Raw genomic sequence first — 56,903 nt, forward strand, 5'->3', positions numbered from 1 at the left:
CTGCGCTGGCGCCACGTTCGGTTTGCCGTGGCGCCGCTGCCCATCCAATGTAGAGACGTGCACTCCATCTGCGAAGCCTATTTGATTGAATATGATCCATCTGCTTTAACGATGGATTGAGGACATCACCATGCTCGATGGCGTCTCACTGGACCACCTGCGCATCTTCGTCGCCGCGGTGGAAACCGGCAGCTTCTCGGCAGCCGGCCGCCGCGTCGGCCGGGCGCAATCAGTCGTCAGCCAAGCCATCGCCGGGCTGGAGGCGCAACTCGGCGTCACGCTGTTCACCAGGGCGGCGCGCCTGCCCGCCCTCACTCCGGAAGGCCAGGCACTGGCCGGCCGCGCCCGCGACATCGTTCGCGCGGCCGACACACTCAAGGCAGAGGCACGCTCGATGGCCGCCGGCCTGGAGCCCGAACTGTCGGTCGTGGTCGATGTCATGTTCCCCATGGCGGCCCTGACCGACGCCATCGGCGCCTTTGCCGTCGCCTTTCCCGGCACCACGCTGCAACTGCAGGTGGAGGCACTCGGCGCCGCGGCCCAATGGGTGCTGGACGGGCGCTGCCGCGTGGGCGTGATGGGTTCGCTGCCCGTCATTCCGCCGGAGTTCGAACAGGTGCCGCTCATGGGCGTGCCCATGGTCACCGTGGCGGCCACGGGATCGCCGCTGGCAAAGCAGCCGGGCCGGCTCACTCGCCAGCAGCTGAAAGGCCATGTCCAGCTCGTCCTCACCGACCGCTCGCCCCTCACCGCCGGCCGCGACTTCGGCGTGCTGGGCGACACCGTGTGGCGCCTGGCGGACATCGGTGCCAAGCACGCCTTCCTGCGCGCCGGTCTCGGCTGGGGGCACATGCCCCGGCCCATGGTGGAAGACGACCTGCGCGACGGGCGGCTGGTGCGCATCCAGGTGGAGACCGGCGTGCAGGGCGATCCCATGCTCGAGATGAAAGCGGTCTATCGGCGCGACGCGCTGCCCGGGCCTGCGGGCCGATGGCTGATCGAGCGGCTGCGGCGATACCCGGATTGCGGCGAGGCGCGCGCGACCCCGGCGGCTTGAGGACGGCGCGGTGCGGTGCGCCCTCTCACCAGCACCGAACGGTCCGCCGCCTAACCGTCGACCGGATCGAGCGGCGTCTCCAGCGTGAGCTGGTAGAACGCCGCATCCAGCCACCGGCCGAACTTGAACCCCACCTGCGGCATCGTGCCCGTATGGACGAACCCCAATTGCCGGTGCAGCCGGATGCTCCCCTCGTTGGCCGCGTCGATGCAGCCCACCATCGCATGCAGGCCCGCGGCCCCGGCCCGCTCCACCAGCGTTCGCATCAGCAGCGCGCCCAACCCGCGCCCACGGCAGTCCTTGTGCACGTAGACGCTGTGCTCCACCGTGTACTTGTAGGCCGGAAACGCCCTGAACGTGCCCCACGAGGCAAAACCCATCAACGCGCCTTGCGCGTCGACCGCTCCCACCACGGGAAAGCCGTTCGCGCGCTTCGTGGCGAACCAGGCAGACATCGCCGATGGCGGGCGTGCCGCATAGTCGTAGAGGGCCGTCGAATGAGCGATGGCCTCGTTCAGAATGTCGAGAATTGCCCCCGCATGGGCGGCCTCGTCGCAGTCGATCAGTCGAACCTCGGGGATGGGGGTGTGATTCATGGGGAACATGCCGAACGGCGGGCGGACTTCAGCGCTTTGGAACAATCCGGCGGCATCGGCAGAGCGCCCTGCGAAAGCGGCCCGCCGGCCCTGTTGCCTTTCATGCCACCATCGCCTCGTCCAGTAAAGTGGAACATTTTTCCATCTTAATGGAATCTGCGCACCATCCTGCACCAGAACCGAAACCGCGGACCCGGCTTCTTCGCCGGTGCAGCCGCCTGAACGAGCCCGCACATGCCCATCGCCCCTGCTTCCGACCCCACTCCCGCACCCGCTTGCGCCGCACCCGGCACATCCGTTTTGTTCTGGCGCGGAACGGCCAATGCCAGCCTGGAGCGGCTGGCGCTGCACGTCGCGCACGACGGCATCACCGCATCGTCCACGGTGATCGGCCTGGAGGGCGGCTGCTTCCAGCTCACCCATCGCTGGCGGATCACACCCGACTGGCACACGCAGTCGGTCGAGGTCGAGCGCTGGAACGCCAACGGCCACCGGCGGTTGGCGCTCGAACGCAACGGCAGCGGCTGGACCGTCGACGGCAAGCCGCGCACCGATCTGGACGGCGCCGAAGAACCCGACCTGTCCGCGACCCCTTTCTGCAACACCTTCCCGATCCTGCGCACGCCGCTGTCCACCGGCAAAAGCCTCCGCCTGGAAACCGCCTTCATCGACGCACTGGAGTGGACCGTCACGCGGTCGCGGCAGCGGTACGACCGGCTCGGACCGAGGCAGCTGCGCTATGTGGACCTGGGCCTTTTCAGGGGATTCGAAGCCCTTCTGACGGTGGATGCCAACGGTTTCGTCGAGCGCTATGAAGGCCTCTTCGAACGCATCCGACCAGCCTCCTGACCCTGGTGCAGCGCGGGCTGCCGCGCCGGGCGGCGGCGCCTTCAGGCGCCCGTGCGTGCCAGGGGGAGCACCACCGTGAACTCGCTGCCCAGGCCCAGTCCCTGGCTCTCGGCCACCACCTCGCCCCCGTGGGCCAGCACGATCTTGCGCACGATCGCCAGTCCCAGGCCCAGCCCGCCTTCCGCATTCGAGGCGGCGCCCGGTGCCTGGACGAACGGCTCGAACAAGTCGGCCACGGAGCCTGGAGGCAGGCCCACGCCGTTGTCCCGGATCGCCACCGCCACCTGGCGCTCGCCGCGCCATCGCACCTGCAGGGCGATCTCGCCACCGGGATCGGTGTACTTGGCGGCGTTGGTCAACAGATTGGCGAACACCTGGACCAGCCGCAGCGCATCGCCAGTGACCACCACGGGCGCATCGCCCAGATCGGCGTCGAGCCGGTGGCCCTTCTTGGCCACCAGCGGCGCGCTCTGCTCGAGCGCCTGTCGCAGCACCTGCTGCAGATCCACCGGCACCTTCGGCGGCGGGCTTGCGCGCATCAGCCCGGACAGATCGAGCAGGTCGTCCGCCATGCGCGTGAGTTGCGCCACCTGGCGGCCAATCATCTCGCTGGCCCGCAGCACCCGTTTTTCATCGCCGGGCGATCGCTGCAGCACCGCCTGCGCGGAATGGATGGCGGACAGCGGGTTGCGGATCTCATGGCCGAGGATGGCCATGGCGTTGTCCTTGGCACGGTTGCTGGCTTTGAGCTGCTGCATCTTTTCGGCCAGCGCCACGCGCGAGCGCCGCAGTTGCCCGCCCATCAGACCGATGCCCAGGCCGATCGCCAGGAAAAGCAGAAGCCGGGCCACGTTCTCTGGCTGCAGCACCTCGCGCAAACCAGCGCCGCGCTCGATGAACAGGTACGTGCCCACCGACGTGCCCAGCACCGTGGCCAGCAGTGCCGGGCCGAACCCTCCATAGATCGCGGCCACCACGATCGGCACCGTCAAAATGAGGTACGGCCCCTGCTGCCCCAGCACCGGATTGAGCAGGTAGCGCAACAGCAGCGCTGCCGCCACGGCGGCGACGGCGGTCAGATAGTGGCGATTCATGCGCGCGATGATGCCAGGGCCTTGGCCCCTCTTTGCCGTGCCGCGGGCGCTCTGCGGGTTCTGCCACAAAATCGGTCTACCAACCCCTGCCCGCACCATGTCCGTCCACGAAACCCTGAAGGCCTGGGCCTGGCGCATCAAGCGAGACGGCGTCACGCTCTGGTTCGCCTGCAAAAGCCCCGCCACACCGTGGTATGCGAAAGCGCTGGGCGTGGTCGTCGTGGCCTATGCGCTCAGCCCCATCGACCTGATCCCGGACTTCATTCCGGTCCTGGGCTACCTGGACGACGTCATCGTGCTGCCGGCGCTGATCTGGCTCACCGTGAAACTGCTGCCCGCGCCCGTGCTGATTTCGTGCCGAAGCCAGGCAGACGAATGGATGCGAACGGAGGGCCGCAAGCCCCGCAGCCGAGCGGGTGTGGTCTTTGTTCTCGTGGTGTGGCTGGGGGCTGGAGCCTTGGGCTACCTGCTGCTTCGGGACAGGTGGTAGCGCCCTGCCTTCTGCCTGCGTGGCGCAGACCCTGCGCGTGGGCCTTCGCATGCAGCGCATTGAAAGAATTTTTCCGCAGAGACCGCACAGGCCGGCACCACAGGCCTCGCGCCATCACTTCACGGGCAACCTTCTGATGTGGGGGAAGCTCAGCCCATAGTTGCCCGCGACGCCCGGCGCAACGCCAGGATTGGTCAGCTTGATGAACGATGCACCGATGATCGGAATGCCATTGCTGTCCGAAGTCGTCAGGCCCGCCCAGCCTTCCCGAAACCCACCGCTCAGCCGCCTGCGGTTGACTTCGGAGGACAGTACGTACGAGTCGCTGAAAGCGAATACGGAAACCGCGCCGCAGCTTTCATACTTCTCGTTGGGGAAGTTTGGGTTGTAGCGGGCAGTGACGGTCGCCTCGCGATCGGCCATCCACAGGTCCCACGTGCCGTGCATGCTGCAGATGCTCTGGCCGACTTCCGTATTGCCCGAATGGAAATACTGCAAAGTCGTGCGCAAGGGAGGCACCACGGAATACACCCGCTGGTCCGCGGGGTCCGGTTGGCTGTAGTCCTTGCCCACGCTGTACCGCTTGGTGGGGGTGGCCACGACCCAGTCCGTGCGGGCCGAAATCGAAGCATCGAGAACCACCTGGTTCCTGAATCCGGCCACTGTCAGCAGCCGGGAAAGGTCGGCCGCCGTCGTGGCCGCGTTGGTCGCCGTGGGCGGCAGGTAGACGGGGGTGGACAGATCAGGAAAGTCGTTGGAACGGGCGGTCAGCACAGGCGCGGTCGTCGGCCGGGACGTGTTGCCGGGCATGTCCTTGTCGCGAAACGCCAGGCCTGCGGAAACCAGCAACGGGTCGGAGGTATAGCGCTCCGGCTGGGCCACCTCCGAATCCGTGGGCGGAAAGAGCATGTAGTTGCCGCGCGCGGAATCACCTGCACCGTCAACGGCCTGGATCGCAGTGGCAGGGCCGGAGAACGTGGTGGAGTTCAGCACATCCATGATGTACCACGTGGCCGCCAGCCGGCCCGTCGGGCCAGCAAGGCCGCGGCCCGCGGCAACGGCTTCGCTGTTGGCCTCCGACATCAGGGCCGCATTGACGGCGGAGTCATCCACGGTGCAAGGCGCAATGCCGTTCACCTGCTTGATGGCTTTGAACAGTGCCGAATTGCTCGCGGTGTCGGCGCCATAGACGCGCAACTGCGGAATGTCGGCCATCACGATGGCTTCGATGGCACCTTCTCGCGTGTGGGCCGCGGTGACGTCGGGGGTCCATCCAGGATCCAGACGGTCCGTGGAAAATCGTTGCGGCACACCGGTGGCCAGCCGTGGCAGCGTGCAGGACCGGTCGCCCGTGGTCAGTTGCGCGGTGCCATCGGCATTGGCCGTCACCGCGGCCGTCCACATGTCGCCGGGCGACATCAACACATGCACGCTCAGCAGGCTGTCGCCGTTGTTGGCCCCTCGAAACCGCACCTTGACCACCTTGCCGTTGTCGATGTCCGTGTTCATCAGGTGCAGCACGGTCATCTGGCCGTTCTGCGCCGTGAAGTAAGGCACCAGCAGTGCATGGCCGGGCTGGCCCTCTTCCTTCTTGAAACCGACCGCGGTGGTCGCGCCCAACTGGGTGCTGGAAGGGCGGGCGCCGGTGCCCACGATCACGGCGGCAGGCGAGGCACCGGCCAGCGCGAATGTGCCGAGCACGGCTGCCAAAGCCTGAGAAAGGGTTTTGATTTTCATGGTTTCTCCGGTAGCGGGTTGAGTGAGGCGGCACGCGTGTGCCTGCCCACGCGACATGCCAAAGGCTGGCGCACGACAGGACGAATGCCGATGCATGCAGACACCCGCAGAACACAGGCTGCAGGCGTGGGGAAGCAAAATTCGATTCAAGGCCAGGAAGTGGAAAACCCGGGAAGACCCGCCAGAACCTGCAGGATCGTGCCCGCTCAGGCGTCGGCGCCTTGCAGCGTGCTTTTTTACATGGGCAGCCGGGTTTCCCTCTCCCCACCAATGCAGGGTTGACGTAACCGATTGTTCACACGGCGTGGAGGTTTTTAACAGAAGAACCGGCAGCGAACATGCGCCCGGAACGGACACCACAGGCCGGCGCTGCGCAGCCAGGAATGGGGTTTGAATGAAATCACCCCCCAGCACAATTAACACTAGGGCATACCGCTACATATTTAATAGCAACAGGATGCGGGGCCCGCGGGCTATCGCGTGGCGGCGCCCACGGCACCCACACCGCTCACGGCGCCGACCAGGCCGACCCGGCCGGATGCCTGCCGCTTGTCCCTCATCGGCGGCCGACCATGCATGCGGGCGTATTCGCGGCTGAACTGCGAGGCACTCTCGTACCCCACTTCGAAAGCCACCTGGCGCATGCTCTTGCCCTGCGACAGGATCAGGCGGCGCGCCTCCATCAACCGCAGCGCTTTCTGGAACTGCAGCGGCGACAGCGAGGTGATGGCCCGAAAGTGCAGATGGAACGCCGAGCGGCCCATGCCGGCCGCCTCTGCCAGTTGCTCGATACGCACCGGCCGCGCGGGCTCGGCCCGCAGGATCGCCACCGCGCGCGCGATGCGGCGCGCGTGGCTGTCGGGCAAACCCAGGTGGCGGATCGCGGCGCCCTGGCAGCCCCTCAGCAACCAATGGTGGATCTCCCGGACCAAGCCCGCTTTGAGCACCGCGAGCGATTCGGGCCGGTCCAGCAGCCGCACCAGCCGGCGCACGGCATCGCGTAGATCCTCATCAACCGCACCGCCCACCTCGAGCGCGGCGGGAGGCGCATCGCACCCCGGCGCGCCCAGGACCAGATCAGTGATCACCGCCGGGTCCAGCTCCAGTGCAACGGCCAGATAGGGCTGGGCAATGCTGGCCTGGCTGATGCGGCTGGCCGTGGGCACGTTGGCCGTGACGATCATCGTGTCGCCCGCCGCATAGGACACCGTGCGGCTGCCCATGGCGACCCGCTTGCGCCCCTGCAGCACCAGGCACACCAGGGGCTGCTCCACCGCATGCTCCAACGCGCTCGGCGCCGTGCGCCGAACCAGGTACAGGCCGTGCACCGGCGTGGCGGTGATGCCGCCCGTCCGCTGGTGCGTGGTGCCTGTGTAGCGCAAAGCCGCTTGCGTCAATTCGTCGTCCGCCATGGCGCATTCTGGCCAGGAAGGCCGGCCGGGCACAACCGGCCTGGACGATCAGGCAAGGAATGCCGATCTTCGGGCACGCAACGGAGTGGGCGCGACCCTACAGTCGTTGCGTAGCACCGAACCCGGAAAGGCACCCATGACTCCGCTATCGCCCCCGCAAGAGAACCCGCCCGCCGCCGAACCTGCCCGCGCACCGCACCGGGGTGTGCAGGTGCTGGGAGAACAAGGCGCCGGGGGCCGCAAGGCCTTCTTCATCGAGATCGAAGCCCGCCCCGGCCAGGAGGAGGCGGTGGTGCAGATGCTGCGGGACATCCGGGCCTGCGTCGAGGCCGAACCTGCCACGGGTCCGTGGTTCGCCGTTCGGTTTTCGGAAAGACGTTTTGCGATCTTCGAAGCGTTTCCGGATCTGGCGGGGCGGCAGGCGCATGTCGATGGCGGAGGGGGCGATATCTTTCGCGACGTTGCGCGGATGAATGCGATCCTTGCCGAGGCGGCCCAGGTGCATCGCGTGGATGTGTTGATGAGCAAGGATTACTTTTCTCATTGCCGGGATGAGTAAAAAGCCGTGAGGCTGACTGTCAAATAAGGCAAAAAGGCTGGTTGGGGTCATCTGTTCAGCAAACGCGGAGGTCTGCCTCCGTACGAACCGATCATTCAACTCAGACCTCAGCTACCACTCGCTGCCGACTTTCCTCCTGGGTGCAAACGTGGACGCATTTCATATCAATCGGCAGTTCCCCGATCTGCTTTGGCGTTGCGCGCACTCAGCAGACAAGCCGCCAATTCACGCACGATGCGTGACTTGGGAAGATCCGGCCGAAAGATCAGCAAGGTTCGAAAGTGCAGCGCTGCCGAGAATGGGCGAAACACCACGCCCCGGGCCGCATAACCGTCTGTGGCGTAGGGGTTGACCAGCCCCACGCCCAGCCCTTCCATCGCCAGCGCACACACGGTGGATGAATTGGGGGTCTCTGCCACCACCTTGGGCCTGACGTCGCTTGCCTCCAGAATTTGCGTCAGTTTTCTGCGCACAGTGTCCTCCGGCGAGAGCGCGATGAAGGCCTCCTCGTGAAGGTCCTCCGGCTTGACCACCTTGCGCGCGCACAGCCTGTGCCCCTCGGGCATGGCGCAGACTGCTTTGGGCGTGGCGAACAACTGGTGCTCCAGTCCCGCAACATCGATTTCGTCAGCAGCCAGACCGACCTCGAAACGGCTGCTCACCACCAGGTCGCGCACGGTGGCTGAGCTGGCCACCTGCAAGGTGACGGCAATCGACGGGTGCTTTTGCCGAAACAAGCGCAGCGCATGAGGCACAAGGGTCGATCCCATCGCCGCCAGGCTGGCAATGCGGATGTCGCCCGTCCCAAAGTCCCGAATACGCGCTGCGCTGATCCGCAGTCTGTCCAGGCCCTGGAACGTGGTCTCCACATCACGAAAGAAGAGATGGCCTTCGGCGGTGGGCACCAGCCGACCACGAACCCGGTCGAACAGCGCGAACCCGGTGGTCTTCTCCAACTCCAGAATGCTGCGGCTGACGGCCGGTTGGCTGATCTGCAGCAGGTCTGCAGCGCGGGACGCAGAGCCCGTCACCATCACCGCGCGAAAGGCTTCGATCTGACGAAAGTTCATTCACCACCTATCAGCTTTTTGCATAGATCCCATCGGTCGCATCATTGATTGTTATCGATCTGGATTCTAAAGTCCTCTCATTCGCCGGCCTACGGAACACGCGCACTGCCCGCTGGTGCTGATGGGTCGGCCCCACCAACATTGAAAGGACCACAGCCATGGATCGCAGATCGTTGTTGCAAAAGGGGGGTACTGCCAGCGCAGTGATGTTGCTGCCCGGTGCTTCGCTGTGGGCGCAGGCGCCCTACCCCGATAGGCCCATCAAACTGATCGTGCCCTGGTCCGCGGGCGGCAGCACCGATGTGCTGGCCCGTGCAGTCGGCCAGAACATGGCCGATGGGCTGGGCAAACCGGTGGTGATCGACAACCGTCCCGGCGCTGCAGGCCGCCTGGGTGTGGACGCGATGGTGAAGTCGGCGGCGGACGGGTACACACTGGCCATCATCGAATTGGCGCACGCGATTGCACCGTCGATTTATCAGAAGATGCCCTACGACATCATGAACGACGCGGCGGCGATCTCCACGCTCGGAGTCTCTCCCCTGGTCCTTTTCGTGGACGCGCAGAAGTACCAGGCTGGGCAGCACCAGAAATTCGTGGCCGATGCGAAAAAGGCGGCGCAGCCTCTGAGCATCGCCACCAGCGGCACGGGCAGCATCAGCCATCTGGCGGCGGGTCTGTACGCCAAAGAGGCCAAGCTGGAATTGCAGATGATTCCGTACAAAGGCTCGGCGCCCGCATTGACCGATGTGGCGGCGGGCGTTTTGAGCGGTCACTTCTGCACCTTGGCAAGCGCGAGCAGCCTGTTCAGTGCCGGAAAAATCGTGCCCCTGATGGTGACGGGCAATCGGCGCGTGCCACAGCTTGCGAATGTGCCCTCCGCCAGCGAGCTGGGGCTGAACACCATGGACTTTGGACAGTGGTGGGCGTTGGTGGCGCCGGCCAAAGTGCCCAAGCCCATCATCACCGCGCTGCACAAGGCGACGGCCACTGCGCTGGCGGACAAGCAGGTGCAATCCCGCATTTCCAGCCTTGCCATCCAGCTGGGCAGTTGCTCTCCCGACGAGGCCCAGGCCTTCATCCGCGCCGAAGCCATCAAATGGGCCAAGGTGGTCAACAGCCTGGGCATCAAGCCCGAATGAGCAGCCAGCCAGCAAGAGCCATCCGCATGACCCCACAAGCCCACGTTTCTCCCGAAGCGCCCAACGACCAGTTTCGCAGCCTGTCACCCGCCGTCTGGCGCGCCTCCACCGTCCTGTTCGACACCGTCGCAGATTTCACTTCCCGCAAAGACCGCCTGTTCGACGGCTACACCTACGGCGTCACCGGTACCCCCACCACGCGCGCGCTGGAAGAAAGGGTGGCGGCGCTGGAAGGAGCCCACCATTGTGTCGCCGTGCCTTCCGGGCAAGCGGCGCTGTGTTTGATCGCCCTTTCCCTGCTCGAGGCGGGAGACCATGTGCTCATCGCAGACTCCGCCTATGGTCCACTGCGCACCTTCGCCCGCGACTACCTGCAGCGCTTCGGCATAGAACACGACACCTTCGATCCCGTGGCCGGTGCGGACCTGGCGAGTTGGCTGCGCCCCCGAACCAAGCTGGTGTTTCTCGAATCCCCAGGCTCCATCACGATGGAGATGCAGGACATTCCGGCCATCGTGGAGGTGGCCCGGACAGCGGGCGTGCGCACGGTGCTCGACAACAGCTGGGCCTCCCCCCTCGGGTTTCGCGGCATTCCAGCGGGCGTGGACATCGTGGTGGAAGCTGCGTCCAAACTTTTGAGCGGCCACTCCGATCTGCTCCTCGGCACCATCGCAACGGACAGCCGATCGCTGTACGAGGCGTTTCGGACCACGCAGAGCGTTCTGGGGCAGGCGGTGAGCGCCGAAGACTGTTTCCTCGCCCTGCGGGGCATGGACACCCTGGAAGTGCGCTATTCCCACCAGTGCGCCAGTGCGCTGGCCGTGGCCTCGGCGCTCGCCGGCCATGAGGCCGTCACAGAAGTCCTTTTTCCACCGCGCCCCGGAGACCGCAGCCACACGCGCTGGGCAGCTTCGTTCACCGGTGGTGGGTGCGTGCTGTCTTTTGTTCCGCACTTCCACGGCGATGCCGCCATTCACCAGTTCTTCTCGGCACTGCGGGTGTTCCAGATCGGGGCCAGTTGGGGCGGGGTTCACAGCCTGGCGGCGTACTACCCCGAAACAGAGCAACGCAAACGCAAGCACTGCGCATTCAGTGCGGGCATCGTCCGACTGTCCATTGGGCTGGAGCCTTCGGGCAGGCTCATCGCAGACCTTGAGCAAGCGCTGCATGCCGCTGGCGCACTGCCGTCCTGACCTCCAAGCCCTAGAGAGAAAAGAGCCATCCATGATTGAACGACGCCACTTTTTCCGCTACGCCACCGCCAGCTCACTGGCGGCGGCCATAGGCACTGCATACGCAACGACGCCTGCCACGACAGGCACTGGCGCCACTTCGATGTCTGCCGCCGCAGGCTCCAGCGCACTGCAAATGGAACTGGCCGGGCTCTACGACGTGGACCGCACGGTGATCAACCTGGACGCGGCGTACTACGGGGCCATGACCCGCGAGGTTCAAGCCCATTACTTCGAGCGTTCGATGTGGGTGAACCGGTACAACTCCACGTTCCTGCGCAGCGCGGTACAAGGCATTCCGCGCGATCCCGAACTCAACAAGTCGCGCGCAGCCGTGGCCCACCTCATCGGCGCCACACAGGACGAGGTCACGCTGTGCGGCGGGGGGACGGAGGCCCTGTATTCACTCATCGTCAACTACCGGCCACTCAGCGCGGGCGACGCGGTGATCTATGCCGACACCGACTATGACGAAATGCAGTACGCCATGGACTATCTGGAGCAAAGCCGGGGCGCCAAGGTCGTGCGCTTCAACCTGCCTGAGCCCCACACCCGCGCCAATGTGCTGCAAGCCTATGACAGCATCTTGCGCAACACACCGCGCGCCAAGTTGCTGCTGCTGACCCATGTCTCCAACCGCAATGGCCTTGTGCCACCCGTCGCCGAGATCGTGGCCATGGCCAAAGCGCGGGGCGTCGATGTCATTCTGGACAGTGCCCAGGCTGTGGGCCATATGCCCTTCGATGTAAAGACCTATGGCGCGGATTTCGTCGGTTTTTCGCTGCACAAATGGGTGGCCGCGCCGCTAGGTACCGGCGCCATCTACATCAAGAAGGAAAGACAGGCAGACATCCAGCCGTGGCTGGGCAACAAGATCTACAAAGCGGAGGACCTGCGCTCGCGCATTCCGACAGGCACCGTGGACGTGGCAGCCCGGCTCAGCATTCCCAAAGCCTTGGCCGTGCAAGAGCGCATCGGCCTGGAACGCAAGTTCGCTCACTTGCGTGCCCTGCGCGATTACTGGGTCAGCAGGGCGCGGGATGTGCCTGGCGTCGAACTCATGCTGCCGCAGGAGCGCGACAACCATGGCGCGATCAGCGCATTTCGCTTGGCGGGCCTGCGCACCATGGAGCAGGCGCGCAAGGTCCAAGAGCGCTTCATCTCAAAGCACGGCGTTCTGGTGGTCGCGAAGTCAGGGTTGGCCTCCGGGCCTGTGATGCGGGTGACCCCATCGCTGTTCAACACCACCGAAGAGCTGGACCGCTTGGTAGCAGCCATTCAGGCGGAGCGAAATCTGCTGGCTTAAGTTGGGGGCGTGCCACTTTCTGAACTGGGCTTCCCCCAGTTTTTCGGCCGCTTTGCCTCGCCCTTTGAGCGCTGCCGATCCTCGAATTGAAACGGGCTGAGATTGTTCAATTTGATGGCGCTCGGTCAGCAAATGGGGTTTGAATAAAATCGGGGCCCAGCGCAATCAGCACTAGGGCATACCGCTACATTTTTAACAGCAATAGAACACGGAGCCGATGGGCTGGCGTCTGGCCACGTCCACGGCGTTCACCGCATCCACAGGTCGAACGCCTGCCGCTTCTCCCGGGTGGGCGGCTGCCCGTGCATTCGGGCGTACTCGCGGCTGAACTGCGAGGCACTTTAATACCCCACTTCGAAAACGACCGGGCTCACGCTTTTGCCTTGCGACAGGATCAGCCGCCGCGCCTCCATCAACCGCAGCGCTTTTTGGAACTGCAGCGGCGACAGCGAAGTGATGGCCCGAAAGTGCAGGTGAAACGCCGAGCGGCCCATGCCGGCCGCCGCTGCCAGTTGCTCGATACGCACCGGCCGCGCGGGCTCGGCACGCAGGATTGCCACCGCGCGCGCGATGCGGCGCGCGTGGCTGTCTGGCAAGCCCAGGTGGCGGATCACAGCGCCCTGACGGCCCCGCAGCAACCAATGGTGGATCTCCCGGACCAAGCCCGCTTTGAGCACCGCGAGCGACTCGGGCCGGTCCAGCAGCCGCACCAGCCGGCGCACGGCATCGCGCAGATCCTCATCGCCCGTGCCGGGCGAACTGACGAGCGCATGACACTCCGGCGAGCCCATGACCAGATCTGTGATCACGGCAGTGTCCAACTCCAACAGCACACCTCTCCACCGAACTCTTACTACCCATCCTTAAGAGGTGACGTGCCCGCGTGCTGAGTCGTTACCAATCACAATCATGGAGTTGTCACGACGCAAAAAGTTATTTACCAGAAGGTCTGAGACCACTGCGTTGACAGCATTCTTCAACGGCAGACTAGTGTTCCTAAACCCCAGTCCGCGAGCAACTCCGATGGCGATCTCATCATCGGTAGCGCCTAGATTCTCACGCACCAGATCAAGAACACCTGCTGCTATTTCCTCCGAGGAAATCATTTCTGCCTTTCGCAAACCTGCTGACTGAACTAACTGGCGGTCTCTCAGCACAGGCGTGCGCGATGGGTGCTTCAGGAATTGTCCAGAACGAGCGATAGATTTCCGCTCATGTGCGACGTCAACAGCACGGGCTACTGCGGCCTCAATCCTGGCCCCGGCTCTTTGTAGCCCCCACGCTCCTCGAAGTCGAACAACTAGCTCATCGAAGTGAAGAGGCGACTCAACCTCCACAACTTTCGCGACCAGATCTGCCATAAATCCAATCGGTGTTTCGTGAAGCTCGTATTCAATGTGCCGATCCGGCTTGGATTCCACATACAAGTCTCGCGACTCTTGGCCGTCTGATACATCAACGAGTCCGACTTCGGAAACGTCCCCTCGATCTACTGTGATGATCTCTACCGGAACGGCCCGGTGAGACATCAAAGGATTTTCCGAGCGTTCATCAAGTGCTCTTTTTGCCGCTTCGACCGCGGCAATGGTCCGCTCCAATTGCTCTTTAGGACGCTGAAACCAGTCAGTACTCCAAATGCGATGAATGATCCAGCCATGATCTTCAAGCACAGCCTGTCGTAGACGATCTCTATCCCTCGCGGAACGCGCAGAGTGATAAGCGGCGCCGTCACACTCAATGCCCATGAGATAGCGGCCGGGCCTTTCTGGGTCTGCAATGGCGAGATCAATGAAAAATCCGGCAATGCCTACCTGCGGGTGCACTTGATAACCTGCACGCTGCAGAGCTTCAGCAACTTGTTCTTCAAACACGCTTTCTAGCGCTCGATTTGACGCTTGAGCCATCGAAATACGGCCAGTCCGCGCGTAATGCAGGAAGAGTTTGAATGCGAAAACACCCTTACCTTTCGCTCGCTCGATATCAATGTCCTCGTCTGTAATTGAAGAGAAGACTTCGCAGCGTCGTTTAGCTCGACTGATCAAAACATTCAACCGGCGCTCGCCACCATCTGAGCCGAGAGGGCCAAATCGCATCGCCATGTACCCTTGAGCATTTTTAGCGTAGCCGACGGAGATCATGATTACGTCGCGCTCATCCCCTTGAACATTTTCAAGGTTCTTAACGAAAAAAGGCTCGCTGGGATGTGCATAGAAAAAACTCTCTGCAGCAGGGTTCAGCCGGCGCAGTAGTTCAAGTTCATCTTGAATGACACGCCGTTGAGCTACTGAGAACGTGGCAACGCCCAAAGACAGACCGGGGTAGTCAATCGCATGCTGAAGAATGGCTTTGGCGACCGCCTTGGCCTCCACAGTATTTGTTCCCGTTCCTCCGGAATCAAATACGCCATCCGGGACAAAGCGGAACTGCAACCCCATTCCCGCCTCGCTTGTGTAAGGGCTGGGAACAATGAATAGCTTGTTCTCGTAGAACTGACTATTGGAAACTGCGATAAGCGATTGATGTCTGCTCCGATAGTGCCAACGAAGCATGCGCTGCGAAAGTCCCCGCGCTACAAAAAGTCCAAGAATGCTCTCGATGTCAGTAACTTGCGTAGTTTCGTCATCGTCCTCCGTTTCCCCGTCGGTCATCTTGGAGAAAAATTTAGTGGGGGGAAGTTGCCGCTCATCGCCCACAACGACCACTTGCTTTGCACGTGCGATTGCGCCGATCGCATCTACTGGCTGAATTTGGCTGGCTTCATCCATGACCAACAAGTCAAAGGTCTGCTTGCCAGGAACTAGGAACTGAGCGACTGAAAGAGGGCTCATCATCATCACCGGCTTGAGGGCCTGAATCGCAGGTCCTGCCCGCTGCATCAACTGGCGAATAGGCATGTGACCACGACGCTTGGCCATTTCGCCTCTCAGCACGCCTACCGGTCCTGCCCCACCCTCTCTCGAAGGAATTCTGCGATGGTGCGCGTGGGCGACCTCGACACAAGCCGCCTTGATTCTGGAGCGGTCTAGTTCGGCAAAACGATCTACATCTCTGGAATGAAGTGCGCCGTCGAAGCGGGCAATATCAGGATTTAATTCCGTAACCTCCCTCAATTGATCTTCGTAGTAAGCCATCTCCAATGTGGAACGAGCACTAGCATTGGACAATTGCCCGCTGGCCAAATCAGCAACTAGCTGTGCCATTCCTGACTCGGACGCCTTACGGGCCTGATGCCGATAGGCAACCCACTTCGACAATTGCTCGGCATTAATCAGCCAAGACTCAAAAGTCTCTCTGGCAGCATCAATCAGGAAGTCATCTCCTTCCCTGGCTTGAAAAAGATTTGCAGGATCTGCTTTGAAGAGTCCTGCGACCTCAATCAAACGAGTGTGTAAAGAATTCGCTGTTTCGTTAGCTTTCGCCGCCAATTTTGCAACTTCGATTCGGTCGTGAATCCGCGCGGCGTGCAGCCGTTGCGTTGGATGAGCCACTAACCAATCGAATGATGTTTGCAAGACTTCCCAAGCGGATGTGCGCCCTTTGTAGGCTTCTGCAAACGCTGCATTCCCCAACTCCGCCGAGCTATCAACAACATGCGCGATGACTTGTAATTCCTGAATCTGCTCCACATGCAACTTCACGGCCTCATTAGAAGCAGGACGAGCAAGCATCAACCGGTTCAGCAAATCATCAACGGACACAATGACTCCAACCCTCACCTGCCAGTCCGAGAGAGGCACGCGATCCGCAGAAACCTCATTTGCAAACAAAGCTGGCGTCTTGTCTCCCAATTCGTCCCACAAAGCAGACAAGTGCTTCTTGACCTGCTCAATCAGCTGCCGGACTAACTCCGAACGGATTTTGACGCCTGATCGATCTGCCATCTGACTCGCAAGAATTCTCGGCTCAGCGCCTAACCCACGTAAAGTCCGCATCCACTCTACCAAGGCCAGTAACGATGCTGCTTGGCTACGCTCTCCGTTCCAATCGGTACCAAAGGCAGAACGACCAAAGGATTCTCCTGCTTGCACCTTCGCTACCGCGGTTTTTGCTTGCGCTAATTCGTCGAGCAATGTGATGAGGGCTGGTATAGGCTGATTGGGATCGCGGACGAGTGATCTCACCAGTGCTTTGGCCTTACGCCAATCTCCACTCACAAATCGGAATACACCAGTTTGGGTTGCAAGAGTTTGGCGAGCTGCAGCGAGGTCGATCTCCCAAGCAGCATCGAGCACCTTTTTGGTCAACGATGCTCGCGCGGATGCCAAAGATGCAACCGCTTGTACCAACTCTGCCGCTTGTTCAACCCCTTGCTCCCAAATCGTCGCAACAAATGCTTCAGGACAAGCGTCCGGCGCCAGTGCGACACGCTCACCCGTCATCGTCAGACGGGTTATCTCTGCTAGGGTGCCTGTTCCCCCTTTAGTGCCCAAGTCCTTCGCAAGCCGCTGTGCTTCGCTTTGAAGCTTCGGAAGCAAAACATGCAATTCTCTGGCAGCAGCAAATCCTGATCGATCAAATTGATTGGGAAGATTCTCCAGCTCTTGTACAAGTCCATTACACGGCACTTCTATCGCAGCAGGTTGCAGCCAAGCTTGCATATCGTTTTGCTTGTATCGCAGTTGTACTCCTGCCCTAAGTAGATTAGCGATTTGATCTGGCTGCTCCCATGCTGTTGATGCCAGCGCATGGGAACTTAGCGAAGGAGCTGCGGCTACGGTCTGAGCAAGATGGTTCAGGGCCGATACGTCTTGGAGGAATGAGCGCGGAACTGGCTGTTCAAAACGTTCCGCTAACGCCGCCAGTTCATCGCTCCATTCCGTGAGGACCGACGACAAATTTTGCAGGAGCGGCAACAACCGATCCAGTTCTGTTGGCAAGATGGACTCTAGGCCTACGCCTCGCCAAGGATGTTCATCAGGGATGCCAATCTCGTTCAAACGCTCCAGCAAATCACCGAGCAGAGCCAATTTCTTACCCAAATCATCTGCCGTCCATTTTCGACTTCCCTCCAACAGAATTGCAGTTGGAGGCTGGCCCTGGGCACGAAGTCGAACCAAGTGTCCGATGACCTGGTAGGGCGTGAATCCGGACTTTCCGTGAGCGAGATGTAAACGCTCCGCATGACCATTCAAAAGATCTCGAAGTTCTGTCAGGCTGGCCACCAAAGCATCCGGAAAACTCCCTTTTGGAGACCCGAGATCCCAGGTGCGGCGAAGCTCTTCTAGGACAGCGCGTTTGTTCGCCTTGTGGCTGTGTAATTCAAGGCACGCATCCCCGACCCCAGCTTGATCCAACCGCCTTTTTACGACTTCAAGCGCTGCCATTTTTTCAGCAACAAATAGAACGGTTTTTCCGTCTGCAATGGCAGAGGCGATGACGTTAGCGATGGTTTGCGATTTGCCAGTCCCTGGAGGTCCCTGGATCACCAAATTCCTACCCTGGCGAACATCATGTATGGCTAGTGCTTGTGAGCTGTCGCTATCGACGATGTGCATCATCTCCTTCGGAGGAATGTGCTGATCAATAGAAACCTCTTCGCCGATCAAGCGTTCTGAAGCCGGAAATCCCTCTCCAAACAGCGACCGCACGATTGGCTGATTCGTGAGACGTACTTCTTCAGGCCAGTTACTAGGGTCCAAATCCCGGTACATCAAAAACTTTGCGAATGAAAAGAACCCCAGAACGATTTCGTCTCGTTGGACAGACCAATCCGGCTTTGTCGCGATTGCTGTAGCTACAGCGCCCATATAAGTGGCAACGTCGAAATCGTCTCCACCTTCGAACTCTGGAAGCTTCAGCTTGTGAATTCGGTCGAGATAGGCTTCAAGCGACAAATTAGCAGTCTGATCCTCTGCACGCGCTTTAAGTCGAAATCGCTCACCAGCAGTTCCACGCTCCAGTTCCACAGGTACCAGAACCAGCGGGGCGTACCGAACGTTCTCTTTATTGATGGGATCTATCCACTTAAGCGTCCCCAGCGCCAGGAAGAGGATGTTGACCCCTTGTTCTTCCTCAAGCGTCCGAGCGTCGTGATAGAGGTCCAACAGACGCGTTTGCAACCCCTTAGCGGACAAACGGGTCTGCAGTTTTGTGTCTACATGCCTTGCGTTGAGACCAGAGGGGTGTACCGTTTCTTCGTCCGGCTGGGCGAGCTGGGACAAGGGAATCTCATCAACATCATCCCCACGCTCTTCTTCGCCTTCTGCGATGGCATCGACTTTTTTAGACAAGCGACCTGGCACAAAGGTAAAGGCTTTTGAGTCTTGCACCAGCAATCGATAAACATGCTCTGAAAGTTCATCGACTATTTCGATATGTTTGGCTGTTTTTGAGCGCGGAATGTTCAGAAGTCGATTTCGCGCCGACAGATCCAACAATTCCATTCGAGCTCGCTCAAGCTTTTCTTCGATCGTCAATCCAGCTTGAAAAGTCGAAATTTCTTCCTCTGCCATTAACCTCTCCTTTGGTTTTGGGTACGCCGCGCGCGATCAAACCAAAGAAGGCAGTCGTACGGGTCTGCAAACATTTTGCAACATATGACCCTATCGACAAACTGTCGATTTCCACAGGTATCTCTATGCACGAAGAAAGCCAGTTTTTGCGGAAGGCCACGTTGGACTCAGCCCTCTGACCTTTGATGCTGGATGAACAGGGTTCCTTTCGTAGGCCTTACATAAATCGCCGACAGATGCGAAGTGCCCGGATATCCCCGTCAGCCCAGCCCGCCCTGGCACACATACTTCGTGTGCAGGTAATCCTCCAGCCCCTGCGTGGATCCCTCGCGCCCGTAGCCCGACTCCTTCACGCCCCCGAACGGCGCCGCCTCCGCCGCCAGCGCCCCTTCGTTGATCCCCACGATCCCCGTCTCCAGGGCCTCCGCCACGCGCCAGATGCGGCGCACGTTCTGGCTGTAGAAGTACGCGGCCAGCCCGAACGGCGTGTCGTTGGCGGCGGCGATCACTTCTTCTTCGTTGTCAAAGCGCGTGAGCGGCGCCACCGGCCCGAACGTCTCCTCGCAGGCGCAGGCCATGGTCGCATCGGCGTTCTCCAGCACCGTGGGGGCGTAGTAGGTCGCGCCCAGCTCGGTCAGGCGTTGTCCACCCGTGAGCACCTTGGCGCCCTTGGCCACCGCGTCCTGCACGTGCCGCTCGATCTTCTCCACCGCCCGGGCGTTGATCATCGGCCCGATCTGCGAGGCGGGGTCGCTGGCCGGCCCGACTTTGAGGGCCGCCACGCGGGCGGTGAGCTTCTGCGCGAACTCGGCATGCACCTTCGTGTGCACGAACACCCGGTTGGGGCACACGCAGGTCTGGCCGCCGTTTCTGAACTTGGCGGCCATGAAGCCGTCCACCGCCGCGTCCACGTCGGCATCCTCGAACACGATGAAGGGCGCGTTGCCGCCCAGCTCCAGCGAGAGCTTCTTGAGCGTGTCGGCGCTGCGGCGCGCCAGGTGCTTGCCCACGGGCGTGGAACCGGTGAAGGTGATCTTGCGCACGCGCGGGTCATCGAGCCACACGTCCACCACCTCGGGCGTCTTCTCGCGCGAGGCGGTGACGATGTTCAGCACGCCCGGCGGCACCCCGGCCTCGTGGGCCAGCAGCACCAGGGCCAGCGACGTGAGGGGCGTGTCTTCGGCCGGCTTGCAGACCACCGTGCAGCCGGCGGCCAGGGCCGGGGCGATCTTGCGGGCGATCATCGCGGCGGGAAAGTTCCACGGGGTGATGGCGGCCACCACGCCCACGGGCTCCTTCAGGGCGAACATGCGCCGGCCGGGCACGGGGGCGGGGATGACCTCGCCGTTCATGCGCGTGGCCTGTTCGCCGAACCATTCGATGTAGCTGGCGGCATAGGCCACCTCGCCCTTGCCTTCGGCCAGGGGCTTGCCCTGCTCCAGGGAGATCAGGGCGCCCAGGTCGTCCTGGTGGGCCAGCACCAGATCGTTCCAGCGCTTGATGATGGCCGCGCGCTGCTTGGCGGGCACCTGGCGCCAGGCGGGGAAGGCGGCATGGGCGGCTTCCAGCGCGGCCCGGGCCTCGGGGGCGCCGGAGTCGGGCACTTCGGTGATCACGGTGCCGGTGGCCGGGTCGGTCACGGGCAGCAGCGCGCCGGGGCCGGGGTGCCACTGGCCGGCGATGAAGTTGGCGCTGCGGATCAGGTCGGGGCGGGTGAGGGTCAGGGGCATGGCAAGGACCAGGAAGGAAGCAGAAAAGGGGTTTGAATGAAATCGGGCTCCAGTGCAAATAACACTAGGGCATCGTGCTATAAATTCAATAGCAAAAAGAATGGTGGGGCCGATGGGCTAGCGCCTGGCGATGCACGCTGCGATGGCCTCGCCCACCTGGGTGGTGTTGGCCGTGCCCCCCAAATCCGGCGTCTTCGGCCCGGTCTTGATGACCTCCTCGATCGCCGCCACGATGGCATCGTGCGCCTGCCGTCCCGCGCCCTGGCCTTGCGTCAAGAAGTCCAGCATCAGCGCGCCCGACCAGATCATGGCGATGGGGTTGGCGATGTTTTGGCCGTAGATGTCCGGCGCCGAGCCGTGCACGGGCTCGAACAGGCTGGGGAAGGTGCGCTCGGGGTTCAGGTTGGCCGAAGGCGCCAGGCCGATGGTGCCGGTGGTGGCAGGCCCCAGGTCGGAGAGGATGTCGCCGAACAGGTTGGTGGCCGCCACCACGTCGAAGCGCCCGGGCTGCAGCACGAAGCGCGCGGTGAGGATGTCGATGTGCTGCTTGTCCAGGGTGACCTCGGGGTAGGCCTTGGCGATGTCGTCGGCGCGGGCGTCCCACCAGGGCATGCTGATGGCGATGCCGTTGCTCTTGGTGGCGAGGGTCACGTGCTTTTTGGCGCGGCTCTGCGCCAGGTCGAAGGCGAACTTCAAGAGGCGATTGGCGCCGTGGCGCGAGTAGACCGATTCCTGGATGACGATCTCGCGGTCGGTGCCCTCGTACATGATGCCGCCCAGGGACGTGTATTCGCCCTCGGTGTTCTCGCGCACGACGAAGTAGTCGATGTCGCCGGGCTTCCTGCCGGCCAGGGGGCACGGTACGCCTTCGAAGAGGCGCACGGGGCGCAGGTTGATGTACTGGTCGAACTCGCGGCGGAACTTGAGCAACGAGCCCCACAGGGACACATGGTCGGGCACGGTGGCGGGCCAGCCGACGGCGCCGAAGAAGATGGCGTCCACGCCGGCGAGCTGGGCCTTCCAGTCGTCGGGCATCATTTTTCCGTGGGCGGCGTAGTAGTCACAGCTGGCCCAGTCGATGGTGCGGCATTCCAGTTCGAAGCCGAAGCGCTCGGCCGCGGTCTGGATGGCCCGCAGGCCTTCGGGCATGACTTCCTTGCCGATGCCGTCGCCGGGAATCACGGCGATGCGGAAGATGGGGTGCATGGGGTGTCTCCGGTAGGGATCGCCTGTTTGTCAGGCCGCTGCGGCCAGCACGGCCGGTGCGCCGGCCCTCTCCTCCAGCCAGCCCTGGCGCAGCTCGGGCACCGAGCGCGCCAGCAGTTCGTAATACGGGTGGTGCGGCCCGCGGTCGTAGTCGGCGCGCGCCACCTGCGCCAGTTTGCGGCCGTGCTGCATGACGACGATCTCGTCGCACACGGAGCGCACGGTGTGCAGGTCGTGGCTGATGAAGAGGTACGACACACCCAGTTCGCGCCGCAGCTCGGCCATCAGGTCGAGCACGGCGGCGCCCACCACGGTGTCGAGGGCGGAGGTCACTTCGTCGCACAGGATCAGGTCGGGGTCAGCCGCGAGTGCGCGGGCCAAGTTGACCCGCTGCTTCTGCCCGCCCGACAGGCCGCCGGGCAGGCGATCCGCCACGCTGTGCGGCAGCTTGACCAGGTCGAGCAGCTCGCGGATGCGCCGCTGCAGCGCCTCGCCCTTGAGCCCCTTGTAGAACTGCAGCGGCCGGGCCAGGATGCGCTCGATGGTGTGCGATGGGTTGAGCGCCGTGTCGGCCATCTGGAACACGATCTGGATGCGGCGCAGCTCTTCCTTGGTGCGCGCGCCCAGCGTGGTCTTGAGCTCCGAGTTGCCGAACAGCATGGTGCCGTGCCAGGGCTGGATGAGCCCGGCGATGGCGCGCGCCAGCGTGGTCTTGCCCGAGCCCGATTCGCCGATGACGCCGATGGCCTGGCCGCGGTAGAGCTTGAAGTTGATGTCTTCCAGGATGAGCGCGGCGGGGCGGCCGGTGGCATCCACCGGGCCGTAGCCGGCGGACAGGTCGCGCACATCGAGCAGCAGCTCGCCCTCGCCCCGGCAGTGTTCGGCCACGCGCGGCGTGGGGCGCGCGGCGGCCAGCAGGCACCGGGTGTACTGGTTGGCCGGGGCGGCGAGGATGTGCGCGGTGGTGTCCAGCTCCTGCATCCGGCCGTTGCGCAGCACGAGGATGTGGTCGGCCATCTGCGCCACCACGGCGAGGTCGTGGCTCACATAGACGGCGGTGGCGCGGCGTTCGCGCACCACGCGGCGAAAGGCGAGCAGCACTTCGATCTGCGTGGTCACGTCCAGCGCGGTGGTGGGCTCGTCGAGGATGACGAGGTCGGGGTCGGTGATGAGCGCCATGGCCGCCATCAGCCGCTGCAGTTGCCCGCCCGAGACCTGGTGCGGGTAGCGGTCGCCGATGGTGTCCGGGTCGGGCAGCGCGAGTTCACGGAACAGCTGCACCGCCTTGGCCTCGGCCTCGGCGCGCTTCATGGTGCCGTGGATGCGGGTGGGCTCGACCACCTGGTCCATGATGGTGCGCGACGGGTTGAACGACGCGGCGGCGCTCTGCGCGATGTAGGCCACGGTGCGCCCGCGCAGCGCGCGCTGGGCGGCGGGCGCCAGGTGCAGCACGTCGACGTCGCCGATGCGCACGCTGCCGCCGGAGATGGTGCAGCCGTGCCGTGCGTAGCCCATCAGCGCGAGCGCCGTGGTGGTCTTGCCGGAGCCGGATTCGCCGATGAGCGCCAGCACTTCGCCGGGCGCGATGGTGAAGCTCAGCGCATCGACCAGCGTCTGGTCGCCCGCGGTGATGCTCAGGTCTTTGACGACAACGGATGCCCCCATGTTCAACGCCCTCCGCGTTCACGGGCCGCACGGCCCGGCAGGTTGTCGATGACGAGATTGACCGCGATGGTCAGGCTGGCGATGGCCAGCGCCGGCGCGATGACCGAGGCGCCGGCGTCGGGCAGTGCGCCGATGTTCTCGCGCACCAGCGATCCCCAGTCGGCCGCGGGCGGCTGGATGCCCAGGCCCAGGAAGCTCAGGCCGGCCAGCAGCAGCACCACGTAGACGAAGCGCAGCCCCAGGTCGGCCAGCATGGGGCCGACGATGTTGGGCAGGATCTCGCGCAGCATGATGTAGAGCGTGCCCTCGCCCCGGGTGCGCGCCACGGTGACATAGTCGAGCGCATTGATGTTGACGGCCAGCGACCGCGCGATGCGATAGGCCCCCGGGATGTAGATGACCGCCGCCGTGGCCACCAGCATGGCGACGGACGAGCCGAAGCCGGCCACCAGGATCAGCGCGAACATCTTGCTGGGAATGGCGGTGAGGGTGTCCAGCACGCGGCTCAGAATGGTGTCCACCTTGCCGCCCATGGCGGCGGCGAACAGCGCCAGGGCCGTGCCCGTGCCGCTGGCCAGCAGGGTGGCCAGCAGGGCCACACCCACGGTGTAGCGCGCGCCGTCAATCACGCGCGCCAGCATGTCGCGGCCCAGGTAGTCGGTGCCCAGCCAGTGTTGGGCGCTGATCGGCGCGAACACGTCGGAGCCGCCGCCCGCCTGCAGCGAGCCCGGCAGCAGCACGGGACCGGCCAGGGCGGCCAGCATCCAGCACAGCAGCACCGCCAGCCCGATCAGGCCGGAGATGCCGAAGCCCGAGAGCCAGCGGCGCACCGCGTGGCGCGGCGTGGCGGGCGGGCCGGAAGGGTGGGTCAGGGAATCCATGGGGCGGCCCTTCGGTGTGGTCAGCGGTGGCGCAGGCGCGGGTTGGCGAGGATGCCGCACACGTCGGCCGCCGTCACCAGGATCAGGTAGCCCGCGCAGAAGATCATGGCGCAGGTCTGCACCAGCGGCATGTCGCGCTGGGTCACGCCATCGACCATGAGCTTGGCGATACCGGGGTAGTTGAAGATGGTCTCGATGATGATGACGCCGCCCAGCAGGTACGACAGCGACAGCGCCACCGCGTTGGCGATCGGCCCGATGGCATTGGGCAGCGCGTGGGCCATGACCATGCGCAGGGGCGAGGCGCCCTTCAGGCGCACCATCTCGATGTAGGGCGCCTCCAGCTGGTCGATGACAGCGGCGCGGCTCATGCGCATCATCTGCGCGACGATCACGCAGCACAGGCTGAGCACGGGCATGGCGAAGGCCCGCAGCATCTGCCCCACCGATTCGATGTCGCTCACGTAAGACAGCGCGGGCAGCCATTTGAGCTTGACGGCGAACACCAGCACCGCCAGCGTGGCCACCAGGAACTCGGGCACGGACACCACGGCCACCGCCGCCGACGAGGCCAGGCGGTCGAACCACGAGCCGCGCCACACGGCCGAGGCGATGCCCAGGGTGAGCGCGATGGGCACCGAGAACAGCGCGGTCACGGCCGCCAGCAGCAGCGAATTGGGCAGGCGGCTGGCCACCAGCTCGCCCACCGGCATCTGCGTGGTGACCGACTGGCCCAGGTCGCCGCGCACGATGCCGCCCAGCCAGCGCAGATAGCGCAGCGGGGCCGGCACGTCCAGCCCCATCTGGGCGCGCAGCGCGGCGAGGGCCTCGACCGTGGCGTCCTGGCCCAGCTGCTCCTGCGCGGCGTCGCCCGGCAGCACGGCGGTGATCGAGAAAACGATCACCGAGACCGCCAGCAGGGACAGCAGCGCCAGCAGGATCCGCTGGACCAGGAGCTTGAGAATCACACGGTTCATGGCGCGGCGGCTTCCAGTGCTCGGTGCGTGCGGGGCGTCAGGCTTCGAGCCAGACGTGCTCGGCGAAAGAGTAGCCCATCAGGCCGCCCAGCGGAATCGGGGACAAGCCCTTGAGCTTGGTGGAATGTCCGTCGATGCTGGCCAGGAACAGCGGAATGCCGATGCCCGCGTCCTGGTGGATCATGGTCTGCATGTCGGCGTACATCTGGCGGCGTTTGGCCAGATCGGTCTCGGCGCGCGAGGCCAGCAGCAGCTGGTCGAACTGCGGGCTCTTCCAGCGCGACTCGTTCCAGGCCGCATCGGACTTGAAGAACTGCGTCAGGATGGTGTCGGCGCTGGGGCGCGGGTTCACGTTGCCGAAGCCCACCGGGCTGTTGAGCCAGTGGTTGGACCAGTAGCCGTCGGCCGGCATGCGCTTGATGTCCAGGTCCAGGCCGATGCGCTGCCCCGACTGCTGCAGCAGCAGCGCGGTTTCGGTCGAGTACATGGCGGCCGGCGAGGTGACCACGGGCACCTTGCCCGTCACGCCCGACTTCTGCAGGTGGAACTTGGCCTTGTCCAGATCGAAAGCGCGCTGCGGCAGGTCCTTGAAGTAGAACCGGTTGGTCGGGTCGATGGGCTGGTCGTTGGCGATGACGGCGTAGTCGAGCGCGATGCTCTTTTTCATCTGCTCGCGGTCGAACAGGTACTTCATCGCCAGGATGAAGTCGGGGTTGGCGCCCGGGCCCATGTCCTTGCGCAGGATGAGGTCGGAGTACTGGCCCGACTGCGTGGTGAAGATGGCGTAGCCGGGCGTGCCCTTGACCCGGGCCACGGCGCGCGGGTTGACCGAGGCCACCAGGTCCATGCCGCCCGACAGCAGCGCGTTCACGCGGGCGCTCTCGTCGCCGATGCCCACGAACTCGATCTCGTCCAGGTAGGGCTTGCCGGGCTTCCAGTAGGCGTCGTTGCGCACCATCAGCGACCGCACGCCGGGCTTGAATTCCTTGAGCTTGTAGGGGCCGGTGCCGATGCCGGCGTTGAAGTCGGTGGTGCCTTCCTTGACGATGTGGAAGTGGAAGGTGCCCAGGATGACCGGCAGGTCGGCGTTGGGCGCGGTCAGCTCGATGGTCACCTCGTTCGGACCCGAGGCCTTGACGGTCTCGATCTGGTCGGCCAGCACCTTGGCCTTGGAGGCCGTGGCCGGGTCCTTGTGGCGCAGGATGGAGAACACCACGTCGGCCGGCGACAGGGCCTTGCCGTCATGGAAGGTGACGCCCTTGCGCAGGGTGAACACCCAGGTCTTGGCGTCCTGCGTGGCGGACGATTCGGCCAGTGCGGGCTGCGGCGTGAGCGAGCCGTCCAGCACGAACAGGCCGTTGTAGAGCATGGTGCCGCGCGAGTAGTCGGTCTGGTTCGACTGCTTGGCCGGGTCCAGCGTGTCGGTGGCCGCGGCCGTGGCGCCGGCCACGCGGATGCGGCCGCCGCGGCGGGGCGTCTGCGCGTGCGCGGTGACCGCCATGCCCGCCAGGCCGCCGGCCAGCGTGGCCTGCATGCCGCCCGCCATCAGCATGGCGAGCACGTCGCGGCGCGTGGCGCCCCGCCGCAGCGAGTCCATCACGCGAAGGCTTTCTTGGGGACCGACGAGGGTGTCGAACGGGGTGCGGCTGTCGCTCATGGTGATGCTCCTGTGACGGGTGGCAGTGGGGGGAACGGGGATCTTGGAATGGTGCGAATCAAGGGAAGGTGGCAGGCGCCCGCTGGGACGTCAGGCCAGCCGGTCCTTCAGGCGGTAGTACAGCCCCACCGCCGGCAGGAACCACGGCGGGCCGAAGTGGCCGGGCACGGCGGGCCAGCCGCGGCCGCGCCAGGGATTGGCCTCAGCATCGCCGGCCATCACGGCGGCCATGCGCTCGCCCATGTGCACCGACATCTGCGTGCCGTGGCCGCTGTAGCCCATGGAATAGAACAGGCCATCGCGCTCGCCGGCGTGCGGCAGGCGGTCCTGCGTCATGTCCACCAGGCCGCCCCAGCAGTGGTCGATGCGCACGCGGCCCAGTTGCGGGAAGGTTTCCGCCAGGCCGGCGCGCAGGATCTCGCCGCTGGCGGCGTCCTGCTGCGGGCTGGAGATGGCGAAGCGCGCCCGGCCGCCGAACACCAGCCGGTGGTCGGCCGTGAGGCGGAAGTAGTGGTGGATGTTGGCGATGGTGACGTAGGTGCGCCGCTCGGCCAGCAGGGCCTGCGCGTGCGCCGCGCCCAGCGGCTCGGTCACCACGATGAAGCTGCCGATGGGCACGATGCGCCGGCGCAGCCAGCCGAACGTGCCGTAGCCGCCGTGGCGCGAGGCGCCGGTGGCCAGCAGCACCTGGCTGGCCTGCACCGCGCCGCGCGCGGTGTGCAGCCGGTGCACCTGGCCCTGCACGCGCTCGATGCGGTCCACGCAGGTGCCGGTGTGGATCTGTGCGCCCTGGCGTTGGGCGGCCAGGGCCAGCCCTTGAGCGAACCGCCCCATGTGCATCTGCGCGCTGCGCCGGTACAGCAGCCCGCCTTCGAACCGGTCGCTCTGCACCTCGGCGCGCACCCGGGCGGCGTCGAGGATCTCCACGTCGGTATCCACCCCATCGGCAATGAGCCGCTCGGCACTGCGCCGCAGCGCCTCCAGGTGGTGGGGCCGGGTGGCGAGCTTGAGCTTGCCGTGGCGCAGGAAATCGCAGTCGATGGCCTCGTCGCGCACGATGCGGGCCACGGTGTCCACCGCCGCGTCGTAGGCGTGGTACCAAGCCCGGGCCTGCGCCACGCCGACCTTGGCGGCCACTTCGGCGTAGTCCACCGCCAGGCCGTTGTTGACGTGGCCGCCGTTGCGGCCCGATGCTTCGGGCGCCACGCTGGCGCCCGCCTCCAGCACCGCCACGCTCGCGCCGCGCCGGGCCAGGGCCAGGGCGGCCGACAGGCCGGTGAAGCCGGCGCCGACGATGGCGACATCGACCTGCCGCGGCAGATCGTGCGGTGCCAGCGCCAGCGGCGGGACCGAATCGTTCCAGTAGGACTCGAGCTTCATGGCAAGGGGCGTGCGGGCTGTGGGAAGGAAGGTAAAAACCGCTCAGAGGCCGACGACGCCCGGCAGTCCGCCGATGTCTTCAATCTGCACGTAGTGGTAGGCCGGGTTGCCCGGGCCGTGGCCGCGGTTCACGAACACCTTGTTCTTGATGCCGATGTCGTCGGCCGACATCAGGTCGTAGCGCAGGCTGGAGGACACGTGCAACACGTCCTGCGGGCCGCAGCCCAGCGAGTCGAGCATGTATTCGAACGCTTTGAGGCGCGGCTTGTAGGCCTGGGCCTGCTGCGCGGTGTACACGCGGTGGAACGGCGCGCCGAGCATGGCGACGTTCTTCTGGATCTGGTCGTCGGAGGCGTTGGACAGGATCACCAGCGGGATCTCCTTGGCGACCTTGGCCAGGCCCGCGGGCACGTCGGCATGCGGGTCCCAGGTGGGCACGGCGTCGTAGAACTTCTGGCCGTCGGCGTCCAGGTACTGGATCTTCCACTGCTTGCACAGGCGGCGCACGGCGTTCTTGAGCACCACTTCGTAGGGCTTCCAGTCGCCCAGCACTTCGTCGAAGCGGTAGGCGCTGAAGTCGGCGATGAACTGCTCCATGCGCTCGGCCGGAATGCGGTCGGCGAAGAGTTCACGCGTCATCTCGCCCATGCGAAAGCGGGTGAGCGTGCCGTAGCAGTCGAAGGTCACGTACTTGGGACGGAAGGTCATGGTCTCGGAATCCTCGGGTTGGGCCGGTCACCGACCGGGGCGGTTCGCAGCGCCTTATCCGGCGTTTGCGACAGTGTCATTACGAAGTGATTGAAGCACGCGGTCTCGCGGGTGTCATAGGGAAATGCAGGGGTGCGGCGCGCGAAAGCTGCGGTTTGCCGGGGGCCTTGCGGCATGCCGTGCGGTCCGCACCGCCGGCGTGCGGCAACGCACCGTTAGTGCGCTGCAGCAAAGTCGATGAGCACGCTTTTGAAGCGCAGGTTGGCCTCCACGGCCTGGCGGCCCAGGTCCTTGCCGATGCCCGACTGGTGGTAACCGCCGGTGGGAATGACGAAGTCCGCGCTGCGCCCGTAGCGGTTGATCCAAACCGTGCCCGCGCTGATGCCGCGCATGGCGCGCAGCGCGCGGCCGATATCGGCGGTGTGCACGCCGGCCGCCAGGCCGTAGTGCGCGTGCGCGGCCAGGGCCAGGCCCTCTTCCTCGGTGTCGAAGGTCTGCACCGTGAGCACGGGGCCGAAGATCTCTTCCTGCACGGCGGGGCTGTCGGCCGCCACGCCTTCGAGCAGCGTGGGCTGGAAGTACGCTCCGCCCGCCGCACCGGCCGCCACGCCGCCGGCCACGTCGTCGAACAGCCCCCCGCCGCAGCGCAATTGGGCGCCCGCGTCGCGCGCGCGCTCCACGATGTCCAGGATGCGCGCGGCCTGCGGCGCCGAGATGATGGGCGGCAGCGTGGCGGTGTCGTCCCAGGTGGCACCGGGCCGCAGCGCGGCGAACCGCGCACCGATGCGCTCCACCAGTTCCGGCGCGATGCCGCGCTGCACAATGAGCCGCGACCCCGCCACGCACACCTGGCCTGCGTTGCCGGTGATGGCACCGGCGATGAGGCCGGCCAGCCGGTCGATATCGGGTGCGTCGTCGAAGACGAGCTGCGGGCTCTTGCCGCCCAGCTCCAGCGTGACGGGCTTGGGGCCCTGCAGCGCACAGGTGGCCATGATGGCGGCGCCCGTGCGCGTCGATCCGGTGAAGGTCATCTTGGCGATCCGGGGGTGCCGCGTGAGCGCATCGCCGGTGGTGCGGCCATCGCCCTGCACCACGTTGAAGAGCCCGGGCGGCACGCCCGCCTCCACCGCCAGCTGGGCCAGCCGCACGGCGGAAAACGGCGTCATCTCGGACGGCTTGAGCACCACCGCGTTGCCTGCGGCCAGGGCGGCGCCCACCTTCCACGACATCATCACCAGCGGGAAATTCCACGGCGTGATGGCGCCCACCACGCCGTAGGGCTCGGCCACCACCATGCCCAGGTGGTCGTGCCGCGTGGCGGCCACCTCGCCGCCGAGCTTGTCGGCATATTCGGCGAAAAAGCGCAGCCCTTCGGCCGTGAAGGGCACGTCCCACGCAGCGGCATCGCGCACCGGGCGCGTAGAGCACACAGCCTCCAGCGGCGCCAGTTGCGGGCCGTCGGCCTCGATCAGATCGGCCCAGCGGCGCAGCACGCGAGCGCGTTCCCGCGGGGCGCGCCGCGCCCAGTCCGTGGTGCGCCAGGCCTGCCACGCATCCTGCACCGCAGCGTCCACGGTGGCGGCATCGGCCAGCGGCAGGTCGGCATGCCATTGGCCATCGGAGGGGCGCAGCACGGCGATGCGGCCTGCATCGGGCACGAGGCGCCCGCCGATGAAGTGGCCGGCAGGAACGGCGATGGACCGGGGATCGAAAAGCAGCATGGAACGGGGGCGCGCAAGGGGCTGCGCGCAGTTGGAGAAAGGTGCTTCGATGCTAGGCAGGAAGGTCCAGCATTTGTGCCCGTAACGCCCCGCGTCACCGCAGCGAATTGCAAAACGCACGCGCCCGGCAGACGAAGCTTGCAAGTTGCGGGCAAACCCGAATTCGGGGTGGTGCGGCCTGCCGATGTCGTCCAAGATAGACGCCCAATCCCTTCGCAACGAGGACGCCGCCCATGCTCTCCACCGCCCTGCCCGCCACCCCTGCCACCGCCGAGGACGGCGTGCTGCTGCGCCCCATGACGCCCGACGACCTGCCGCAGGCGCAGGCGCTGTCGGCCGAACTGCGCTGGCCGCACCGGCTGGCCGACTGGGAGCAGGTGTTCGCGCATTCCGAGGGCCTCGTGGCCGAGCGCGACGGGCAGACCATCGCCACCGCCCAGCGCTGGAAGTGGGGCGATCGGCACGCCACCATCGGGCTGGTGCTCGTCACCCCGGCCTGCCAGGGCCGGCGCATCGGCCACCGCCTGATGACCACGCTGCTCGACGGCCTGGACGGCCACACGGTGCTGCTGCATGCCACCGCCGAGGGGCGCGGCCTGTACGAGCGCCTGGGCTTCGTGCGCACGGGCGAGGTGCGCCAGCACCAGGGCGTGGCCCGGCCCACGCCGCTGATCGCCCTGCCCCCCGGCTGGCGCCTGCGCCCCTCCGGCCTGAACGAGGCGGCCGCGTTGCACCGGCTCGACGCCCAGGCGCGCGGCATGCCGCGCGATGCGCTCATCGACGACCTGCTGGCCCGCAGCGATGCCTGCGTGGTGCTGGACCACGACGGCGAGCAGCGTGGCTTCGCGCTGCTGCGGCGCTTCGGCCGCGGGCATGCCATCGGCCCCGTCGTGGCGCCGGATGCGGAAAGCGCCAAGGCGCTGATCGCCCACCTGGCCGGCATGAACGCCGGCCACTTCACGCGCATCGACATCGATTTCGACAGCGGCCTGGCCGAGTGGCTGGAGAGCATCGGCCTGCTGCGCGTGGACGCGCCCACCACCATGGTGCGCGGCGGCACCCTGCCCACCGCATCGGACGCCCCGCACGGTGCCCCGCGGCTGTTCGCCCTGGTCACCCAGGCGCTGGGCTGAGCCCGCCCCTTCGACGATCCACCCTGCCGGGCCTTGCCGTGACCTCCACCACCTTTCTCTACAAATCCGACCCCGTGCGCGGTCGCCAGTGGGCCGGCGTGTTCCGCGACCGCGCGCCCGAGATCGACTTTCGCATCTGGCCCGACATCGGCGATCCGGCCCAGGTGCGCTTTCTCGCGGCCTGGGAGCCGCCGCAGGACCTGGCCACGCGCTTTCCGCAGCTGCAGGTGCTGTTTTCATCGGGCGCGGGCGTGGACCAGTTCGACTTCGCCGCGCTGCCGCCCGAGTTGCCCGTGGTGCGCATGGTGGAGCCGGGCATCGTGCAGGGCATGGTGGAGTACGTGACGCACGCCGTGCTGGGCCTGCACCGCGACATGCCCCAGTACCGCCGCCAGCAGCAGCAAGGCGAATGGCGCGCGCTGCCGGTGCGCCCGGCCAGCGAACGCCGGGTGGGCGTGCTGGGCCTGGGCTCGCTCGGGCAGGCGGTGCTGGCCCAGTTGCGGGGCCTGGGCTTCGACTGCGCGGGCTGGAGCCGCTCGCGCCACCAGTTCGCCGGCGTGCACTGCTACGCGGACCGGCATGAACTGCCGGCCTTCCTGGCACGCACCGACATCCTGGTGTGCCTGCTGCCGCTGACCGATGCCACGCGGGGCTTTCTGAACAAGGACCTGTTCGCGCAATTGCCGGCCGGTGCCGGGCTGGTGCACGTGGGGCGCGGGCCGCAATTGATCGACACCGACCTGCTGGCCGCGCTGGCCGTGGGGCAGATCGGCGAGGCGGTGCTCGACGTGACCGACCCCGAGCCCCTGCCGCCGTCGCACGCCTTCTGGCGGCACCCGCGCGTGCAGCTCACCCCGCACATCGCGAGCATGACCCAGCCCCTGAGCGCCGCCAACGTGGTGGTCGACAACCTGCGCCGGTTCGAGGCGGGCGAGCCCATGGTGGGGCTGGTGGACCGCTCGCGCGGCTACTGACGCATGGCAGCCGGCAGCCAGCATCCCCAGGGGCACCGCACGATCTGCTGCCACCGCGCCAACAACCGCAGCGTGCTGCGCCAAACCCCGCCAAAGCAGCACCACGCGCAGCGGCCCCTGGCCTAACCTTGGGGCCATCGACAGACACCTCACCACCGCCACCGAACCCCTGGCCCGCGACCGGACCCCGCCATGACCCAACTCACCGACCTGCCCCAGCTCGCCTCGCTCGATGCCATCGACCGGGCGCATTTGATCCACCCCGTCTCGCCCTGGCGAACGCACGAGCGCCGCGGCCCGACCGTGCTGTCCTCGGGCCGGGGGGCATGGCTCACCGATGCCAAGGGCAACGAGCTGCTGGACGCCTTCGCCGGCCTGTGGTGCGTGAACGTGGGCTACGGCCAGGAGAGCGTGGTCCAGGCCGCCACCGAGCAGATGCGCCGCCTGCCCTACGCCACGGGCTACTTCCACTTCAGCAGCGAGCCGGCCATTCTTCTGGCCGAAAAGCTGGTGCAGATCACGCCGACATCGCTGAACCACGTGTACTTCACGCTGGGCGGCTCCGAAGCGGTGGACGCCGCCGTGCGCTTCATCGTGCAGTACCACAATGCCATCGGCCAACCGGCCAAGAAGCACTTCATCGCGCTGGAGCGCGGCTACCACGGCTCGTCGTCCACGGGCGCCGGGCTCACCGCCCTGCCCGCCTTCCACCGCGGGTTCGACCTGCCGCTGCCGACGCAGCACTACATTCCCTCGCCCAACCCCTACCGCGCCGCGGACCCGTCGGACGGCCCGGCCATCATCGCGGCTTCGGTGGCGGCGCTGCGGGCCAAGGTGGCCGAGCTGGGCGCGGACAACGTGGCGGCCTTCTTCTGCGAGCCCATCCAGGGCTCGGGCGGGGTGATCGTGCCGCCCCAGGGCTGGCTCAAGGCCATGCGGGAGGCCACGCGCGAGCTGGGCATCCTGATGGTGGTGGACGAAGTCATCACCGGCTTCGGCCGCACCGGCCCGCTGTTCGCCTGCGAGGCCGAAGGTGTGTCGCCCGACATCCTCACGCTGGCCAAGGGCCTGACGGCCGGCTACGTGCCCATGGGGGCGACGGTGATCTCGGACGCGCTCTACGCCGGCATCGCCGACGGTGCACCCGAGGGCGCGCCCATCGGCCACGGCGCCACCTACTCGGCCCACCCGGTGAGCGCTGCGGTGGCGCTGGAGGTGCTGCGGCTGTACGAGGAAGGCGGCATTCTCGCCAACGGCCAGCGCGGCGCCGCGCCTTTCGCGGCCGGGCTGGATGCCTTGCTGGCGCACCCGCTGGTGGGCGACTCGCGCCACCGCGGCCTGCTGGGCGCGCTGGAGCTGGTGAGCGACAAGGCGACCCGGCGCGGGTTCGATCCGGCGCTGGGCCTGTCCGAACGCATCGCGGCCACGGCATACCGCAACGGCATCGTGTTCCGCGCCTTCGGCGACAACATCCTGGGCTTTGCGCCCGCACTCACCTACACCGAGGACGAGTTCGCCGAAATGTTCAAGCGCCTGCGAAAGACGCTGGACGACGTGCTGGACGCGCCCGACGTGCGCGCCGCGCTCAAGGGCTGAAACCAGCGGCAACGCCCCAGCAACGCCAACACAGCGACCGCGCGCCGCCGCAGAATCGAAGCCTCCTTCACGCCCCGATGCCGCCATGATGAACGAAGCCTTCAAGATCGACCGCCTGGACTTGCGCATCCTCGCGCAGCTGCAGAAGAACGGGCGCATGACCAACGTGGACCTGGCGGACGCGGTGGGCCTGTCGCCCAGCCCCTGCCTGATCCGCGTCAAGCGCCTGGAGCAGGCGGGCTACATCGCCGGCTACGGCGCGCACCTGCGCCTGGAAAAGCTGGGCGACACGCTCACGGTGTTCACCGAAGTCACGCTCACCGACCACCGCCGCGAAGACTTCACGCGCTTCGAGGCCGCGATCCGCGAGGTGGACGAGGTGCTCGAATGCCATCTGGTGAGCGGCGGCTACGACTACCTGCTGCGCTTTCTGACGCGCGGCGTGAACCATTACCAGGAGGTGATCGAGGACCTGCTCGAACGCAACCTCGGCATCTCCAAGTACTTCAGCTACATCGTCATCAAGACGCCGTTCATCAAGACGCACTGTCCCATCGAGCGGCTTTTCCCCCACCAGCGCTGACCGCCCTCCAGACGCCCATGCCCGACACCGCCCACCGCCCGCCGGCCCGCTTCGTGCGGCTGGCCGAGACCGATCGCCCCCCGATCGCCCTGACGATCGATGGCCTGCCTGCCGCCGCGCTCGCTGGCGACACCCTGCTGGTGGCACTGCTGCAGCACGGCCGGCGGGTGCGCGACAGCGAGTTCGGCGACGGCCCGCGCGCGGGCTTTTGCCTCATGGGCGCCTGCCAGGACTGCTGGGTGTGGACGCCTTCGGGTGATCGGCTGCGCGCCTGCTCGACCCCGGCCGAAGCCGGCATGGAGGTACTCACCCACCCGCCCGCGGCGCACTGGCCGGTGATGACGGACCTGCGCGAATCGCTGGCGCGCCATGCGCAAGGGGACGCGGCATGAGCACCCCCACCGCCACCCCAATCACTAACCCTACCGGCTCGCCCCGCATCGTGGTGGTCGGCACTGGCCCCGCCGGCGTGCGCGCCGCCCAGGCGCTGGTGCAGGCCGGCCTGCGCCCCACCGTGGTCGATGAAAGCCGGCGCGACGGCGGACAGATCTACCGCCGCCAGCCCGAAGGCTTCAAGCGGCCCTACGCCAAGCTCTACGGCAGCGAGGCCGGCAAGGCCCAGGCGCTGCACCGCGACTTCGACGCCCTGCGCGCATCGGTCGATTACCGGCCCGACACCCTGGCCTGGAACGTGACCGCCGGCGAACTGCACGTGGTGCATGCCGGCGAGCCGCAGACGCTGCCGTTCGACGCACTGCTGGTGTGCTCCGGCGCCACCGACCGACTCATGCCCGTGTCCGGCTGGCACCGCGCCGGCTGCTACAGCCTGGGCGCCTCGCAGATCGCACTGAAGGCGCAGGCCTGCGCCATCGGCTCGCAGGTCGTCTTTCTGGGCAGCGGGCCGCTGCTGTACCTGGTGGCCTCGCAGTACGTGCAGGCCGGCGCGCGCGTGGCGGCGGTGCTCGACACCGCGCCCGCATCCAAGCCCTGGGCCGCCATCGCGGGCCTGCTGGCGCGGCCCACGCTCGCGCTGCGCGGCCTGGGGCTGATCCGCGGCCTGCGGGCGGCGGGCGTGCCGGTGCTGCAGGGCGTGGCGCCGCTGTCCATCGACGGCGACGACCGCCTGGGTGTGCAGGCAGTGGCCGTGCGGGATTCGCAGGGCCAGGAACGACGCTTCGAATGCGATGCCGTGGGCCTGGGCTGGCACCTGCGGGCCGAGACGCAACTGGCCGATCTGGCGCGCTGCGCGTTCGCCTTCGAACCCGTGAGCCGCCAGTGGCTGCCCAGCATCGACGCGGACGGCCGCAGCAGCACGCCGGGCGTGTACCTGGCGGGCGACGGCGTGCGCATCCTGGGGGCCGATGGGGCCGAGGCCGCAGGCCGCCTGGCCGCCCTCGCGGCGCTGGCCGACCTGAAGCATGCCGCCGGCAGCGCCCGCTACGGCCAGGAGTCGCCCGCGCTGCGCCGCACGCTGGGCCAGATGGACCGCTTTCGCCAGGGGCTGGCGCGGGCCTTTCCCTGGCCGCATGCGCAGGCCGCGGCGCTGCCCGATACCGCCGTGGTGTGCCGATGCGAGGCCGTCACCGCGGGCGAACTGCGCCGCTGCGTGACCGAGATGGACAGCCAGGAAGTGAACCGCGCCAAGGCCTTCAGCCGCGTCGGCATGGGCCGGTGCCAGGGGCGCTTTTGCGGCCATGCCGCGGCGGAAATCGTCGCGAGCGCCTGCCACGTTCCCGTGGAACAGGTGGGCCGCCTGCGGTCGCAGGCGCCGGTCAAGCCTTTGATGATGAACACGCGCGAGGTGCAGGCATGAACCACGGCAGCCAGAACGCCACGACGCACGACACCGACGTGCTGGTGCTGGGCGGTGGCCTGATGGGCACCACCACGGCCTTCTTCCTGCGCCAGCACGGCCTGTCCGTCACGCTGCTGGAGCGCGAGCTGGTGGGCCGCCAGGCCAGCGGCACCAATTTCGGCAACGTGCGCCGCCAGGGGCGCGAGCTGCACCAGATGCCGTTGGCCAACCGCGCGCGCGCCGTGTGGGGCCGCATCCGGTCGCTGCTGGGCGAAGACGCCGAGTTCGTGCCCTACGGCCACCTGCGCGTGTGCTACACCGAAAAGCAGGCCGCGGTGCTCGAAAAGCACGCGCACGACGTCAAGCCCCTGGGGCTGGACCTGCAGCTGTTCACCGCCGAGCAGTTGCGCCAGCGCTGGGGCATCTTCGCGCCCGGCGTGGTGGCGGGCTCCTACTCGCCCCAGGACGGCCACGCCAACCCCCGCCTGGCCGGCCCGGCCTTCGCCCGCGCGGCGCGGCGTGCGGGCGCGAACATCGTCGAGCATGCCGAGGTGATGCAGGTGGAGCGCGACGCCAACGGCTTCGTCGCCCACACGGCCGATGGCCGGCGCTTTCGCGCCCCGCAGATGCTGGTGGCCTGCGGCGCGTGGTCCAACCGCATGGCCGAGCAGTTCGGCGAGCCCGTGCCGATGGAGGCCCGCGGCCCGCAGATGGGCGTGACCGAGCCCCTGCCCTACGCGCTCGGGCCGTCCATCGGCCTGTCGTCCCCCATCGAGACCGAGGGCCTGTACTTCCGGCAGATTGCGCGCGGCAACATCGTCTTCGGCGGCGGCCTGAAAGGGCCCGCGCATGCCGACCGCATCCGCGCCTATGTGAAGCCCGACAACGTGCTGCGCCAGCTGCGCGAGCTGCGCCGCTTCGTGCCGGCGTTCGAGCACGTGCAGCTGATCCGCGTGTGGAGCGGCATCGAGGGCTACACCCCCGACTGGCAGCCGGTGATGGGGCCGAGCGCCAAGGTGGCGGGGCTGCACTACGCCTTCGGCTTCAACGGCGAGGGCTTCGCCATCAGCCCCGGCGTGGGCGAGACCATGGCCGAACTGATCGCCACGGGCCAGACGTCGATTCCGCTGGCGCCCTACTTCATCGGTCGGTTCGCGGCATCGCAGAAGGCGCAGAAGGCGGCTTGACGGAAATCACCTTCATGCCAGGGTAAGCGTCAGCCCCCCGTAACGGGGAACTGCCGCAAAACGCTACAAAATAAATAGCAACATGCCCTAGTGAATCATGCGCTGGAGGCCGCTGGGCGTAACAAGGACGCCCCGACCCATTCCCCCGTTCGGACCAGGCTCAGGGTCTTCAGCGTCTTGCCCGGCCCGTCGAACACGCATTGCACGGCCCAGGTCTGCCCATCGAAACCCGGCACCCGAAAGCACGCCATGCCCGGCAAGGCCAGCACGGCTTCGTCGTCTTTGTCGGCCAGCAAGGCCACCACATCACCGGCCGTCGCGGTGGCCACCTCCAGCCCCTGCGGCCATTCCCCTTGCCAGGGTTTGCCCGGCCGGGACAGCGGCGTGTGGAAGGTCAGCGCGTGCAGGCCCCAGAGCTGCTCTTTCTCGGGCAACGACGGGTCCATGCACTGCAGCATCAGGTCGAGTCCCTGGCTCTCCACACCCACGGGATACGGGTCGGTGCCATGGCCCTGGCGCAGGTCCAGGACGGGCGGATCGAGCGACCGCAGCACCCGGTTCAACAGGTGCTGGCGGTTGTATCGCCCGATGCTGCGCAGCAACAAATCGGGCAGGGGGTGGAATCGGGACGGCATCAATGCCCTTCCTGGTTAGCGGCGCTGCAACCCGCTCACTTCGCCCTGGCCGCATCCACCAGGTGCTTCGGGTAGTAGGGGTTGTCGCGCAGTTTCTCGTCATCGATGCCCAACACGATGGCGGCGAGCGCAACATCAAAGCACCAGTAGCCAAAATATGCACCATCCGCACCGTTCAAGCTGTCGGACCAGTAGATCGGCTTGATCTTCTTCTTCCATACCTTGGAGAAGGCGAGCAGCTTGGCCGGCCGCTCCGAGGGATCGCAACGCCAGACCTCCAGCAAAAGGTCATAGACCTTCGGGAATTTGCATGCCTCCGCGACGGGTCGTTCGGTATCACCCAACGCTCTCGCGGCCTCATCAATTAGGGCGTCCTCGCCAGCGTGGCCTATGGCGTCGAAAAGCCGCTTCATTTCCGAGGCATTGAAGTGCAGTGCCTTGGCAAAAGCCATCATTGTCAGCGCGTCGTAGACAGTGTCCAGCGTTACACGCTCATGCATCACCTTCTCATTATTCCGCTCTGGCGGAATTTGAGAAATTACTCTCTTTTCAATTTCTTTTGCCTCAACCCATCTCCAGATGCTTGGGCCGATTTCTTTTATCGCATCACCTCTTCCATACCGAAGGACACAAATCTGAAATGTGTACATACAGAGACTGGAAGCGTTGCCTGGTCGCCCTTCAACACGGGGGAAATTTTCAGCCGCTGGCAGCTTTTCATCTACCAGCTTTTCGCGGAATGCAATCCGCTTCGTGAAATATTCAACGTCCTTTTCGGAATCTCTCATGATCACTAATCCTTAAATCCTGGAACCTTACCGGCCTTACCTCTAATAACATTTCCGTCGGCACCAATTTTAGTAGCAGTCGTAGTGCCATCTTCGGCAGTCCGAACCAGCCACTTCTCTACTTTACCCTGGTTCATGGCGTCTATTATTTTTGCAGCCTCCTCTTCGCCAACCTTGTCCATTAGCCTCTTTTCAACCCACTTGTCATCCATCTGATTGGTACCATCAGCCAGATTCTTGTCCAACTTAGCCTTACCATACTTGAATTCTGCAACAACATAATCCGGAGGAGGATTAGGATTTTTGTACACACCATCAATGCCGTTCTTCCCAACCTCGTAGACACCATCCGTTTTTCCGACGGGCTCCAACTTCTTGTCGACTAACGTTTCGTGCCCCGTCTTTTCGCCGATCGCAGCCTTCTCGTTACTGGTGAGTTGCTTGATCTTGACACCGTTGCCCTTGGCCGCGTCTCCTGCTTTCGCTGCGTCGGCGGCCTCCGCGGCCTTGGCTCCCTCGGCAGCCTTTGCAGCTTCAGCGGCTTTCGCGGCCTCTGCAACCTTGGCTACCTCCGAAGCTTTCGCGCCGGCGTTCGCTGCTTCCGCCGCCTTGGCGCCTTGGGCGGCCTTTGCAACGTCGCCAATCGCAAAGACGATGCCTCCGATCTCCAGGCCCGCACGGGTCACGGACTCGACGTAGTCGCCCTTCTCCCACGGGTCGGTCACGGGCTTGATGACTTCGTTCACGGCAGCCGCCGCGCCTTCCTTGACCGACGCCAGGCAGACATTGCCCAGCGCGATGTTCTCCCCCAGGATCGCCGCGTCCAGGTTGCTGTGAATCGCGCCCGCCAGGTTGACCTTCTTGCCCACGGTATAGGCCAACTCGCCCAGTCCCAGGCCGATGTCCTTCACGAAGCCCAGCACGCCGCGCAGGGCCTGGGTGCCGTAGTTGCCCGCCTTGGACCAGCCGCCTTCGTTCTTGACGTTGATCGAGGCAATGCCGCCGTCCGCCATCTTGTTCAGGTCTCCGAACCGGACGTACTCGTCCAGTTGGTCCGGATTCATGAAGCTCAGCTCCTCTTTGTACTGCTGCAGCTTCCTGAGCCTGTCGGAGGTCTTGGGCGGATCGTTGCAGGGCAGCTTGCCGTTCTTGACGGTCCCGGCCGGTTCGCCTTGCTCCGTGACGAGCTTGCCCACCGTGTTCGGGCCACCCGGTCCCACGTTCATCTGCACCACGGTGTCGTGCCGCGCGCAGACCAGGCCGTTCACCTTCACGCTCGTGTTGTCGCCGATCAGCCGGACATGCCCAGGCTGCTGGGAGGTCTGCGACACCACGCCCTGGCCGGCATTCGCCTCGGTCCCGCGGACCCAGTCCGTGAGCCGATACACGGGCTTTCCGCGCGCATAGACATTCGGCGACGTCCGCAACTGGTTCGACAGATCGCGAAAGCTGTCGAACGGCACCGGCGTGTTGCCCACCTTGCACACGTCGGGCGCGGTGCAGATGGCCCGCCACACGGCCTCCGCGCAGGCGATATGTTTCCTAGCCATTCGCCACCTCGGCAGGGGAATGGCCGCGATGGATGTGAATCCGCTGCTCTGCGCCGCGTTGCGCCGGCCCTGCGGGGATGGCCGCCAGCAAAGCCCTGCGCAGGCCCCATTCCTTGGGCACGGCACGCCGCCACACCAACTGCACGCACTGCGCGTCCAGGTCGATGGTCACCGTGTCCAGCCGCAGCGGCACGGCTTGGGTCAGCCCGCCCTGGTCCGTGAGCAACGCCAGGAGATCGATGCCCGGCAACCGGGTGTCGATGCGGCCCGTTGGGTCGCAGCCGACCAGGGTGATCGGTTCATCGCCTTTCAGCCAGCCGGGGGCGATCAGGTCGGGCTGCGCGGACTGATAGAACGCGAAATCGAAGTCCGGCGGCAGAAACGGCAAGTGCTCCGCGCGCCATGCGTCGTCGTAGGTTCCGGCATAGCGGGCACGCTGCGGGCTCCAGCGCGGCAGGGGACCGAAGCAGACGGGCGCAAGCCGTTCTCGGATGTCGCGCAGCGGCTTCTGCACCTCCTCGATCTGCGGGGCCAAGTAGAACTGGGCACGGTCCAGTTCCGCATCGCCCAGATAGCCCCGGCCCACCGGATTGGGCTGATAGGTGTCGAAGGCCTGCTCGTTATGGATGTCGTCGGTGGCCGGGCCGCGGTAGCGAGCCCGGCGAACCGCGCCGCCATATGCCATGCCTGCGTGCAGGGGCACGGCGGTCGTCGGTTCGGGCTTCGTCAGGTGCCAGCCACGCAGCGGCGTCCAGTGCCACGCACGCAAGCCAGTGACCATCGCGGTCTTCAACACCGGCCCCACCCTCACCCCAACGGGCCATTGCGGCAGCGGCTTGCCGTCCAGGGACCGCGCATGGCCGATCAGGTGGATGTCGGTGCGCTGCTTGCCCACCACAAGATGGGTTTCCTCCAGGAAGGGCGTGCTCTCGGGCGCGCCGACGTAGCGGTCGATGCACTGGATGGGCATCTGCTCATCCATGGCCGGCATGGGCTGGCCATGCGTGAGGTTGAAGCTGCCCGCAACGATGACGACATCGAAGTAGCGACCCTGGGTGGTCGCTTTCTCGATGACCATGTGCGGGAATGGGCTGTGGTTTTCGACGTCCATACCGAACCGAGCTGATTGAAGTCAGTTCAGATGGATGTCTTCGCCGCTGATCACCACGTTGTCGCCCTCGGCAGTGATCTGGATCAGTTTTCCGTTGAGGTTGACGGTGCCGTCATCCTTCATCTCCAGCACCGATTTGCCCACCTTCAGCGTGATGCTGCTTTCGTCCATGACGAGGCTGGAACTCTTTTTCGCGCCACCTCCACCACCGCTGGACGGTGCGGTGATGTTCATGGGCGCGGCGCCGGGCGCGCTGCCACCGCTACCGCTACCGCCCACGGTGAGCGCGTATTTCTTGCCGGCCGTGTGGGTGTGCTCCATGCCGATGGCATCGCTGCGATTCATGCCCACGTTGGTCATCATCGTGAAGCCCACATTGAGGTTGTAGGCCACCCCGACGTTGGCCATCTTGAAGATGCCCGTGGTCTGGATGCAGCCGACACCGATGGTTTCGGTTTTCAGAATGCCCACCGTGGTGGTCCAGTTCTTGGCAATGGCGTCGGTTTCGCTTCGCCCCACCGTCTTGCTTCGGTTCCTTCCGATGCGGATGTCTTCGTTGATCCCCACGGTTTCATCGCGGTTGTCGCCGATGTCGATCTTCTCGTTGTGGTCCACCCGCTCGGTACGGTTGGAATGGATGGTGATGGTTTCGTCGCCATCGACTTCCTCGGTGCGCCAGCCGTGCACGGTGATCTTTTCGTTGCGGTCCACGGTTTCGGTGCGGTCGCGGTGGATGACGTTGGTCTCGTCCCGGTCGATGGTCTTGCGGCGGTCCTGACCCACCCAGTGGTCTTCATCGTTCTCGACCTCGACGAGCTGGTCCTTCTGCGCATGCAGCCACAACTGCTCGGCCCCGGCCTTGTCCTCGAAGCGGATGGCGTTGGCATCGCCCGCGCCGTTCTTCAAACCGTCACCAAAGGCACCCCCCTTGCTGGATTTGGTCTTGATGCCCGATTGCGTGGCGTTGCCCGGCAGCGCCCATGGCGGCATGTTGTCGGCGTTGTAAACGCAGCCGGTGATGATCGGATAGTCTGGATCGCCATTCAAAAAGTCCACCACGACTTCTTGGTTGATCCGCGGAATGAAGACGGCTCCGAAGCCCGAGCCCGCCCAACTGCTAGACACCCGCACCCAGCAACTGGAGTTCTCGTTCATGGCCCCGATGCGGTCCCAGTGGAACTGCACCTTGACGCGGCCGTACTGGTCGGGCCAGATTTCCTCGCCGGGCGGGCCCACCACCACCGCCGTCTGCGGGCCGGTGGTGCGCGGCTTGCGCGTGGTGCGCTCGGGCGTGTACGGCAGGCTGGTGGGCTGGGCTTGCAGGGTGAATTTCTGGAACGACCCTTCTTCCTGCGCCGTGCCCTTGGGGCCAGGGGCGGCGGCGCTGACCTGGGGGTTTTCCTTGAAGTGGTATTCGATGCCGGTCAGCAGGTACTGCTGGTTCTGGTCGTCCCGCGGGTAGTTCTCCAGCGTGAAGGTGTAGCCGGGGGCGAGCGCCCGGTGACGCGACTGGCCCCGGACGGTGCTGTGACCCGTCAGGCTCGATTGCAGGCGCACGCGGGCATAGGCCTCGCCGTCGCCGAACTGGGTGTAGCCGCCCGGCCATTCGTAAACTTCGTGGGCGTCGTGCGCGTGGCCCGGCGGGGTCTGGCGCATGTTGGACAGGTCGGCACGGGGTTTCTGGAAGTCGTAGTCGTCGTTGTAGTGCCGCCCGGAGTGGATCGCCTGGTGCAGTTCCCAGGCATGGATGTTTTCCTTGTCGGCGACCGCAGCCTTCTCCGGGGGATAGAACGGGATGACGGCCGCCCCCGGTAGCGGGCTGTGCGAGGCGACGATGTCGTCGGCCAGGATCAGGGTGTGCTGGCCGGCGGCATGCTCGAAGTAGTAGTACGCCCCTTCGTGCTCCAGCAGCCGGGACACGAAGTCGCAATCGCTCTCGCCGTATTGCACGCAATAGTCCCAGCTGCGGTAGCTGCGGGTGAGCTTCTTTTGCAGGGGGTAGCCGTATTTGCCCAGGACCTCTTCGACGATCTCCGGCACGGTCTTGTTCTGGAATATTTTGAAATCGGTCTTGCGGGTCGCCAGCCACAGCCAGGGCTGCAGGCGCAGCCGATAGGAATAGGAGCGATGGTCCTCGCCCTGCATGCCGAAGCGGGTGACGATGCCGTCCAGGTAGCGTCGACCGCCACCTTGCGTTTCCACCACGACCGTGGCGTTCTTGCCCAGCAGCGCCTTCGGGTCGATGCTTTTGCTGTCGCTCAACAAATCCAGGTCGAGGCAGAACAACTGGCTGATGGCTTCCTTGCCCTGCAACTGCCGGAACTGCAGTTGCTCTCCCAGGGGCGTTTGGATCGTGACGCGGCGGGTCATGTTTGGCAGGCCCGCGGACCGGGCCACTACATTGAAATGGCCGCGATCATATATCCGCTGTGCGGAAAGTTTGAAAAAATCTCCAGCTTATTCATGAAAAACTTGCACAATGGTTGCGTTACTTCTTCGCAATCATGCGAGCGGTGCCCATGCGTGCACCCAATAGGTGACATGATCGTTTTGGCCCCGTAGCCAGGACCCGTCTCTCCAGCCCAATTCCGGATGCACACCGGAAACAGACCATGGAGGCTTCACCGCTCACCAGCCAGCACCACGAACACCTTGCGCAGCGTTTGCGTCACATGCCACTCGCCCGTCGTGTTCGACGGGAAGAACAGCGTGTCTCCGGCTCGAATGGATTGCGGCTCGCCGCCCGTGGGCGTGAAGGTGCAGGCCCCGGCCAGGATGTGCATGACCTCGGCATTGGCCAGTTGGCGCTCGAAGCGCCCGGGCGTGCATTCCCACAGGCCCGAGCGGTTCTCGCCCGCGCCCTCCAGATCGACGTCGATGCCGCTGAACCCGCACGGCGGCAGGGTCAGGGGGCGGGCGGGCGTGCCCTGGTCTTCGAAACCGCCCAGGGTGGCGGACTGGCGCAGCACGGTGATGCTCATGGAAGGGGCTCTCCAACGTTGGAAGTGGATGAAATGCGGTGCGGTGGGTGGACGGAGGGCGGAGGGCAAAGCCAGGCAATGCGGCACTTCAGGCCGGCGCCAGGGCACGCGCCGCCACTTCGCAGAACCAGCGCACGCCCAGCGGCAGCGCGTCGTCGTTGAAGTCGTAGCAGGGGTGATGCAGCGCGCGCTCGCCGTCGGGCCCCGGGTCGGCCCGGCCCTGGCCCAGCCACAGGTAGGCGCCCGGGCGGCGTTGCAGCATGAAGGCGAAGTCTTCCGAGGTGAAGGCGGCGCGCGGTGCCGTGCCGGCCTGCAGGCCGATGGCGCGTGCAGCCTCCAGTGCCAGGTCCGCCTCGGCCGGGGTGTTCACCGTGGCGGGGTAGTAGCGCAGGTAGGCCACCTCCACCTGGGTGCCGCTGGCCAGGGCGATGCCCTCGGCGGTGGCGCGCAGCGCGGCCTCGATGCGGTCTTGCGATGCGACGTCGAAGCTGCGCACCGTGCCGGTGATTTGCACCTCGGCCGGCAGCACGTTGTGGCTGTGGCCGCCCTCGATGCGCGTGACCGACAGCACGGCGGACTCGCCGGGGTCGATGCGGCGCGCGACGATGGTGTTGAGCTGCGCCACCAGCTGGCTCGCGGCCAGGATGGCATCGGGCGTGTGGTGCGGCTGAGCGGCATGGCCGCCGCGCCCGCGCACGGCGATGTCGAAGCGGTCGGCCGCGGCCATGATGGGCCCGGGCCGCGTCTGCGCGTGGCCCAGCGGCAGGTCGGGCCAGTTGTGCAGCGCATAGACGCTGTCGCACGGAAAGCGCTCGAACAGGCCGTCCTCGATCATCTTGCGCGCGCCGCCCTTGCCCTCCTCGGCGGGCTGGAAGATGAAGTGCACGGTGCCATCGAACCCGCGCGTGCGCGCCAGTTGGCGCGCCGCGCCGATCAGCATGCTGGTGTGGCCGTCATGCCCGCAACCGTGGTGCGCGCCCGGCGTGCGGCTGGCGTGGGCGGCCTTGCCCAACTCGACCATGGGCAGCGCATCCATGTCGGCCCGCAGGCCCACGCTGCGGGGACCGCTGCCGCAGCGCAGCGTGCCGACCACGCCCGTGCCGCCAATGCCTTCGTGCACCTCCAGGCCGAGCAGCCGCAGCGCCTGCGCCACGATGCCGGCCGTACGCCGCTCCTGAAAGGCCAGCTCGGGGTGCGCATGCAGGTCGCGCCGCAGCGTGACGAGCTCGGGCAGCAGGTCAGCCACCGGCCGGGCGATGCGCTCCAGGCCCTCCAGCGCCGGCAAGCGCTCGTGGCCGTCCAGGCTCATTGCCCCGCCTCCACCGCGTCGGCCAGCTGGGCCAGCGTATGGAAGTGATAGTCCGGCACGGTGTGCTCGGATTCGATGGTGCCGCCCGAGTCCTTCATGCCGTGCCGCCGTTCGATCCAGCAGGTGGTGATGCCCAGCCGCTTGGAGATGCCGATGTCGTGGTACTGGCTCTGCGCCACGTGCAGGTTGTCGGCCTGCCGGTAGCCCCAGGCCCCCTCGTAGCGGCCGCGGGCATAGGCAAAGTAGCGCGCGTCGGGCTTTTCGCACATCGCGTCGTCGCAGCTCAGCAGCAGGTCGAAGGGCGAGCCCAGCGCTTTCTGAAAGTGCTCCAGCGCCCAGGCCTGGGCGTTGGTCATCGTCACGAGCTTGAAATGCCCGCGCAGGCGCTGCAGCGCCTGCACCGAGTCGGGGAACGCCGGCCAGTCGGCCACCGAGTCGCGCAGGCCGCGCGCCAGTGCCTCGCTGTCGGGCAGGCCCAGCGACGGCGCGATGGCATGCCAGCAGCGCTCCAGATCGTCGGGATAGGCCCAGGTGTCGCCGCTCTTGCGCGCGGCGCGGTAGGCCGCGAGAAAAGCGTCGTCGGTCACCGGTGTGCCGGGCACGGCCCGGCGCAGATAGGCGAGCATGCCGCCCTCGAAATCGATGAGGGTGCCGACCACGTCGAAGGTCAGCACTTTGAAATCACGCAAGGCCATGGGTCGCACTCCAGACAGCAGGAAACGGCGGAAAGCCGGCCACCGCAGGAAACGGCAGCGGCCACAGAACATTCACAGCCGAGCTTAGAACCGCCGCCGCCCCGCGTGGCACTGAAGCGGGGGCCGGCGACAGCAGCAAGTTGCGTTGTCCGGCGCATTGCGAAAGATTGTTTGCAGCCCCCCGGCCGCGCGGTCCTCCGCGGGCCCAGAACAGGCTGCTCAGCCCCCCGCCAAGCCGGGCCGGGTTTGGGAGAGGTCCGGCTCCATGCGCTGGCGGTTCAGGCCCAGGCAGCGGCATTCATCGGCTTGGCTCCAGGGCGGCGCCATCGACCACCGGCTCAGGAGGGTGGCGTTCGGCGTGCCACTGAACGCATGCCGCTGCACGGCAGCGAATGGCGTTCTGGCTGCGCGGGCGCGCAGTTTTCGGCGAGTGCACAGCGCTGGTGCACGCACCCGCACTCATCCGCAGGCGGCGCGGGCCGTGGTGGCCGGCATCAGGCTGCGTTGCATCAGGATCGTGTCCACATTGCGCCCGAACTTGCGGCCGACTTGCTCGAACACGCCGACGCGCCGGAATCCGGAACGCTCATGCAGACGGATGGAGCCGGCGGTTTCACCGTCGTCCACGATCACCGCCACCATCTGGCGCAATCCCAAGGATTCGCAGGCTCGCACGAGCGCATCGATCAGGGCCTGCCCCACCCCCTGGCCGTGGCATCCGCTGCGCACGTAGATGGAGGTCTCTGCCGTGCGGCTGTATCCAAGGCGCGGGCGATACCGGCTCGCATACGCATAGCCGACCACTTCGCCGCCTCTGAGCGCCACCAGCCACGGCAGCCCTTCGCGGCGCAGCGCATCGTGGCGGCGGTGCATCTCGGCCAGCGTGGGAACCTGTTCTTCCATGGTGCAGATGGCAGTCTGCACATAGTGGCCGTAGATGTCGCGCAGCGCTGGGACATGGGACGAAGCGGCCTCGACGATGACGGTGGTGGTGATGGGTGCGCAAGGCATGACGGGTGGGATGTGGATGGCATTCATGGCATGCATGGTGGAGCCTCTGACACAATAAGAGAAGTTGTCACACGCTCTTCACCGCATAAGAAAAATTATGGCCCTGCCCTTCACCTTCGATCAGCTGCAGGCGTTCATTCTGGTGCTGGACACCGGCAGCTTCTCGGCCGCGGCCGAGCAGCTCGGCGTGACCCAGCCCGCCGTCAGTGCACAGGTGCGCGAACTCGAGCGCAAGGCCGGCCTGCGCCTGATCGAGCGGGTGGGCAGAACGGTTGCCCCCACTGCCGCCGGCACGACACTGGCCGGGCACGCGCGTGGGCTGCTGGACGCCGGCATGCAGGCCGCCGCCGCGGTGTCCAGCCATGCAGACGGCGTTCAGGGCACCGTGCGGATGGGCACCGGCGCGACGGCCTGCCTGCATCTGCTGCCTGCGCTGCTGCGGCAGATCCGCTCGTCGCACCCGGCCCTGCACGTCGTCGTCACGACGGGAAACACCGACGACATCGTTCGCCGCGTGGAGCTGAATGCGCTCGATCTCGGGCTGGTGACCCTGCCGGTCGCCAGCCGTGCGCTCACGGTATCCACCGCGCTGACAGACGCGTTCGTGGCCGTCAGCGCCGTGCAGGCACCGGCACTGCCCAGAACCGTCACGCCCAAAAACCTGGCAGACAAGCCGCTCATCCTGTTCGAGCCTGGCACCAACACGCGCCAGCGGACCGAATCTTGGCTCTTGTCCGGCGGCGTACGCGCCCGGCCCACCATGGAATTGGGCAGCATCGAAGCGATCAAGCAGATGGTGGCCGCCGGGTTGGGATGCAGCATCCTGCCCGCCATGGCCCTGCGCGATGCAGATCGCACGGCCCTGCAGGTGCGCCCGCTGCGGCCCGCGCTGTCGCGCGAGCTGGGAATCATCATGCGGCAGGACAAGCCGCTGATGCGCGGCATGCAGGTGCTGGTGGCCGCGCTGCTGGCCAGCGCTGCGCAGGCTTGAGCCGACGGCGTGTGCGGCGCCGCTTCAGGCCCGGGGCCAGTGCCAGATCAGTGAGCGCTGTGTGCTCTCCATGTGCCGTCCTGGGCCACCGAGGCCACAAAGTCGGCGAAATCACGGGCCGGCTTGGCTGGACCGCTACATGGCCAACGACACCGATGCCGCCGGCGTCTTCACTCGCGCCTATGTGAAGGTCGTGCTGGAAACGGACTGGGAGAGCAGCGACAACCCCAAGGCAGCGCTGTCGATCTTCATGCTGACCGAACCCCAGCTCAGGCACGCCTGGGCCAACTGGTTCAACGCACGACTGGACCGGCACGACGCCACGGATCGAGACACCCGATTCGCACTGGTCAGGTTCGCGACGGACGGCATCTGGCTGTCTGCGCTCTCCGACATCGACATGCCCGACAGGCTGGAGCTGCGCGACCGTCTGCTCGAAGCGGCACAGCCTTGAGGCTCGGGCTCGCCAGGCAACCGCCCGCATCCATTTCCTTCAGCGTGCGGTGAGGCAACTTTAAAAAAGAACGCCCTGCCCCCGTGCCAGTGCCGGCCGGTACTGCGACAGGTCCAGCTCCACGCGCTGGCGGTTCAGGCCCAGGCGCCGGCACGCGGTGGCGAACCGCTGGCGCACCAGGTCGGCCCACAGCCCCGTGCCCTTCATGCGTGTGGCGAAGTCGCTCTGGTAGCTCTTGCCCGCCGCGCGGGCCTCGGCGCTCAGGCCGTGCAGGTCCTGGATGCGGGCCATCACGCGCGCCGCGCGCTGCGGGTAGTGCAGCGCCAGCCACTCGCGCATGAGCGGCGCCACCTCCCAGGGCAGGCGCACCACGGTGTAGAAGGCGGTCGTGGCGCCGGCGTCACGCGCGGCCTCCAGCACCTGTTCCATGTCTTCGGTGATGAACGGGATCTGCGGCGCAACGCTCACGCCCACCGGCACGCCGGCCTCGGCCAGCGCGCGGATGGTGCGCAGGCGCCGGTGCGGCGCGGCGGCGCGCGGCTCCAGGCGGCGGGCGAGCGCGGCGTCCAGCGTGGTGATGGTCACGTAGGCGGCGGCCAGGTGGTCGCGCGCCAGGGGGGCGAGCAGGTCGAGGTCGCGCTCCACCCCGCTCGACTTGGTGATGACCGAAAACGGATAGCGGGCCTCGCCCAGCACTTCGATCAGCCCCCGCGTCAGGCGCAGCTCGCGCTCCACGGGCTGGTAGCAGTCGGTGGCCGATCCGATGTTGAGCAGCTGCGGCACGTGCCCGGGCCGGGCCAGCTCGCCGCGCAGCACCTCGGCGATGTTGTGCTTGGCGATGATCTGCGTCTCGAAGTCCAGCCCCGGCGACAGGTTCAGGTAGCTGTGCGTGGGCCGCGCATAGCAGTAGATGCAGCCGTGCTCGCACCCGCGGTAGGGGTTGACCGAGTGCTCGAAGAAGATGTCCGGCGAGTCGTTGGCGCAGATGGCGCTGCGCGCGGTCTCCAGCACCACGCGCGTGGCCTGGGGCTCAGCAGCGTCCGGCCCTTCGCCGGGCTCGGCCCAGCCATCGTCGAAGGCGTCGCGCGCATCGCGCAGGAAACGGTGCGGGATCCGCGTCGCGGCGCCCCGCCCCTTGATGGCGTGCAGTGGGATCTGGAATTCGGACATGGACGGCGCCTCGGCTGCGGGCTGGGCCAGGGGCGGCGCCGGTTCGGCGCCTGCCTGCGGCCAGCCAAAAACTGTATATAAACACAGATATTAGCGCCGTTCGCTCGGGATGTCTTCCGCCCCTTCGCCGGGCGCCGTTCGCCCCGATGCCGTGGGCCTGCCCTGGCCAGGGCCGCCGCCCGCGGTCAGGCGGCCAGGGAGAGGCGGCGCAGCAGGCCGCGCAGGTGCATGCGCTGCAGTTGCACGTCCAGCGCCTGCAGCGCGCGGCCTTCCTCGGTGAAGCCCGTGATCCGGGCGCAGACCGGGCCGCCCTCCTCCTCCACGGCGGTGGTGCCCGTCAGCAGGCCGGCGGCGCGCAGCAGCTCGAAATGCTGGATTTCCTCGGGGTCGGAGGTGGTGAACGGCAGGGGCTGTTCCGCCACCTTGCCCAGGAACACGACGTTCATATGCGCACTTTCTTCACAGGGCTGGCGCGCGCACCGGCCGGAACTCGGGGATCGAATCCGTGGCGCCAAGGCTGCCGCCCTCAGGGAAGGCACACGGTAGGCCACAACGCGGTGCAGCACAAGCACGGCCGGACAGGAGGTCACGGTGCTGCGCTCGGCAACGGTTTGGGTGTTTTTGGCCTCCAGCACAATCAACACTAGGGCATACCGCTATTAATTTAATAGCAAAATGGAAAGAGGCCGCAACTGGTGCCCTCCCGCTGCGCCCATCCCGTGGCCCCTGCGTTGCGGGCCCGCCACCGCCGGCGTCGTGCCGATGCGCCGTTCGGCGCGCCGTGGCTCAGTCGGCCGCCACGGGTGGGGCGGCCGCCGGCCCCGGGCCGGTGAGCGCCATCAGCACGTCGGCATACCAGGCGCAGTTCAGGCCCAGCGATTCGTCCTGCACCAAGTCGCGGGTGCTCATGTCCATGCGGGTCGAGTGCACACCCAGCAGCTGCCACGGCAGCGGCGCCGGGCCCAGGCGCCGGCGCAGCACCGGGGCGCCGCTGCTGCCGCGGTGGGTGCGGGCATCGGTCAGGAAATAGCCCTGCTGCTGGAACCGCACGCCGTAGGCCGAGGCCACCGAGGCCGCGCGCACCACGGGCAGGCGGTGCACCGTGTCGTGAAACCCCAGCGGAAACCCGATCACGACCAGCGCATCGCCGACCTGGGGCGGATCGCCCACCGCCTGCAGGTGGCTGGCGTCGAACGCCTCGAAGACGCAGCCCTCGGGCAGGCGGGCGGTGTCGATCTCGATCGCGGCCACGTCCACCTCGCCCCCGCTGTCCACCGCCTGGCGCCACAGGCCCAGGCCGTCGCGGTACAGCGGCAGCGAGAACACGGCGACGCGCGTGAGGTCCTGCGGATGCAGGTGCAGGTCGATTTCGATGCGGTCCGGAAAATGGGCGCTGGGTGCGTCGGCCAGCACGTGCCGGCTCGTCACCAGGAAAAGCCGACCGTCGCGCCGGAAGAAGAACCCGCTCGCGCCCGTCAGCGAGCGCGGCCCGTCGAACGTGCTGATGCGCGTGCTGGTGAGCAGCACGGATTCGGTGGCCGGGGCCTGGGACTGCGCCACGGGTCCGGACTCGGACTCGGCCAGCGGCGCCGGCGTGCCAGGCAGCGCGGCGATCACGCCGTGCATGCGGGCGGCGTCGCGCTCGAAGGTGGACAGCACATGGTCGGAGATGGGGGCGTGGAGCATCACGGTCCGGGCCGCTTCGACGTGCGCGTCGAACGACCGCGCCAGGGTGCCGTGCGCCCCGGACGGCAGGGCATCGAGCAGGGCCGGCAGCAGCGCGTCGATGGCGATGAGGCTGCCCTTGAGTTCGCAGATGCGCTCGGTGACGTCTTGCAGGTTTTTCATGGGGATGCGCCTTCCAAAAAAAAGAAAACGCGGCCAGGGCCGCGTTTCGGGAGAGGTGCGGCCGGGGCGGACACCGCCCGGGCCTGGCGCCTTATTCGACGGCGCGGATGTTGGACGCCTGCGGTCCCTTTTCGCCTTGCGTCACTTCGAACTGCACGCGCTGGCTTTCCGCCAGGGTCTTGAAGCCGCTGCCACCCTGGATTTCGCGGAAGTGGGCAAACAGGTCCTTGCTGCCGTCATCGGGGGCGATGAAGCCGAAGCCCTTGCCATCGTTGAACCATTTCACGGTGCCGGTTTGTGTCGTCATATCGATTCCTTTTCAAGTTGCCGCGGCGCGAACGTGCCTGCGGCGCAGAGACGCCAAGAAAATCATCGATGGGATATTCGACAACATCCACCGGCAGGGCGCCGGCGGGCAACTGGGGAGCGACCTAGGGAGTGACGGTCTTGCACATGTCTACGCGACCCATGGTACACCCGTTCCCGCAACCGCCCTGGCGCAGCGACGCGCTCACGGCAAAAGCCGCTCGTACTCGCGCTGCACGAGCCGGTGGCATTCGCAGCTGCGGCGCAGCAGTCCATCGATGTTCATCACGGTGATGCGGCCACGGCGGTAGCGGATCAATCCGGCTTGCTGCAGATTCCCCGCCGCTTCCGTCACCCCTTCGCGGCGAACGCCCAGCATGTGGGCGATGAGTTCCTGGGTCACCACGACGTCCGGGCCGTCCAGGCGATCGAGGCTGGTCAGCAGCCAGCGGCACAGTTGCTGGTCCAGCGAGTGGTGGCGATTGCACACGGCCGTCTGCGCGATCTGCGCCAGGAGCGCCTGTGCGTAGCGCAGCAGCTGCCGCTGCCACGCGGCGGACCGCTGCAGCACGTCCAGCAGCGCATGGGCCGGCACGCGCCAGCCGCGGCCTGCGCACTGCACCACGGCGCGGTGGGGCATCGATTCGCCGCCCAGCACGATGCACGCGCCGACCATGCCCTCGAAGCCGACCACGGCGACCCCCGCGCAGCCGCCGTCTTCCAGGCGGTGCAGCAGCGAGACGATGGCGGTGGTGGGAAACACCGCATGGCCCACGCGCTCGCCCGGCTCGCCGAGCACCTGGCCCACGCCGAGGCTCACGGATTCGAGGTCGGGGTGCAGGCGCTGCCATTCGGCGTCGCCCAGTGCGGCGAGCAGGCGGTTGCGCCGGGGTTCTTCACGGTGGGGCATCGCATTCTCCAGAAAGCCGGATGCATCAGCGATGGAACAGCCACCGGCAACGATTCGCCCGGTTCAGTATAGGGTGCGGCCCGCGCACGGCCTGTGTGTGCCAGCGCACAGACAGGCGGGCGATCCGGCCATAGCCTCGCAGGCCAAGCGGCGCCAAGTCTTTCGCCGCCCTTGTTTGCTTTTCTTGCGCGCTCCCCCCATGCCCGCGCCGGTGCACCCACCGCCCGGCGGCATGCGATCACCCCCCACCTTTTCGGAGTTCCCCATGTCACAGCCTCCCTTTTTCCACGAAGCCTCGGGAACGGTGCGCTTCTGGGTCGAGGTCCAGTCGCAATGGGTCGGTGCCAGTGTCGGCAAGGATGCTCTGCACTACCGCTACAGCCCCGGCACCGCGGACGAGGACCCGATGGACACGTACCGCAGCCACGCCCCCGAGATCGAGGCCGCGGTGCGCCGCCGCGTGGACCAGGGCGCCATCGAGCCCGTGATGCTGCGCGAGTTCGACCTGCGCGCGCCCTAGAGCGGCCGGCCGCGCACCCGCGCCCCCTTCGCCCCGCCTTCCGTTGCCCGATCCGCCGTTCAGTCGCCTGGGCGCACCTCCGCCCACTGCCCACCGAAAGGCACCATGACCCCCTTCCTCCAACGCCTCTTTTTTCGCGGCAACGATGCCTCGCTGTGGTCCGGCTCGGCGCCGGTGCGCGGCGAACTGTTCGGGCTGGAGCGCCTGGAGCAGCACGCCCAGAGCCTGGCCGCCGCGCAAGCCGTCAGCGCCAGGCCCCCGGCCGTCGCCCCGCTGCGCCGGCGCCTGGACGACAACGCCCGGGTGCTGCTGGCCGCCTACCGTGCCAGCGCGGCCGAGCTGGAGGCGGGCCGGCGGGTCGTGCCCGCCGCCGAGTGGCTGCTGGACAACTACCACCTCGTCGAAAAGCAGGTGCGCGACATCCGGGGCGACCTGCCGGCCGACTACTACCGGCAGCTGCCCAAGCTCGCATCGGGCCCCTTCGCGGGCTATCCCCGGGTGCTGGGCCTGACCTGGGCTTTCGTGGCGCACACCGACAGCCATGTGGATGCGGGCACGTTGCGGGCCTTCCTGCAGGCCTACCAGCGCGTGCAGCCGCTGACCATCGGCGAGCTGTGGGCGGTGGCGATCACACTGCGCATCGTGCTGATCGAGAACCTGCGCCGGCTGGTGGACCAGATGACCGTGGGCCGCGCCGCGCGGGCCGACGCCGACCGGCTCGCCACGCATCTGATGGCCCTGGGCTCCGCCCGCTCGGCGCTGGACGAGGACATCGCCGCGCGGTCACCCCTGGCGCTGTCCGAACTGTTCGCCGCCCAGCTCGCCAAGCGGCTGCGCGACCACGACCCGCGGACCATGCCGGCGCTGGGCTGGCTGCAGGAGCGCCTGCAGCAGCAGGGCACCACCATTGACGAAGTGGTGTCGCATGCCCAGCAGCGCCAGGGCGCCTCCAACGTCACCGTGCGCAACGTGATCACGAGCCTGCGGCTCATGTCCGACATCGACTGGGCCGATTTGTTCGAAAGCGTAAGCCTGGTGGACGAGCGGCTGCGCGAAGGCAGCCACTTCGCCGCGATGGACTTTCCCACGCGCAACCTCTACCGCGACGCCATCGAGCAGTTGGCCCGCCGGTCCCGCCATTCGGAGCTGGATATCGCCGAACACGCACTGGCCGCCGCGAAGGCCGCTGCCAGCGCCCCGGGTGCAGAGCGCGGCGACGGCGCCGACGACCCCGGCTACCACCTCATTTCCGCAGGCCGCAGGGCACTCGAGCAAGCCATCGGCTTCCACGCGCCGCTGCACTGGCGCCTGGCGCGCCTGCGGGGCGAGCACAGCCTGCGCGGCTACGTGGGCGCCATCGCGCTGACCACGGGCGCGCTGTGCGCCGCGGGCTGGTTCGTGCTGCCCGTGGGTGCGGGTGCGTGGCTGACCGCACTGTGGCTGCTGGGCCTGCTGCTGCCCGCCTCCGAGGTCGCCACCAGCCTGGTGCACCGGCTGGTGGCCTGGCGTCTGGGCGCTGCGCCCCTGCCCGGGCTGGAGCTGGCCGGGGGCATCCCGGCCTCGATGCGCACCCTGGTGGCCATGCCCACGCTGTTCACCAGCCCGGCGGATCTGCTGGAGCAGATCGAGCGGCTGGAGGTGCACTACCTGGCGGGCGGCGAGGGCGACATCGCCTTCGCGCTGGTGGCCGACGGCGTGGATGCGCCCACGCAGGACCTGCCCTCCGACGCCGCCCTCGTCGCACTGGCCGAGCAGGCCATCGCGGCGCTGAACCTGCGCCACGGCCCTGCGCCGCAGGGGCCGCGATTCCTGCTGCTGCACCGACGCCGCCTGTTCAATGCGGCGGAGAACACCTGGATGGGGTGGGAGCGCAAGCGGGGCAAGCTCCATGAGCTGAACCAGCTGCTGCGCGGCGCGGCGGACACCAGCTTCGTGCCCACCCCGGCCGTGCCGCAGGGCGTGCGCTACGTGATCACGCTGGACGCCGACACGCGGCTGCCGCGCGACGCGGCGCTGCGCCTGGTGGGCAAGATGGCCCACCCGCTCAACCGCCCCCGGTTCGACCCGGTGTCGCAACGCGTCGTGGGCGGCTACGCCATCTTGCAGCCGCGCATCACGCCGTCGCTGCCCACCGGCAGCCAGGGCTCGTTCTACCAGCGGATCTCCTCCAGCCCGGGCGGCATGGACCCGTATGCGATGGCCATCTCGGACGTCTACCAGGACCTCTTCGGCGAAGGCTCGTACACCGGCAAGGGCATCTACGACGTGGATGCCTTCGAGGCATCGCTGCAGGGCCGGGTGCCGGACAACACCCTGCTGAGCCACGATCTCTTCGAAGGCACTTTCGCGCGCGCCGGCCTGGCCTCCGACATCGAACTGATCGAGGAAGCCCCGGCCCGCTACGACGTGGCCGCGCGGCGCCAGCACCGCTGGAC

Annotated in this window: 48 protein-coding genes (1 of these 48 running past the window's edge); 18 read left to right on the forward strand and 30 right to left on the reverse strand. The window is 66.4% G+C overall.

Annotation, left to right across the window (positions count from 1 at the left end; genetic code table 11):
- The first annotated feature begins 130 nt into the window (after nt 1–130).
- The gene (locus AVAK2825_RS12500; RefSeq protein ID WP_284398875.1) at nt 131–1,057 is read left to right on the forward strand and encodes a LysR family transcriptional regulator; all 927 of its coding nucleotides are present in this window, start codon (nt 131–133) and stop codon (nt 1,055–1,057) included.
- A gap of 50 nt (nt 1,058–1,107) precedes the next feature.
- On the opposite strand, the gene AVAK2825_RS12505 is transcribed toward AVAK2825_RS12500, so the two are convergent.
- Entirely contained in the window at nt 1,108–1,653 is a 546-nt protein-coding gene (locus AVAK2825_RS12505; RefSeq protein WP_284398877.1) for a GNAT family N-acetyltransferase, read from the reverse strand.
- Between the two features lie 234 nt (nt 1,654–1,887).
- Between AVAK2825_RS12505 and AVAK2825_RS12510 the strand changes: the two genes are divergently transcribed.
- A complete protein-coding gene (locus AVAK2825_RS12510; protein WP_284398880.1) occupies nt 1,888–2,502 on the forward strand; it encodes a putative glycolipid-binding domain-containing protein in 615 nt (204 codons plus the stop codon).
- A gap of 41 nt (nt 2,503–2,543) precedes the next feature.
- Here the strand turns inward: AVAK2825_RS12510 and AVAK2825_RS12515 are convergent, their stop codons facing one another.
- A complete protein-coding gene (locus AVAK2825_RS12515; RefSeq protein WP_284398883.1) occupies nt 2,544–3,596 on the reverse strand; it encodes a sensor histidine kinase in 1,053 nt (350 codons plus the stop codon).
- Between the two features lie 97 nt (nt 3,597–3,693).
- Here AVAK2825_RS12515 and AVAK2825_RS12520 point away from each other — a divergent pair, with 97 nt between their 5' ends.
- A complete protein-coding gene (locus tag AVAK2825_RS12520; protein ID WP_284398886.1) occupies nt 3,694–4,086 on the forward strand; it encodes a YkvA family protein in 393 nt (130 codons plus the stop codon).
- 114 nt (nt 4,087–4,200) lie between these two features.
- On the opposite strand, the gene AVAK2825_RS12525 is transcribed toward AVAK2825_RS12520, so the two are convergent.
- The gene (locus tag AVAK2825_RS12525) at nt 4,201–5,880 is read right to left on the reverse strand and encodes a surface layer protein NpdA (RefSeq protein WP_284398889.1); all 1,680 of its coding nucleotides are present in this window, start codon (nt 5,878–5,880) and stop codon (nt 4,201–4,203) included.
- Nucleotides 5,881–6,296: 416 nt separating this feature from the next.
- A complete protein-coding gene (locus AVAK2825_RS12530; protein WP_284398892.1) occupies nt 6,297–7,235 on the reverse strand; it encodes an AraC family transcriptional regulator in 939 nt (312 codons plus the stop codon).
- 136 nt (nt 7,236–7,371) lie between these two features.
- Between AVAK2825_RS12530 and AVAK2825_RS12535 the strand changes: the two genes are divergently transcribed.
- Entirely contained in the window at nt 7,372–7,794 is a 423-nt protein-coding gene (locus AVAK2825_RS12535) for a putative quinol monooxygenase (RefSeq protein ID WP_284398895.1), read from the forward strand.
- A gap of 164 nt (nt 7,795–7,958) precedes the next feature.
- Here AVAK2825_RS12535 and AVAK2825_RS12540 read toward each other — a convergent pair whose 3' ends face one another.
- A complete protein-coding gene (locus AVAK2825_RS12540) occupies nt 7,959–8,864 on the reverse strand; it encodes a LysR substrate-binding domain-containing protein (RefSeq protein ID WP_284398898.1) in 906 nt (301 codons plus the stop codon).
- Between the two features lie 158 nt (nt 8,865–9,022).
- Here AVAK2825_RS12540 and AVAK2825_RS12545 point away from each other — a divergent pair, with 158 nt between their 5' ends.
- From AVAK2825_RS12545 to AVAK2825_RS12555, 3 genes are read left to right on the forward strand one after another with little or no spacing between them, the layout of a single operon-like run.
- Nucleotides 9,023–10,006: a tripartite tricarboxylate transporter substrate-binding protein gene (locus AVAK2825_RS12545; protein WP_284398901.1), complete on the forward strand. Its 984-nt coding sequence runs from the start codon at nt 9,023–9,025 to the stop codon at nt 10,004–10,006.
- Nucleotides 10,007–10,032: 26 nt separating this feature from the next.
- Nucleotides 10,033–11,199, forward strand: a complete 1,167-nt coding sequence (locus AVAK2825_RS12550; RefSeq protein WP_284398904.1) for a trans-sulfuration enzyme family protein — start codon at nt 10,033–10,035, stop codon at nt 11,197–11,199.
- A 31-nt stretch (nt 11,200–11,230) separates the two neighbouring features.
- Nucleotides 11,231–12,544: an aminotransferase class V-fold PLP-dependent enzyme gene (locus AVAK2825_RS12555; protein ID WP_284398907.1), complete on the forward strand. Its 1,314-nt coding sequence runs from the start codon at nt 11,231–11,233 to the stop codon at nt 12,542–12,544.
- 341 nt (nt 12,545–12,885) lie between these two features.
- Here AVAK2825_RS12555 and AVAK2825_RS12560 read toward each other — a convergent pair whose 3' ends face one another.
- From AVAK2825_RS12560 to AVAK2825_RS12610, 11 genes are all read right to left on the reverse strand, one after another.
- On the reverse strand, nt 12,886–13,377 hold the full coding sequence (locus tag AVAK2825_RS12560) for an AraC family transcriptional regulator (protein WP_284398909.1): 492 nt from the start codon (nt 13,375–13,377) through the stop codon (nt 12,886–12,888).
- Nucleotides 13,378–13,407: 30 nt separating this feature from the next.
- Entirely contained in the window at nt 13,408–18,996 is a 5,589-nt protein-coding gene (locus AVAK2825_RS12565; RefSeq protein WP_284398912.1) for a DUF3320 domain-containing protein, read from the reverse strand.
- A 260-nt stretch (nt 18,997–19,256) separates the two neighbouring features.
- Complete coding sequence (locus AVAK2825_RS12570) at nt 19,257–20,726, reverse strand: NAD-dependent succinate-semialdehyde dehydrogenase (RefSeq protein WP_284398915.1); 1,470 nt, start codon at nt 20,724–20,726, stop codon at nt 19,257–19,259.
- A gap of 117 nt (nt 20,727–20,843) precedes the next feature.
- Nucleotides 20,844–21,932, reverse strand: a complete 1,089-nt coding sequence (locus AVAK2825_RS12575; RefSeq protein ID WP_284398919.1) for a tartrate dehydrogenase — start codon at nt 21,930–21,932, stop codon at nt 20,844–20,846.
- A 30-nt stretch (nt 21,933–21,962) separates the two neighbouring features.
- Entirely contained in the window at nt 21,963–23,597 is a 1,635-nt protein-coding gene (locus AVAK2825_RS12580; RefSeq protein ID WP_284398921.1) for an ABC transporter ATP-binding protein, read from the reverse strand.
- 2 nt (nt 23,598–23,599) lie between these two features.
- The gene (locus AVAK2825_RS12585; protein WP_284398926.1) at nt 23,600–24,478 is read right to left on the reverse strand and encodes an ABC transporter permease; all 879 of its coding nucleotides are present in this window, start codon (nt 24,476–24,478) and stop codon (nt 23,600–23,602) included.
- Between the two features lie 20 nt (nt 24,479–24,498).
- A complete protein-coding gene (locus AVAK2825_RS12590) occupies nt 24,499–25,455 on the reverse strand; it encodes an ABC transporter permease (protein ID WP_272568392.1) in 957 nt (318 codons plus the stop codon).
- Between the two features lie 37 nt (nt 25,456–25,492).
- A complete protein-coding gene (locus tag AVAK2825_RS12595; protein WP_284398929.1) occupies nt 25,493–27,112 on the reverse strand; it encodes an ABC transporter substrate-binding protein in 1,620 nt (539 codons plus the stop codon).
- Nucleotides 27,113–27,202: 90 nt separating this feature from the next.
- The gene (locus AVAK2825_RS12600) at nt 27,203–28,492 is read right to left on the reverse strand and encodes an NAD(P)/FAD-dependent oxidoreductase (protein WP_284398931.1); all 1,290 of its coding nucleotides are present in this window, start codon (nt 28,490–28,492) and stop codon (nt 27,203–27,205) included.
- Between the two features lie 42 nt (nt 28,493–28,534).
- Nucleotides 28,535–29,200, reverse strand: coding sequence for a haloacid dehalogenase type II (locus AVAK2825_RS12605; RefSeq protein WP_272568388.1), 666 nt, complete (start codon nt 29,198–29,200; stop codon nt 28,535–28,537).
- Nucleotides 29,201–29,415: 215 nt separating this feature from the next.
- Nucleotides 29,416–30,921 (reverse strand): aldehyde dehydrogenase family protein, encoded by a 1,506-nt coding sequence (locus tag AVAK2825_RS12610; protein WP_284398934.1) that lies wholly within the window; start codon nt 30,919–30,921, stop codon nt 29,416–29,418.
- A gap of 233 nt (nt 30,922–31,154) precedes the next feature.
- On the opposite strand from AVAK2825_RS12610, the gene AVAK2825_RS12615 reads away from it, so the two are divergent.
- The 7 genes from AVAK2825_RS12615 (at nt 31,155) to AVAK2825_RS12645 (ending at nt 38,189) form a co-directional block, all read left to right on the forward strand.
- Complete coding sequence (locus tag AVAK2825_RS12615) at nt 31,155–32,054, forward strand: GNAT family N-acetyltransferase (protein ID WP_284398936.1); 900 nt, start codon at nt 31,155–31,157, stop codon at nt 32,052–32,054.
- A gap of 38 nt (nt 32,055–32,092) precedes the next feature.
- Entirely contained in the window at nt 32,093–33,028 is a 936-nt protein-coding gene (locus AVAK2825_RS12620; protein ID WP_284398939.1) for a 2-hydroxyacid dehydrogenase, read from the forward strand.
- A 192-nt stretch (nt 33,029–33,220) separates the two neighbouring features.
- Nucleotides 33,221–34,624, forward strand: a complete 1,404-nt coding sequence (locus AVAK2825_RS12625; protein ID WP_284398941.1) for an aspartate aminotransferase family protein — start codon at nt 33,221–33,223, stop codon at nt 34,622–34,624.
- A gap of 88 nt (nt 34,625–34,712) precedes the next feature.
- Nucleotides 34,713–35,207, forward strand: coding sequence for an Lrp/AsnC family transcriptional regulator (locus AVAK2825_RS12630; RefSeq protein ID WP_272553201.1), 495 nt, complete (start codon nt 34,713–34,715; stop codon nt 35,205–35,207).
- Nucleotides 35,208–35,224: 17 nt separating this feature from the next.
- Nucleotides 35,225–35,599 (forward strand): (2Fe-2S)-binding protein, encoded by a 375-nt coding sequence (locus tag AVAK2825_RS12635; protein WP_284398944.1) that lies wholly within the window; start codon nt 35,225–35,227, stop codon nt 35,597–35,599.
- Nucleotides 35,596–37,020 (forward strand): FAD/NAD(P)-dependent oxidoreductase, encoded by a 1,425-nt coding sequence (locus AVAK2825_RS12640; RefSeq protein WP_284398947.1) that lies wholly within the window; start codon nt 35,596–35,598, stop codon nt 37,018–37,020. The genes AVAK2825_RS12635 and AVAK2825_RS12640 overlap by 4 nt, the downstream gene beginning before the upstream one ends.
- Entirely contained in the window at nt 37,017–38,189 is a 1,173-nt protein-coding gene (locus AVAK2825_RS12645) for an NAD(P)/FAD-dependent oxidoreductase (RefSeq protein ID WP_284398949.1), read from the forward strand. Before AVAK2825_RS12640 ends, AVAK2825_RS12645 begins: the two co-directional genes overlap by 4 nt.
- Nucleotides 38,190–38,284: 95 nt before the next feature.
- On the opposite strand, the gene AVAK2825_RS12650 is transcribed toward AVAK2825_RS12645, so the two are convergent.
- From AVAK2825_RS12650 to AVAK2825_RS12690, 9 genes are all read right to left on the reverse strand, one after another.
- Nucleotides 38,285–38,824, reverse strand: a complete 540-nt coding sequence (locus AVAK2825_RS12650) for a hypothetical protein (RefSeq protein ID WP_284398951.1) — start codon at nt 38,822–38,824, stop codon at nt 38,285–38,287.
- 35 nt (nt 38,825–38,859) lie between these two features.
- Nucleotides 38,860–39,612, reverse strand: a complete 753-nt coding sequence (locus tag AVAK2825_RS12655; protein WP_284398954.1) for a PoNe immunity protein domain-containing protein — start codon at nt 39,610–39,612, stop codon at nt 38,860–38,862.
- A gap of 5 nt (nt 39,613–39,617) precedes the next feature.
- Entirely contained in the window at nt 39,618–41,162 is a 1,545-nt protein-coding gene (locus AVAK2825_RS12660) for a PAAR-like domain-containing protein (RefSeq protein WP_284398957.1), read from the reverse strand.
- On the reverse strand, nt 41,155–42,273 hold the full coding sequence (locus AVAK2825_RS12665) for a DUF2169 family type VI secretion system accessory protein (protein WP_284398959.1): 1,119 nt from the start codon (nt 42,271–42,273) through the stop codon (nt 41,155–41,157). Before AVAK2825_RS12665 ends, AVAK2825_RS12660 begins: the two co-directional genes overlap by 8 nt.
- 21 nt (nt 42,274–42,294) lie before the next feature.
- A complete protein-coding gene (locus AVAK2825_RS12670) occupies nt 42,295–44,643 on the reverse strand; it encodes a type VI secretion system Vgr family protein (protein WP_284398962.1) in 2,349 nt (782 codons plus the stop codon).
- Nucleotides 44,644–44,894: 251 nt separating this feature from the next.
- The gene (locus AVAK2825_RS12675) at nt 44,895–45,254 is read right to left on the reverse strand and encodes a cupin domain-containing protein (RefSeq protein ID WP_284398965.1); all 360 of its coding nucleotides are present in this window, start codon (nt 45,252–45,254) and stop codon (nt 44,895–44,897) included.
- An 88-nt stretch (nt 45,255–45,342) separates the two neighbouring features.
- Complete coding sequence (locus AVAK2825_RS12680) at nt 45,343–46,563, reverse strand: M20 aminoacylase family protein (RefSeq protein WP_284398968.1); 1,221 nt, start codon at nt 46,561–46,563, stop codon at nt 45,343–45,345.
- A complete protein-coding gene (locus AVAK2825_RS12685) occupies nt 46,560–47,258 on the reverse strand; it encodes an HAD-IA family hydrolase (protein WP_284398971.1) in 699 nt (232 codons plus the stop codon). Before AVAK2825_RS12685 ends, AVAK2825_RS12680 begins: the two co-directional genes overlap by 4 nt.
- Nucleotides 47,259–47,717: 459 nt before the next feature.
- On the reverse strand, nt 47,718–48,305 hold the full coding sequence (locus AVAK2825_RS12690; RefSeq protein ID WP_284398974.1) for a GNAT family N-acetyltransferase: 588 nt from the start codon (nt 48,303–48,305) through the stop codon (nt 47,718–47,720).
- Nucleotides 48,306–48,366: 61 nt separating this feature from the next.
- Between AVAK2825_RS12690 and AVAK2825_RS12695 the strand changes: the two genes are divergently transcribed.
- Nucleotides 48,367–49,260, forward strand: a complete 894-nt coding sequence (locus tag AVAK2825_RS12695) for a LysR family transcriptional regulator (protein WP_284398976.1) — start codon at nt 48,367–48,369, stop codon at nt 49,258–49,260.
- Between the two features lie 139 nt (nt 49,261–49,399).
- On the forward strand, nt 49,400–49,714 hold the full coding sequence (locus tag AVAK2825_RS12700; protein WP_284398977.1) for a hypothetical protein: 315 nt from the start codon (nt 49,400–49,402) through the stop codon (nt 49,712–49,714).
- A gap of 60 nt (nt 49,715–49,774) precedes the next feature.
- On the opposite strand, the gene AVAK2825_RS12705 is transcribed toward AVAK2825_RS12700, so the two are convergent.
- The 5 genes from AVAK2825_RS12705 to AVAK2825_RS12725 all read right to left on the reverse strand — a co-directional run bounded on the left by AVAK2825_RS12705 (nt 49,775) and on the right by AVAK2825_RS12725 (nt 53,948).
- On the reverse strand, nt 49,775–50,884 hold the full coding sequence (locus AVAK2825_RS12705; protein WP_284398980.1) for a PA0069 family radical SAM protein: 1,110 nt from the start codon (nt 50,882–50,884) through the stop codon (nt 49,775–49,777).
- A 185-nt stretch (nt 50,885–51,069) separates the two neighbouring features.
- On the reverse strand, nt 51,070–51,330 hold the full coding sequence (locus tag AVAK2825_RS12710; RefSeq protein ID WP_272568362.1) for a hypothetical protein: 261 nt from the start codon (nt 51,328–51,330) through the stop codon (nt 51,070–51,072).
- 340 nt (nt 51,331–51,670) lie between these two features.
- A complete protein-coding gene (locus AVAK2825_RS12715) occupies nt 51,671–52,732 on the reverse strand; it encodes a S1 family peptidase (RefSeq protein ID WP_284398987.1) in 1,062 nt (353 codons plus the stop codon).
- Between the two features lie 91 nt (nt 52,733–52,823).
- Nucleotides 52,824–53,039 (reverse strand): transcription antiterminator/RNA stability regulator CspE, encoded by a 216-nt coding sequence (cspE, locus tag AVAK2825_RS12720; protein ID WP_272552015.1) that lies wholly within the window; start codon nt 53,037–53,039, stop codon nt 52,824–52,826.
- Nucleotides 53,040–53,243: 204 nt separating this feature from the next.
- Nucleotides 53,244–53,948, reverse strand: a complete 705-nt coding sequence (locus AVAK2825_RS12725) for a Crp/Fnr family transcriptional regulator (RefSeq protein ID WP_284398999.1) — start codon at nt 53,946–53,948, stop codon at nt 53,244–53,246.
- A gap of 265 nt (nt 53,949–54,213) precedes the next feature.
- On the opposite strand from AVAK2825_RS12725, the gene AVAK2825_RS12730 reads away from it, so the two are divergent.
- Both AVAK2825_RS12730 and AVAK2825_RS12735 read left to right on the forward strand, forming a co-directional pair.
- Nucleotides 54,214–54,468, forward strand: coding sequence for a DUF1488 family protein (locus tag AVAK2825_RS12730; protein WP_284399001.1), 255 nt, complete (start codon nt 54,214–54,216; stop codon nt 54,466–54,468).
- Between the two features lie 105 nt (nt 54,469–54,573).
- A protein-coding gene (locus AVAK2825_RS12735) for a glycoside hydrolase family 94 protein (protein ID WP_284399006.1) crosses the window boundary here: on the forward strand, nt 54,574–56,903 show its 5' end (the start). It continues 6,199 nt past the right edge of the window; only the first 2,330 of its 8,529 coding nucleotides appear in the window; the start codon lies at nt 54,574–54,576; its stop codon lies off the right edge, out of view.

This window comes from Acidovorax sp. SUPP2825 (genome assembly GCF_030158995.1).
Classification (GTDB): Bacteria; Pseudomonadota; Gammaproteobacteria; order Burkholderiales; family Burkholderiaceae_C; genus Paracidovorax.

Bases quoted from the DNA above. Each gene is read 5' to 3' on its own strand.
- AVAK2825_RS12500 (WP_284398875.1), top strand. From the start codon at position 131: ATGCTCGATGGCGTCTCACTGGACCACCTGCGCATCTTCGTCGCCGCG.
- AVAK2825_RS12505 (WP_284398877.1), bottom strand. From the start codon at position 1,653: ATGAATCACACCCCCATCCCCGAGGTTCGACTGATCGACTGCGACGAG.
- AVAK2825_RS12510 (WP_284398880.1), top strand. From the start codon at position 1,888: ATGCCCATCGCCCCTGCTTCCGACCCCACTCCCGCACCCGCTTGCGCC.
- AVAK2825_RS12515 (WP_284398883.1), bottom strand. From the start codon at position 3,596: ATGAATCGCCACTATCTGACCGCCGTCGCCGCCGTGGCGGCAGCGCTG.
- AVAK2825_RS12520 (WP_284398886.1), top strand. From the start codon at position 3,694: ATGTCCGTCCACGAAACCCTGAAGGCCTGGGCCTGGCGCATCAAGCGA.
- AVAK2825_RS12525 (WP_284398889.1), bottom strand. From the start codon at position 5,880: ATGTCGCGTGGGCAGGCACACGCGTGCCGCCTCACTCAACCCGCTACC.
- AVAK2825_RS12530 (WP_284398892.1), bottom strand. From the start codon at position 7,235: ATGGCGGACGACGAATTGACGCAAGCGGCTTTGCGCTACACAGGCACC.
- AVAK2825_RS12535 (WP_284398895.1), top strand. From the start codon at position 7,372: ATGACTCCGCTATCGCCCCCGCAAGAGAACCCGCCCGCCGCCGAACCT.
- AVAK2825_RS12540 (WP_284398898.1), bottom strand. From the start codon at position 8,864: ATGAACTTTCGTCAGATCGAAGCCTTTCGCGCGGTGATGGTGACGGGC.
- AVAK2825_RS12545 (WP_284398901.1), top strand. From the start codon at position 9,023: ATGGATCGCAGATCGTTGTTGCAAAAGGGGGGTACTGCCAGCGCAGTG.
- AVAK2825_RS12550 (WP_284398904.1), top strand. From the start codon at position 10,033: ATGACCCCACAAGCCCACGTTTCTCCCGAAGCGCCCAACGACCAGTTT.
- AVAK2825_RS12555 (WP_284398907.1), top strand. From the start codon at position 11,231: ATGATTGAACGACGCCACTTTTTCCGCTACGCCACCGCCAGCTCACTG.
- AVAK2825_RS12565 (WP_284398912.1), bottom strand. From the start codon at position 18,996: ATGGCAGAGGAAGAAATTTCGACTTTTCAAGCTGGATTGACGATCGAA.
- AVAK2825_RS12570 (WP_284398915.1), bottom strand. From the start codon at position 20,726: ATGCCCCTGACCCTCACCCGCCCCGACCTGATCCGCAGCGCCAACTTC.
- AVAK2825_RS12575 (WP_284398919.1), bottom strand. From the start codon at position 21,932: ATGCACCCCATCTTCCGCATCGCCGTGATTCCCGGCGACGGCATCGGC.
- AVAK2825_RS12580 (WP_284398921.1), bottom strand. From the start codon at position 23,597: ATGGGGGCATCCGTTGTCGTCAAAGACCTGAGCATCACCGCGGGCGAC.
- AVAK2825_RS12585 (WP_284398926.1), bottom strand. From the start codon at position 24,478: ATGGATTCCCTGACCCACCCTTCCGGCCCGCCCGCCACGCCGCGCCAC.
- AVAK2825_RS12590 (WP_272568392.1), bottom strand. From the start codon at position 25,455: ATGAACCGTGTGATTCTCAAGCTCCTGGTCCAGCGGATCCTGCTGGCG.
- AVAK2825_RS12595 (WP_284398929.1), bottom strand. From the start codon at position 27,112: ATGAGCGACAGCCGCACCCCGTTCGACACCCTCGTCGGTCCCCAAGAA.
- AVAK2825_RS12600 (WP_284398931.1), bottom strand. From the start codon at position 28,492: ATGAAGCTCGAGTCCTACTGGAACGATTCGGTCCCGCCGCTGGCGCTG.
- AVAK2825_RS12605 (WP_272568388.1), bottom strand. From the start codon at position 29,200: ATGACCTTCCGTCCCAAGTACGTGACCTTCGACTGCTACGGCACGCTC.
- AVAK2825_RS12610 (WP_284398934.1), bottom strand. From the start codon at position 30,921: ATGCTGCTTTTCGATCCCCGGTCCATCGCCGTTCCTGCCGGCCACTTC.
- AVAK2825_RS12615 (WP_284398936.1), top strand. From the start codon at position 31,155: ATGCTCTCCACCGCCCTGCCCGCCACCCCTGCCACCGCCGAGGACGGC.
- AVAK2825_RS12625 (WP_284398941.1), top strand. From the start codon at position 33,221: ATGACCCAACTCACCGACCTGCCCCAGCTCGCCTCGCTCGATGCCATC.
- AVAK2825_RS12630 (WP_272553201.1), top strand. From the start codon at position 34,713: ATGAACGAAGCCTTCAAGATCGACCGCCTGGACTTGCGCATCCTCGCG.
- AVAK2825_RS12635 (WP_284398944.1), top strand. From the start codon at position 35,225: ATGCCCGACACCGCCCACCGCCCGCCGGCCCGCTTCGTGCGGCTGGCC.
- AVAK2825_RS12640 (WP_284398947.1), top strand. From the start codon at position 35,596: ATGAGCACCCCCACCGCCACCCCAATCACTAACCCTACCGGCTCGCCC.
- AVAK2825_RS12645 (WP_284398949.1), top strand. From the start codon at position 37,017: ATGAACCACGGCAGCCAGAACGCCACGACGCACGACACCGACGTGCTG.
- AVAK2825_RS12650 (WP_284398951.1), bottom strand. From the start codon at position 38,824: ATGCCGTCCCGATTCCACCCCCTGCCCGATTTGTTGCTGCGCAGCATC.
- AVAK2825_RS12655 (WP_284398954.1), bottom strand. From the start codon at position 39,612: ATGAGAGATTCCGAAAAGGACGTTGAATATTTCACGAAGCGGATTGCA.
- AVAK2825_RS12660 (WP_284398957.1), bottom strand. From the start codon at position 41,162: ATGGCTAGGAAACATATCGCCTGCGCGGAGGCCGTGTGGCGGGCCATC.
- AVAK2825_RS12665 (WP_284398959.1), bottom strand. From the start codon at position 42,273: ATGGACGTCGAAAACCACAGCCCATTCCCGCACATGGTCATCGAGAAA.
- AVAK2825_RS12670 (WP_284398962.1), bottom strand. From the start codon at position 44,643: ATGACCCGCCGCGTCACGATCCAAACGCCCCTGGGAGAGCAACTGCAG.
- AVAK2825_RS12675 (WP_284398965.1), bottom strand. From the start codon at position 45,254: ATGAGCATCACCGTGCTGCGCCAGTCCGCCACCCTGGGCGGTTTCGAA.
- AVAK2825_RS12680 (WP_284398968.1), bottom strand. From the start codon at position 46,563: ATGAGCCTGGACGGCCACGAGCGCTTGCCGGCGCTGGAGGGCCTGGAG.
- AVAK2825_RS12685 (WP_284398971.1), bottom strand. From the start codon at position 47,258: ATGGCCTTGCGTGATTTCAAAGTGCTGACCTTCGACGTGGTCGGCACC.
- AVAK2825_RS12690 (WP_284398974.1), bottom strand. From the start codon at position 48,305: ATGCATGCCATGAATGCCATCCACATCCCACCCGTCATGCCTTGCGCA.
- AVAK2825_RS12695 (WP_284398976.1), top strand. From the start codon at position 48,367: ATGGCCCTGCCCTTCACCTTCGATCAGCTGCAGGCGTTCATTCTGGTG.
- AVAK2825_RS12700 (WP_284398977.1), top strand. From the start codon at position 49,400: ATGGCCAACGACACCGATGCCGCCGGCGTCTTCACTCGCGCCTATGTG.
- AVAK2825_RS12705 (WP_284398980.1), bottom strand. From the start codon at position 50,884: ATGTCCGAATTCCAGATCCCACTGCACGCCATCAAGGGGCGGGGCGCC.
- AVAK2825_RS12710 (WP_272568362.1), bottom strand. From the start codon at position 51,330: ATGAACGTCGTGTTCCTGGGCAAGGTGGCGGAACAGCCCCTGCCGTTC.
- AVAK2825_RS12715 (WP_284398987.1), bottom strand. From the start codon at position 52,732: ATGAAAAACCTGCAAGACGTCACCGAGCGCATCTGCGAACTCAAGGGC.
- cspE (WP_272552015.1), bottom strand. From the start codon at position 53,039: ATGACGACACAAACCGGCACCGTGAAATGGTTCAACGATGGCAAGGGC.
- AVAK2825_RS12725 (WP_284398999.1), bottom strand. From the start codon at position 53,948: ATGCCCCACCGTGAAGAACCCCGGCGCAACCGCCTGCTCGCCGCACTG.
- AVAK2825_RS12730 (WP_284399001.1), top strand. From the start codon at position 54,214: ATGTCACAGCCTCCCTTTTTCCACGAAGCCTCGGGAACGGTGCGCTTC.